The following is a 57,671-nucleotide window of genomic DNA, read 5'->3' on the forward strand; positions in this document are numbered from 1 at the left end:
GTTGGAGTTCGGTTTGCTTTTAAGATTCCCTCTCTGTCCCATCTCTGAAGCGTTTTTACAGAAACACCTAATAATTCCGCAAAATCTTTTGGTTTATAATTTGTGATATTTGATGTGTCCATAATATACCTCCATAAGTATATTTAAACACATTTAATATCTTTTTGCAATATATTTAGTTACTTATATCATCCTCCTCAATATGATGGCGCTTTGCATAGCCGGTAAGCATCAGCGTCAGTGCACCGTCGCCGGTCACGTTGCATGCGGTACCGAAGCTGTCCTGCAGTGCAAAGATGGTAAGCATCAGTGCAGTGCCGGAGCTGTCGAATTTCAGTATCCCGGTGATGATGCCAAGGGATGCCATGACAGTTCCTCCGGGAACACCGGGAGCTCCGATGGCAAAGATACCCAGAAGAAGGCAGAACAGAACCATGGTACCCGGTGTGGGAACGGAGCCGTACAGGATCTTCGAAATCGCCATACAGAAGAAAACCTCTGTCAGGACGGAACCACAGAGATGGATGTTTGCAAACAGAGGGATTCCGAAGCTGACCAGATCCTTGCGGAGAGGTTTTGCCTTGGAGGCACACTGCAGTGCAACGGCCAGTGTGGCTGCAGATGACATGGTCCCTACGGCAGTCAGATAGGCAGGACCATAATGGCGGACAACCTCCAGAGGATTTTCTCCGGAATAGATGCCTGCAAGGATGTAAAGAAGAGCCATCCAGATAAAATGCCCGGCAAGCACCAGTACGATGATCTTCAGAAAAACAGGCAGCTGTCTGGTGATGGTTCCCTCGTAGGCAAGGCCGCAGAAGGTAGTGCCGATAAATAACGGAAGAATGGGGATGATGATCCGAGCCACCAGAGAAAGAACGATTTTCTGAAATTCATCCAGGAGCCCAGTGATCAGCTTTGCCTTTGTCCAGGTGGCGGCAAGTCCCAGCATCATTGCAAAAACAAGAGCACTCATAACGGACATGATCTGCGGGATCTCCAGCTCAAAGATCACCTCCGGCAGCTGCTTCAGTCCTGCAGCATAGGAATGGATGGACAGATGTGGAATGATCAGAAAGCCAGAGGCTGTGGAAAAAAGCGCTGCGCCAACAGAGGAGCCGTAAGCGAGGACAACCGCAACTCCCAGCATCAGCGAAGCATTTTTGCCAAGCCTGGTAATGGACGGAGCGATAAATCCCAGCACGATCAGCGGCACGCAGAAGGTAATGAGCTGGCCCAGAATGTACTTGATAGTAACTGTGATATTAAGAACTGCCATGGAGATTCCGTTGGTGCTGTATCGGTTCAGGATAAGCCCGGCTATGATTCCCAGGATCACAGCGACCAGCAGCTTAAATGGCAGACTGTTGAAAAAAGATGTTTTTTTCATTGGAAAACCTCCTCGGATAGTATAAAATAAAGCCAGAGTTTATTATAAAGGTATTTGATAAAAATCACAAGGAGGATGAAATGATTTATCTGGATAATGCGGCTACAAGCTTTCATAAGCCGGACTGTGTGCTGCGTGCTGTGGTGGAAGCCATGCAGCATGCAGGAAACAGCGGAAGGGGCAGCAGCGGCGAAGCAATGGCAGCCTCAAGGCTTATTTTTAATACAAGATGCCAGATCGCAGAGATGTTTGACGTATGGGGACCGGAATGTGTGGCCTTTACATCCAATGACACGGAAGCGCTCAATATCGCCCTGCAGGGAACACTTCATCCAGAGGAGGGAACTCTCCATGCGATCTGTACGGAGATGGATCACAACAGTGTGCTCCGTCCGCTGTACCGCCTGGAAAAAAAAGGCATGGAGCTTACGATCCTGCCGGCAGACCGCAAGGGACGGATCTCCCTTACGGAGCTTGAAGCAGCCATCCGTCCGGAGACGAAGGTGATCGTCTGTACCCATGCTTCCAATCTGACAGGAAATCTCAATGATATCCACGCCATCGGTGAGATCGCACAGAAGCACCAGAAGCTTTTTATTGTGGATGCTGCCCAGACAGCAGGAGTATTTCCGATTTCCATGAAAAAAGATCATATAGATATTCTTTGCTTTTCCGGACATAAGGGCCTTATGGGACCCCAGGGCACAGGAGCCATCTGTGTTCGGCCGGGGGTATCTGTGGAGCCTCTGAAGGTAGGCGGAAGCGGCGTCCTCACCTTTCAGAGGGAGCATCCGCAGGATATGCCGGAGGCACTGGAGGCAGGAACCCTGAACAGCCACGGGATCGCAGGTCTTGGCGCAGCCATGGACTGGATCAGGGAAACCGGAACAGAACAGATCCGAAAAAGAGAGCAGCAGCTGATGTGGCGTTTTTATGACCAGGTAAAGGAAATTCCGGGAGTCACCCTGTACGGAGATTTTTCCCGGGAAGAACGCTCTCCTGTGGTGACTCTGAATATTGCAGGGATGGATTCGGCAGAGGTGGCCATGATCCTTGATGAAGAGTACGGAATCAGTGTAAGAGCCGGCGGCCACTGTGCACCGCTGATGCACAAAGCACTGGGAACCGAAAAAACAGGAGCTGTCCGCTTTAGCTTTTCTTATTTTAATACGGAAGAAGAGGTGGACACTGCTGCCGGGGCGGTAAAGGAGCTTGCCGCGGAATAAACAGCGAAAGACGGACAGAAAGGACACAAAGAATGTATCAGACAATATATGATGTGGTAGAAAAAAGAGGGCGTGTAAAAACAGGAATCCTTCTGAACGGAGAGGATGCCGGGCTGAAATATCTTTTGGAAGAAAGCAGCTTTTTTTATCCGAAGAGAGCAGAAAGAAATAAAGAAGCAGAAGAATTCCTGAAGGCTTCCGTGGAAGCAGCTGTGGAAACCGGCGTTGTGAAAAACGGAGACCGGGAGATATTTGTGGAAACCTACGAGAAGAATCCCAGGCTGATCATACTGGGTGGCGGCCATGTTTCTCTTCCGGTAGCAGAGATCGGCAGGATGCTGGGCTTTCATGTAACAGTCATGGATGACCGGGAGGAATTTGTGACGGAGGAAAGATTTCCCATGGCAGATGAGAGGATCTTTGGAGATTTTGATACTCTGTCCGACAGGATCCCTCCCTATGAAAATGCCTACTATGTAGTGGTGACACGAGGCCATCTGGGAGATTCCGCCTGTGCAAGAGCGATCCTTAAGAGACCCTTTGCATATTTCGGAATGATCGGAAGCAGGACAAAGGTGCGGATCACCAGGGAAAAGCTCCTGAAAGAGGGCTTTACGGAGGAACAGCTGGATCAGATCCATGCCCCCATCGGACTTCCCATCGGAGGACAGATGCCGGCTGAGATCGCCGTGAGCATCATGGCAGAGATCGTGCAGGAAAAGAACCGGCATTTCCGCACCTACTGTGATGAGGAGGTGGAGGCAGCAGTACGCCGCAGGACACCGGGAACCATGGTCACGATCATCGAGAAGAAGGGCTCCTCACCAAGAGGAACCGGGAGCAAGATGTTCGTATTCCGGGACGGAAGCACGGCAGGAAGCATCGGCGGCGGAAAAGTGGAGTTTGAAGCCGGAAAACACGCAGTAAATATCCGAAATACGGAAACAAAGGTTTACGAGCTGGGACAGGGGGCAGGAGATCTGGGAATGATCTGCGGCGGAACTGTCCGGGTGCTTTTTGAGCCGGTAAATATGTGAAAGAACCGGCCAGGACTTGCATAATATTGCAGAATCGTGTATATTGGACGCAGAGAATTTTTTACCGGCGTATAAGGAGGAATCAGATAACATGAAGAAAAAATGTATTATGGCTTTGATAATAGGCGCGGCTTTCCTTGCACAGGGCTGTGGATATGAGGAAGGAACCGATGCAGTGGTAACAGTAGTAGATTCCACACCGACGCCGGAGCCCACAGAGAAGCCGAAGGCAACTGCAACACCTACACCAGAAGCAGCGGCAGCAGATTCCACAGCAGACGGAACAGCAGCGGCAGCGGATTCCACGGCAGACGGAGCAGCAGCGGCAACAGATCCCGCAGCACAGACAGCAGCTACGGAGCAGACCCCAAGCGGCATTAACGTACAGGCACAGGATGCTACTTACTATGCAGTGGAGGGTGTGAATTTACGTTCTGACGCCAACGCAGAGGCAGAATTTGTGGCAGGTGTCCTTTCCGGAGAATCCCTGAAGTGTACCGGTGTCTGTGACAATGGATGGATTCGTGTGGATTATAATGGCCAGACCTGCTACGCATCCGGTGATTATGTCAGCACAACACCGCCGGTGGGCGCAGTGGCAGCAGATACTACCGCAGAAGATACTACCACAGAAGCAGCACAGTAGAGCACAGACTACAGGCTTTGACCAGATCAGGGAAATCCTGATCCTGCTTTAATTGCAGATATCTCCTTGATATAATAAAAAACAGGCAACTGTATCCGATGAAAGAACATCGATACAGGTAGCCTGTTTTTTTGTTTCGGCATATAGTCCGTTCAGAACACAAGGATCATGCCAGCGGATCGTACCCGCAGATCATTCCGGATAAACAAGACGGTCCGGCTTGATATCGTAGAGAACCTCGTTCAGGAATTTCTTTGCCAGATATTTTGCCATGCCAAGGTTCATATCCAGATAATTTCCGCAGTCCTTGGGAGAAGCTCCCGGGATCTCACCCTCAAAATCGCGGATAAATTCAAACATCTCAATCATCAGCGGAACGATATCTCTGGATTCATAATCCCCGTTAAGAAGAAGATAATTTCCGGTACGGCAGCCCATAGGACCCCAGTAAATGACCTTCGGGCCAAATTCCTTATGGTTCCGCAGGAAGGTAGCTGCCAGATGCTCCATGGCGTGAAGCTCGGCTGTGTTCATAACAGGCTCCTCATTGGGAGAAGTCATACGGATATCGAAGGTAGTGATCACCTGATCTCCAACCGGATCCTTACGTGAAACGTATACGCCAGGCTGAAGCTTGATATGGTCAATGGTAAAACTTGTGATCTTTTCCATGTTGATTCCTCACTTTCTTATATGTACGGGGCCCATAATAAGCTCCATACATGATTTTAGCAGAGAACCGGAAGAGATACAAGGCAAAACAAAGGGAATCCTGCACCTGGTTCCGTGCAAAGTTGACTTTATGAAAAGATGATGTTAAACTGAGAAAAGCTTACAGGGGGGAGAGTGAAAAGCTCACCTGAAAATGCCGGAACAGGTGTTTTCGGGATCTGATAAGGAGGACTTATAAATATGAAACGTAAGGTTTTAGCCGTATTATTTGCGACAGCTCTTACCGCAGGAATGCTTTCCGGATGCGGAAGCACAGACAGTACTTCTGACAAAGCAGACCAGAAGGAAGAATCTCTGGAGAAAGAAACCTCAGAAGGACAGACAGGCGTAGATGAAGAGACAGCAGCCAATGCAGTATCCGAGGAGGAGGCTGAGGCGGCAGGCTTTTCAGACCATGAAGAAAGCGCCGATGATCAGGAGGCTTCCGGTGATGCAGAGGACACCTCACATGAAACCGAAGCTTCTGCAGACAGCTCCACAGACAGTACAGAGGATACAGACAGCGCAGACGGAGAATTTTCCGATGGTTCCGAGGATGCACAAATGGCAGGAACAACTGTGATCGATATCAGTCAGCAGCTGACAGGAACTCATCATGCTGCCATCACCGTAAAGGACTATGGCGAGATCGATGTAGAGCTGGATGCAGACACTGCACCCATCACAGTCACAAATTTTGTAAAGCTGGTACAGGACAATTTTTATGATGGTCTGACCTTCCACCGGATCATTGACGGATTTATGATCCAGGGCGGAGATCCAAACGGAGACGGAACCGGCGGAGCAGAGGACACCATCAAGGGCGAATTTTCCAGCAATGGAGTGAAGAACGATATTTCTCATGTAAGAGGAACCATTTCCATGGCACGCAGCACAGATCCGGACAGCGCAAGCTCTCAGTTCTTTATCGTACAGTCCGATTCCACACATCTGGATGGCGACTATGCTGCATTCGGACACGTGACCTCCGGGATGGACATCGTAGATCAGATCTGCAAGGATGCCAAGCCGACAGACGGCAACGGAACCATTGCAAAGGATCAGCAGCCGGTGATCGAGAGTATCCGTATGGTTGACTGACAGGAGGAACAGGGATGCTGAAAGGGAAAACAGTGCTTCTTGGTATCACAGGAAGTATTGCTGCGTACAAGATCGCATATCTGGCAAGTGCATTACATAAGCTTCATGCAGATGTCCATGTACTGATGACAGAGAATGCAACAAACTTTATCAATCCGATCACATTTGAAACACTGACCGGGAATAAATGTCTGGTGGATACCTTTGACCGGAACTTTCAGTTCCAGGTAGAGCACGTGTCCATTGCCAAGAAAGCAGATGTTGTGATGATCGCACCAGCCAGTGCAAACGTGATCGGAAAGCTGGCCAACGGCCTTGCGGACGATATGCTCACCACTACGGTAATGGCCTGCAGATGTCAGAAGATCCTCGCACCGGCCATGAATACCGCCATGTATGAGAATCCCGTGGTGCAGGACAATATCCGGAAGCTGAAAAACTACGGATATGAGGTGATCACACCGGCCAGCGGCTATCTGGCATGCGGGGACACCGGAGCCGGAAAAATGCCGGAGCCGGAAACCCTTCTGGAATATATCCTGAAGGAAGCCGCCTTCCAGAAAGACCTTGCCGGCAAAAAGCTCCTGGTAACGGCGGGACCCACCCAGGAGGCCATCGACCCGGTTCGCTGTCTCACCAACCATTCATCCGGAAAGATGGGATACGCCATTGCAAAAATGGCCATGCTCAGAGGAGCAGAGGTTACGCTGGTAAGCGGACCTACTGCCATTGAGCCGCCCCTTTTTGTAAAGGTGGTACCGGTAACATCCGCCAGAGATATGTTTGAAGCAGTCACCGGCTTAAGCGATGAACAGGACATCATCATCAAGGCTGCCGCAGTGGCAGACTACCGGCCGAAGCAGGTCAGCGAAGACAAGGTTAAGAAAAAAGACGATCAGGCTTCCATAGAGCTGGAGAGGACAGACGACATTCTGAAATATCTGGGCCAGCACAAAAAGCAGGGCCAGTTCCTCTGCGGATTTTCCATGGAGACCAGAGACATGATCCGTAATTCCAGAGCCAAGCTTGAGAAGAAAAACCTGGACATGGTGGCAGCTAACAACCTGAAGGTAGAAGGAGCCGGATTCCAGGGAGATACCAATGTCCTGACGCTGATCACACAGGATGAAGAAGTGTCACTCCCGCTTATGAGCAAGGAGGATGCAGCCTTAAAGATCCTGGATAAGATCCTTCTGCTTACCACAAAGGCAGAAGCATAGCTACAGGGCCGGTCAGAGAGCCGGTTTTAACAACGAAAAGCGGAACAAAAAGATCACCGCTTTCCATCACCGTATTGTATCCGCAGAAAACGCCGGGAAATGCTGTATTTCCGGAAATATTCACAGAGCGGAACGGTAACAAGGAGGAGAAGAAATGAAAAACAACAGATTTACAACAGCGCAGCTTACATTACTGGGCCTGATGGCAGCGATCCTTCTGCTGATGGCCTACACACCACTGGGATATCTGAACATCGGGCCACTGGCCATTTCCTTTAACGTGATCCCGGTAGCCATCAGTGCAGTGGTCCTTGGCCCTGTGGGAGGAGCCGTGGCAGGAGCGATCTTCGGCCTCACCAGCTTTCTCCAGTGCATCGGAGTAGGCGGCTCCAGTGCAATGGGAGTTGTGCTTTTCGGTATCAATCCGGTATTTGCCTTTATCCAGCGCTTTATCCCACGTCTTCTGGACGGTATCTGCCTCGGATATATTTTTAAAGGCATGCGAAAAGTCAGCAATACCTATGTGGCATGTGCAGTAACCGGATTCTTTTCCGCATTCCTGAATACCCTGTTCTTCATGACAGCACTTGTAGGACTGTTTGGAAATACCGATTATGTAAAAAATCTGATGGGCGGTCATAACATCATCATCGGCTGCTGTCTCATGGTAGGGATCAACGCAGTATGCGAAATGATTTCCTCCACAGTGATCACAGGAGCAGTGGGAGCCGCACTTTTCAAGGCGCATCTGATCCCATCCGCACAGATCAGCCGTGAGAAGACAAAAGCATAAAGACGGGGAAAATAAAATTATGATTTTAGCAATAGATATTGGAAATACCAACATAGTCGTGGGCTGCATCGATGACCAAAAAACATATTTCATCGAGAGACTTGCTACCGTAAGGACAAAAACAGAACTGGAATATGCCGTAGACCTGAAAACCTTACTGGAGATCTACCACATCAAAAAGGCAGACATAGAAGGCTGTATCATTTCATCTGTAGTCCCGCAGATCACCAACATTGCCAAGCTGGCAGCAGAAAAGATCCTCAAAAAAGAAGTTATGGTCCTGGGACCTGGAGTAAAAACAGGTCTGAACATCATGATGGACAACCCCGGACAGCTGGGTGCGGATCTTGTGGCGGACGCTGTGGCAGGATTAAATGAATATCCGGTTCCGTTTATTGTGATCGATATGGGAACCGCCACTACAGTCTCGGTTGTCAACAGCAAAAAGCAATACATTGGCGGAATGATCCTTCCTGGCATCGGAATATCCCTGGATGCACTGACAGCCAGAGCATCCCAGCTCAGCGGGATCAGCATCGATGCCCCGAAGCATGTGATCGGGCGCAATACCATCGAATGCATGAAAAGCGGCGTGCTCTACAGCAACGCAGCAGCAATCGACGGGATCATTGACCGGGTGGAAGAAGAGCTTGGTGAGAAAACAACCGTGATCGCAACAGGCGGTCTTGCAAAAAAGATCATTTCTCACTGTAAGAAAGAAATCATTCTGGATGAGGACCTTCTGCTCAAAGGACTCCTTGTGATCTACAAAAAAAATCAATAAAAAAATCAGCTGCCGGTGCAGGAAACACCTACCGGACAGCTGATTTTTTTTACTGTGAAAATGCTCTGCGGAAATCCTCAGGCACAGGCGCCAGGAAGCACATAGGCTCCCCGGTGATGGGGTGGGCAAATTCCAGCTGGAAGGAATGCAGGGCCTGGCGTCCGATCCGGTCAAAAACCGGATGATACAGAAAATCCCCCGGCAGCGGACAGCCGATATATTTCATATGCACCCGGATCTGATGAGTCCGCCCCGTATCCAGATGCAGCTCCACAAGAGCATATCCATTGCTGACTGCAAGACGCTCATAATGAGTCACGGCAGCCTCCCCACGCTCAAAATTAACCTCCCTTGTGATCACAGAAGCATCCATTCTCGCAACAGGAGCGGAGATCGTCCCCCTTTCCGGCGGGATCCCGTCAGTAAGTGCAAGATAGGTACGACGGATCTGGCGCTGCTTCATCTGGGCGGAGAGAAGAGCCCCGCTCAGAGGGTTCTTGGCCAGCACCAGTACCCCTGTGGTATCCCTGTCCAGCCGGTTGATGCAGCGGTAGACAAAAGCTTTCCCCTGCTGCTTATAATACCAGGCAACACCGTTGGCAAGCGTATTTTCGTAGTTCCCGGCAGAGGGATGCACAGGCATATCAGCAGGCTTGTTCAGCACCAGGATATCCTCATCCTCATACAGGATATCCAAAGGCAGCGGCACCGGAATAATGGAAGACTCCGATCCGTCCCCGGCCTCCTCCGGAACAAGGATCCGAAGAACATCCCCCTCCCTCAGGACTGTTCTGCCAAAAGCCGGCTGCCCGTTTAGCAGGATCGCCTGCTCCGCCCGCTTCATAGTAGTCAATATATGTTTGGAAAAACCCTTCTTCCGAAGAAACCCAAGAACATTTTCCCCGGACTCCCCGGTTGAGATTGTATAGGTAATAATTCTCTCCATAGAAAAAAATCCTTTTCTGAAATTTGGCAGGCCAAAAGCCAAAACGCGCGGCCTGCGGGTATAGTATAGCATTTGGGGAGGGAAATGTCGATTAGGCATAAAAAAAGAGCTGGTACAAGAGGAAATATCCTTGGACAGCTCGTGGATTATGGGATTTGTGTCGCTTATTATCTTCATTAGCGAAAAAGAGCTTGAAACACTGTTAAATGCTGCTTTTTTTGGGCACAGTTGACCACGATTTTGACCACTAATAATTGGAAAGAAAAAGGAAAAAAGCTTGAAAAGTATTGATTTTACGCGGATTTACGCAAGAAAAAAGTGACCACTTTTTGTGACCACTAATGTTAGATTTCGATGATTATCAGACTGTTTATTCACTTTTTGATAAAAAATGACTGCATATGATGCTTAAAAAACGACATTATTAGCATGCTTCATGTCTTTGGCACGCCTTGACAAAGGAAAATATCAATGGTATCCTTACATATGGCTGTAAAATATATCTTTTTTGGTCTGTGACTAATGAAGATATTAAGCGATACCTGACAGCAGAAAGAGATGCCATGAAAACAGGATACAGTATCAAAACATGGAAAATGCGGCTCTTTTGTCCGGAAAAGCAGATGATCGAAACAACTGAAGCCCTGTATCAGGAAGCCGTAGCCTTTTACTATGAGCTTCTGAAAGAAAGAGAAGAGCTCTGGGCCGAAAATCTGCTGACCATCCAGGGACATCTGGAAAAACTCACTGTTCCCGGAAGAGACGGAAGAGAACCAAAGTACATCCCGCCAGGCGGAAAGCTCCCCGTTTACTTTCGGAGATCTGCCATGAACAAAGCTACAATGGCAGTAAAGACCGCAGCAAGCGCTGAAAGCTTCCCCGAAAAGATCGATGCCAATATCACCTTTTTCAAGGGAATGTACAGAGACCTGACAGACACCTCCGTAGTGCTGAAGCTCTGGAACGGAAAGAAATGGATCTGGGTATCCTGCGGACTTACAGGACGTCCCTTCCCAAAGGAAGCAGCGCTCCTTTCACCGACACTGGTCCATGAGGAAAAATGGCTCATGTTCCATGTCCCTGTCAAGCAGGAAAACTCCGATGCCCGGACAGCAAAAGAACGAATGCAGGAAGGCGCCAGAGTATGCAGCGTCCGCTTTACCAATACGGACAGCTTTGCAGTATGCACAGTTCTGGATGAAGGATCCAGACAGCTGGCTGTAAAAAACTGCAGAGGCGGAAATGCATACCGACATCATTGCAAAGCTTTGCTGAAAAAAGTAGAAGCATCCAGGGCATTTACCGATAAAGACAACGTCAGTCAGCCAAACAGGAAATATTACATGCATCTCAAGCACCTGAATGAACATTATGCACATCAGGTCAGCAAGGAGATCATAGATTTCTGCAAAGAAAATCACACCGGGATACTGGTACTGCCGGAGTATGATGAAAATTTTTCCAGGATATCCATGTATAGAAGCGGCAATTATTCGCCTCTTCACTTAAGTATCCGCATCCGGAATTATCTGAAATACAAAGCCTGGGCAGAAGGAATCCTGGTACTAGAGCTGCGCGCCGACGGAACAGAAAAGCAATGTTCCATCTGCGGAGCCACCGGAAAAAAACAGGGCAGCATATTCATCTGCCAGAACGGCCATCAGGTCAACCGCTTCCTGAACGGTGCCCGAAACCTGGGCCGCAAATGCCAGGAAAGCTTCCGGAAAAACAACAAACCAAGTTAATAAGCGGCAGAAATGCCTCTTATATATAAATGCTGAGTGATCAGCAAGAGAGGGAGCGCCAGTGACGCCTCCTTTCCGGTTGAATACCGCCAGGCGGCCCAACGCAGGCGTCGCCGAAGAACTGTGCCTTTGTGGTGCGGGGTGTATTCGAAGTTATAAGAATGTGAAATGTTATGAAAGAATTTCTGTGGATAAATGAATGTCGCAGGAGTAATAATCACTATATTTTTTAGGGAGAGCTCGCGTATTGCAATGCTAATAAAGATAGATCAGACACTGTGTGGCAGAGTTGGTTTGTTGTAAGGGTGGGGCATATATGCGAGTTTTTTATGTTACATATGACCATACTACTCGGAACATAGATGCGTATGTACATAGATATAATAGGTATCTTTCAATGAGAAGAGATTCGGTAAGGAAAATACTATGAAAAATATAAAATCACGGTTGCGGGTACTTATTATGTAAATGAGTTTATCATTTAAACACAAAATTACTGTTGAGTATATTATATGAGCTTTTAATGCCCCATATTTTAATAGTTTGTTGAATCTTATGAGGAATGGCTAGAGCGAGTAGTAGAAAGAGAATTCTTTTGGGGAGATGTATATGTATACATAGATAAAACACCTTTTGAGTAAATTAGGTCCAAAGAAGATAAGAGGAATAAATATTATGAACGTTAAGAAAGAATATGAGTATTGGTTGACAAATGCGAAGGCAGATGCTGACATTGTCGCTGAATTGGAAATAATGGATGATGCAAAAATCGAAGATGCATTCTATCGTAATCTTGCTTTTGGCACCGGTGGTTTACGAGGTGTTATCGGTGCAGGTACCAACCGTATGAATATCTACACGGTGGCAAAGGCTTCTCAGGGATTGGCCGATTACTTGAAAAAAAAATTTGTGAAGCCGTCTGTGGCTATCGGTTACGATAGCCGAATCAAGAGTGATGTGTTTGCGAAAGTCGCTGCAAGTGTATTTGTAGCTAATGATATTAAGGTTAGTATCTGGCCTACTTTGATGCCAGTGCCGATGGTATCCTTTGCTACACGTTATCTTCATACCTCTGCGAGTGTTATGGTTACAGCTTCCCATAATCCTAGTAAATATAACGGATATAAAGTCTATGGTGCTGACGGTTGTCAGATTACGACTGAAGCAGCAATTGAAATTTTAGCTGAGATTGAAAAATTGGATATTTTTGGAGATGTTAAGACTAGTGATTTTGAAACGGGCGTGTTAAATGGCAATATCCAGTACATTCCAGATGAGGTCTATACAGCTTTTGTAGAGCAAGTTAAGAATCAATCTGTTTTGTTTGGTGAAAAAATTAATAAGAACGTAGCCATTGTGTACAGTCCACTGAACGGCACTGGCCTAAATCCTGTCATGCGTATATTGAAAGAAACGGGATACACCAATATTACTGTGGTTAAAGAGCAGGAGAAGCCGAATGGCAATTTCCCGACTTGCCCATATCCAAATCCAGAAATCAAGGAAGCAATGGTACTTGGCATAGAATATGCAAAGAAGTGCAATGCAGACCTGTTGCTAGCGACCGATCCGGACTGCGATCGCGTAGGAATTGCTGTCAAGAATAAGACAGGTAGATATGAACTGCTGACTGGTAACCAGACAGGTATGTTGTTACTGGACTATATATGTAGCCAGCGTATGAAGCACGGCAAGATGCCTGCTGATCCTGTTATGGTTAAAACTATCGTCACGATGGACATGGGGGAACAGATTGCTTCTCATTACGGTCTGCGCACCATTAATGTTCTGACTGGATTCAAATTTATCGGTGAACAGATAGGTAAACTAGAACAGCAGGGCAAAGTTGATAGCTATGTATTTGGTTTTGAAGAAAGCTATGGATACTTGACAGGTTCCTACGTTCGCGACAAGGACGGTGTGGACGGCGCCTATATGATTTGCGAGATGTTCAGTTACTATGCTACTAAGGGCATAAATCTGTTAGACAGGTTGAACGATTTGTACAAGTTCTATGGCTATTGCCTGAATACCTTGCATAGCTATAAGTTTGATGGCAGTGCTGGTTTTGCTAAGATGCAGAGTATTATGCAGATATTCCGTAGAGATATTAAGAAATTTGGCGGTAAGAAAGTAGTTAAATTACTAGACTATGAACTTGGTTTGGATGGTCTGCCGAAGTCAAATGTGCTTAAGTTTTTGCTGGAAGACAATTGTTCCATCGTGGTGCGGCCTTCCGGTACCGAGCCTAAGCTTAAGATATATATTTCTGTCAGTACAGAGAATAAGGAGTCAGCTGAAAAGGTAGAAGCAGAGATTTGTATGAGTGCTGAAGAGTACTTGAAATAATGAGTAGAGGAGAAATCTAAAATGAATATTATTTTACTTTCTGGTGGTTCAGGTAAGCGTCTTTGGCCTCTTTCCAACGATGTGCGTAGCAAACAGTTTATCAAACTGTTCAAGAATAATGACGAGTATGAGTCAATGTTACAGCGCGTTTATCGTCAGATTACCACTGTGGATGTTGACGCAAAGATTACCATTGCGACTAGTAAATCACAGGCAAGTACTATTAAGAATCAGTTAGGTGAAAAGGTATCTATCTGCGTTGAGCCTTGCCGACGAGATACTTTCCCGGCCATTGCATTGGCTGCAGCGTATCTCCATGATGAACTTGGCATTGATGAAAATGAAGCTGTTGTTGTATGCCCAGTAGACCCATATGTAGATAGTACTTATTACGAAACAGTTCAATCCTTGCAGAAATTGGTAGAACAAGGAGATGCGAATTTAGTTTTGATGGGTATTGAGCCGACATATCCCAGTGAGAAATATGGTTATATTATTCCGGAAAGTGGCGAGAATGTTAGTAAAGTTAAAGAGTTTAAGGAAAAGCCAGATATGGAAATTGCTAAGAAGTATTTGGCACAGAATGCATTATGGAATGCTGGTATCTTTGCATTCAAACTAGATTATTTGTTGGACAAAGCTCATAGCATGATTGATTTTGTGGATTATCGTGATTTATTCAATAAGTATGATACTTTAGCTAAAATTAGTTTTGACTATGCTGTTGTCGAGAAAGAGTCTAGTATTCAGGTCCTGCGTTACAGCGGTAACTGGAGGGATGTAGGTACATGGAACATGATGGCCGAGGTTATGACAGATAGAACCATGGGTCGAGTAATACTGGATGAGACTTGTGAGAATACTAATGTGGTAAATGAGTTGAATATTCCTATCCTCTGTATGGGATGTAAAGATATGATTATTGCAGCCAGTGGTGACGGTATTCTGATATCCGATAAAGAACGAAGTGGTTACATGAAACCGTATGTTGAAAAAATTGAAACTGAAGCAATGTTTGCTGAAAAGTCTTGGGGTACCTATACGGTTATTGATGTGCAACCTGGTTCTATGACTGTTAAAGTTTCTATGAGAGCTGGTGAACATATGACTTACCATATGCATAACTGTCGTGAGGAAGTATGGACGGTTGTATCTGGCAAAGGTAAGGCTATTGTAGATGGTATGGAGCAATTACTTCAAATAGGTGATGTTATTACAATTGCAGCTGGCTGCAAACATACAGTTGAAGCTATTACCACATTGGATATGATTGAAATTCAGCTTGGTAAAGAAATTAGCGTTCTGGATAAGATTAAATTTTCAGTGGAATAAAAATAGCGGGAGATAACGAAATGGAAATCATGAAATTGATTCCAACGGGTAAAGATTATTTGTGGGGCGGCACTCGACTTAGAGAAGAATATGGTAAAAAAATTGATTTAACACCGTTGGCAGAAACGTGGGAGTGTTCAGTTCATCCGGATGGTCCTAGCTATGTTGCAAATACTACTTTTAAAGGTCGGACATTGGTTGAAATTTTGAAAGAGCATCCAGAATATCTTGGAACAAAAGTAAAAAACGGTGAGTTGCCGATTTTGGTGAAGTTTATTGATGCTAAAAAAGATTTGTCAGTGCAAGTTCATCCTAGTGATGAATATGCAAGAGAATATGAGATGGATAATGGAAAGACTGAAATGTGGTATGTTATTGACGCAGATGAAGATGCACACATAATCTACGGGTTTCAGCATGAGGTGACTGAAGAAATTCTTCGAAAAGCTATTAGGACTGGAACATTAGATAAACATTTGCAAAAAGTTTCAGTTCACAAAGGGGACACCTATTTAGTTCCAGCAGGCACTGTGCATGGTATTGGAAAAGGTGTTCTGATTGCAGAAATCCAAGAAAGTTCTAATGTAACATATCGCGTTTATGATTATGATCGAGTGGACAAAAATGGTAGAAAACGAGAACTGCATTTTGATAAGGCAGTGAAGGTTATGAGTATGAATGTTGCATCGGATGTTAGCCATAAACCTAAATTGGTACAATATTATCCTGGATCTTCACGTGAATTACTTTGCCGTTGTCAATACTTTGAAATAGAAAGAATACAAATCACTAAGAATTTTATATTTTCTGTCATGGAAACATCTTTTCAAGTGTTAATGTGCTTAGGTGGATGTGGAGAAGTACAGAAAATAGATAAGGACCGAAAAACGATGCGATTTAGTAAAGGTGAAACATTATTTCTACCAGCTGGATTGGGAAGGTGTCAAATAATTGGCAATGTTGAGATGCTTAAAGTTCGGTGTTGATTTACGATGGGAGGAATAGAAATGAGAAAAATATTACATATATCAAAGTATTATTACCCTTTTTCAGGGGGTACCGAACAAATTGCTAGAGATGTAGTTTTGTCATTGAAAAACGAATATATTCAGAAAGTTATAGCATTCAATGACGAAAAAAAAGATAAGATTGATAATGTAGACGGTATAGAAGTTGTGAAATGTGGCTGTTTCACTAAAATTGCTGCTCAATCATTATCGATTTCTTATGAAAGAAATTTACATAATTTAATGGAAGATTTCAATCCAGATATTGTTGTATTTCATTATCCAAATCCGTTTGTTGCAGCTTTATTGTTAAGGGAATTAAAAAAATCTAAAGCTAAGCTTGTTTTATATTGGCATCTTGATATTGTTCGCCAAAAATACTTAAAACTGTTATTTACTTCACAAAATAAGAGCTTACTTGCTCGTGCGGATAAAATTATTGCCACATCACCAAATTATATCGAGGGTAGTAAATGGCTTCAGTCAGTGAAAACTAAATGTATCGTTATTCCGAACTGTATTAATGTTGAACGAATGGAAATTACGCAAGAAATAGAAAAAAAGGTATTAAACATTCGAGCACAAAACAAAAACAAAACTATATGTGTTGCTGTTGGACGTCATACAGAGTATAAGGGATTTTCCTATTTGATACAAGCAAGTAAATTTCTTGATGATAGTTTTCATATTTATATTACAGGAACAGGAGAATTAACGGAAAAACTTCATGAAGAAGCAAGAGGAGATAAGAAGATTACTTTTACAGGACGTATTGATGATGATGAATTAAAGTCATTAATTCTTGCATCGGATCTGTTTTGTTTTCCTTCTATAACAAAAAATGAAGCATTTGGATTAGCACTTGCAGAAGGAATGTATTATGAAAAGCCTGCTATTACATTTTCAATTCAAGGTTCTGGTGTGAATTATGTTAGTTTAGATAAAGTAACAGGAATTGAAGTAGAAAATAGAAATGTAAAAAAATATGCGGATGCTATGCGATTACTTGCTCAAAATGAGGAGTTGCGTGTGAAATATGGAAAAGCTGGAAAAAAAAGAATTGAGGAAAACTTTTTATCAACACAATTTACGAAAAATATAAGAAATATGTTTAAATCAATCTTATAAAAGATCGATATTACATTATATAAAAGATATATATTAAGAAAATAAAATCAAATATAAAAATATAGCAAAATATCTACTGAGTTAAAAACTAATAGATGATTATTAAGAAAGTTAATTTCTAGTTTGGAGGACATATGAGTAATGATGTGAAGATATTGGCAATGTATTTACCACAATTTCATGAGGTACCTGAAAATTCGAAATTCTGGGGAAAAGGATTTACGGATTGGGTATCAGTAAAGAAAGCAAGTCCATTGTTTAAGGGACATAAACAACCACAAATTCCTTTGAATAATAATTATTATGATTTATCAAAGAAAGAGACAATAGCTTGGCAGATAGATTTGGCTAAAAAGTATGGTGTTTATGGTTTTGGAATTTATCATTATTGGTTTTCTAAAGATAAGCAATTACTTACTAAACCAGCAGAGATAATTTTATCTAATAAAGATTTAGATATCCCATTTTTCTTTGCATGGGACAATGCTAGTTGGAGAAGAACGTGGAGTAAATTTCGGGGAAATGCATGGGCTCCATTAGAAGATGAGGGAAAAAATACTAAAGAATCTTCAATTTTAATTGAGTATAAGTTAGGAAAAGAAGAAGATTGGAAAATACATTTTGAATATTTATTGAATTATTTTAAAGATGAAAGATATATAAAAGTAAATGGAAAACCCTTATTTGAAATTTTTAATTATTCCGAGGATATTTATAAGATGCATCAATACTGGGATAAATTGGCTAGGGAGAATGGATTTAAAGGAATCGAAATATTGTATAAAAAAAGTCCTCTTTATAAATTGCCTATAAAATGTACAAACTTTTGCTATGAGCCACAGAATTCAGGATGGGGAGCAGGTTGGAAAATATGGAGTTTTAAAATATTGAGTATTTTAGGACTTGTAGGTAAAAAAGGACCATTGAAATATGACTTTGACAAAATATGGAAAGATCTTATAAAAAATGCAAAAAAAAGAACTAAAAGTAATGAATGGCATGGAGCTTTTGTTTCATACGATGATACACCGAGAAGAGGCAAAAAAGGTAGAATTATCACGGGAGGATCATCAGAAAAATTTGAACTATATCTTAAACAATTAGTTTCAATTTGTAAGGAACAAGACAAAGAATTTATCTTATTGACAGCATGGAATGAATGGGGAGAGGGAGCAGTGCTAGAGCCTTCAAAGGAAGATGGCTTTAAATATCTTGAAGCAATTTATAGAGTGGTAAATAACAATGAATAGATACTATAAAAATCTTTTAAAGAGCACTTTAATATATGAATTGCTAATGAAAATAAAACTTAATTCATTTAAAAGAAAATGGGTTAAAAATAATAAGCATAATCAGACAATTCCTATAAATTTCTTTGATGCGGACATGGTTAAAGTAGGAATTAATTCATACGGGGAATTGAATGTGATTTCTTTTTCAAAGAAATCACGACTATTCATAGGTAATTATGTTTCTATAGCACAAAATGTAACATTTTTATTAGATGTTGAGCATTATACTAAACATCTGTCAACATATCCATTCCGTGTAAAAATATTAGAAACAGAAAAAACAGAGTCTTTTTCTAAAGGGGATATTATTGTTGAAGATGATGTGTGGATTGGTTACGGTGTAATTCTTCTTTCTGGAATTCATATAGGGAAAGGTGCAATTATAGCAGCTGGAAGTATTGTGACAAAAGATGTAGAACCATATTCTATTGTTGCTGGTGTACCAGCTAAATTAAAAAAGATGAGATTTGATAAGGCTGTAGAAAATAGTATTCGAAATGTTAAATATGAATTGTTGGATTATAACACAATTAAAAACAATATTGATATACTATACATGGATATTGAAAATGAAGAAAAAATTGAATTGATAAAAAATACAGTTCCTCATATTTTTAATGAAAATTGAAGGAGAAATGGATATGAGTAAAGCTATGTTTGTCATTACTCATAAGAGTATTGAAAAAAAAATTGAATTAGATGATTTTTACTATCTTGGAGTAGGCAATAATAAGAATAATGCAGAGTTTAAAGATTCATCTATGGACAATATATCAGAAAAAAATCCACATTATTGCGAACTTACTGGATTATATTGGATGTGGAAGAATACAAATTACGAAGAAATTGGTTTATGCCATTACAGAAGGTTTTTTTGTAAAATAAAACAAGGTATGTATAAATTATGCACTGTAGATGAGCTTAGCTGTTATTTGGAAAATGTAGATATTATTCTTCCAAAGAAAGTTAATGTTTATATGGATTACTTTACATTTTATGAAAAATGTTTGCGTAATGATGCTTTGAGAAGATGTTGTGAATTAATTATTAAAAAAGATAAAACCTATGAAAAAATAATAAATAGATTACTTAGACAAAATTATTATCATTGTTTTAATATGTTCTATTGCAAAAAAGAATTGATGAATGAATATTGTCAATGGTTATTTGAAATTTTATTTGATTTTGAAAAAAAAATAGATATTACTGAATGGTCTGCTCAACAACAAAGAGTGTATGGATTTATTGCAGAATTTCTTATGAATGTTTGGATAGAAAAAAAAGGTCTTATCGTAAAGGAAATAGATGTTGCTCAGTCAGAAGAATTTCCTGCACCTATGACTACAAATGCAGAAATAAATGTAATAAATCCCAATTTTTTAAAAAAAATATTGTATAAATTATTGCCAATTGTATGGCCGCTTTTTTCAAAAAGGTTGATTAGAAAATCGGTAAAAGGAGAAAAATAGGATGTATGATTATTTAATAGTAGGTACTGGGCTATATGGATCGGTTTTTGCTAGAGAAGCAAAAAAAAGAGGTTCTAAAGTATTTATGATAGATAAAAGAGCTAATATAGGAGGAAATATTTATACAGAAAAAATTGAAGGTATAAATGTACATAAATATGGAGCACATATTTTTCATACTAATAATGAAGAAGTTTGGAAATATTTAAATCAGTTTTGTACATTTAATCGTTTTACTAATTCACCGATAGCTAATTATCAAGGCGAGCTGTATTCTTTACCATTTAATATGTATACATTTAATAAGATGTGGGGAGTTGTAACTCCAAAGGAAGCAGCAGAAAAGATAGAAGAACAAAGAAGAGAAATAAAAAAGGTACCACAAAATTTAGAAGAACAAGCAATTTCTCTGGTTGGTCGTGATATTTATGAAAAGTTGATTAAAGGTTATACGGAGAAACAGTGGGGGAGAGAATGTAAAGAACTTCCTACATTTATAATCAAGCGTATTCCTGTTCGTTTTACATTTGACAACAACTATTTTAATGCACGATATCAAGGAATACCTGTAGGGGGCTACACTCGAATGATTGAAAACATTCTAGAAGGTATTGATGTTAAGTTAGGTGTGGATTATTTAGAAGATAGAGATAAGTGGAATAGTATGGCAAAGAAAATTGTTTACACAGGTCCGATCGATGCTTTTTATGATTATTCTCTTGGTACTCTTGAATATCGTTCTATCAGATTTGAGAATGAAATACTTGATCAGCCTAATTTTCAAGGAAATGCTGCTGTAAATTATACAGATTGTAATACTCCGTGGACTCGTATTATTGAACATAAATGGTTTGAATTTGGCAAAGATGAGGCTGGTAATGATTTACCGAAGACTATTATTTCTCGTGAATATAGCTCAGAATGGAATCCGGGAGATGAACCGTATTATCCAGTGAATGATAAAAAAAATAACTTGTTATATATGAAATATAAAGAACTAGCAGATCAAAATAATAAAATTATTTTTGGTGGGAGATTGGGTGAATATAAGTATTATGACATGGATACTACTGTAGAGGCAGCATTAAAGTGTATTGCAAGAGAGTTTATATAGGCGGAAGTGGAGACTAATATATGGATAGAATACTTGTAATTATATACACTTTTTTAATGTATAGTTTTGTGATTGGTTTTACATTGCTATTTACATACAAAGCCAATAATTCAAAAAATAAGTTATATTTTAAAGTGTATTCAATATTAGCAGTTTTGATTCCTACAATATTTGCGGGAATGAGAGCATTGAATGTTGGAACTGATATAATGGTTTATGCATATCAAACTTTTGAAAAATCATCTGCATATACAAGCCTAAATTCATTTTTAAATGTTAATTCAATTGAAGGCGGATATGCCGCATTGGCTTTTATATGTAGCCATTTATGTGGAAATGTACATGTTTTTCTTGCATTTACTGCAATGTTACAGATCATTCCTATATATATATGCGCAGTTAAACTTAGAAATGAATATAATATGATATGGCCAATGATGATATATTTAATGATTTTTTATATTGTTGGTTTTAATGTTATGAGACAATCTATTGCTGCAAGTTGGATGCTTTTAGCATTTCTTTTATTGGAAGAAAAGAGATATGTGAAGATGATTTTCACATGTATTGTAGCATTATTATTTCATAGTACTGCTATTCTTGGCATCTTGTTCTTGCTTTTAGCATTAGTATTTGACAAGATCAGAAATAAAAAGATACTTATGAGTATATGCATATTTTTCTTTATTATATTTGTTTATTTGATGCAATACTGGGATGTGATAATTGTATTTATAGGAAAATATGGTTTCTTAGGACAAGATAAGATTGTTGGATATTCTAATATTTTTAGAGAAGCTAATCTATCTAATTATATGTATTCATTAGAAATAGCACAATATATAGAAAGTATATTTAAAGTGTTATTGATAATTCCAGTTATTTTTTATAAGAATAATTATAAAAATAAATATTTTAATACTTCAATTGGAATTTATTTAATGGGAATATTGGTTTATTTGTTTTTTTTCATATATTATCATACTTCTTACGGGTATCGTATATCTATCTATGCTGAATATTATTTAATTGTTCTCCTTCCCTTTTTGATGGCTAAGAATAAAGCAGCAAATGGTAAAAGAATTATCTTATTAAGACGAATGCCTATAAGGGTTTTAGTTACATTTACAATAGCTTTTATGAATTGGTTTATTTTATTTGTTGTATTACAAACACATGGAACATATCCGTTTAAACTTTTCTTTCAATAAATGGAGGTTATAATATGAAATATTTAGTTACGGTAATATGTCTGACATACAATCACGAAAAATATATAGAAAAAACATTAAATGGTTTTTTAAAACAAAAAACTACATTTCCAGTTGAATACATAATAAGAGATGATGCTTCGACAGATAATACAGCAAATATTTTACATGAATATGAACGTAAATATCCTGGATATTTTAATATTATTTATGAAAAAGAAAATCAGTATAGCAAGAATATAATTCCTTATTTTTCACAAAAAGTAATAATGGAAACAAAAAGTAAATATGTTGCATTGTGTGAAGGGGATGATTATTGGTGTGATGATAATAAACTGCAAAAACAAGTAGACTTAATGGAGAAAAATCCGTTAGCTTCATTTTGTGTACATGCTAATTATGAATTAAATGATAAGACTGGGAAAATGAAAAAACGACATCCGTATAAAAAATCCGGAGTTTTATCAATAGAAGAAGTATTGATTGAGCCAGGTGGGATGCCGGCAACTTGTTCAATGTTAATGAGAACAGAGTATATAAATCAGTATCCAGTTTATGACTTACCGTGTCCTGTAGGAGACAGGAGTAGACGAATGTTTTTGATTGATAAAGGCCCCGCATTATATATTGATGATTTGATGTGTGTGTATAGAGTAAACAATTCAAATTCTTTTGGTGGACAGTTATATAACTATAATAAAAGTATAAAGTTAGTAGAAGAGATGAATACTTTTTTTGATTTATATAATAATTACACAAATTTTAAATATGCTTCATATATAAAATTATTGAAAGAACGAGAAATAATATCACATTATGTAAGATTTAAAAAATATGATCAAATAGTTAAAACTGAATTTTATAAAAAATATTATACATTTATAGATAAAATTAAGCTATTTGTCAAATGGAGATTATCACCGCTATATGTCATTTATAAGAAGAAAAACAATATATAAAGGTTTCGAACACATTAAGTTCTTAGGAAAATGTAAAAGTGAAGGGGATTTTTCAAATTAATTCTGAAGCAACATGTAGAGAATATATTTGATTATATGTAAAAATAATAAGAATTAGTTTTTGAGCAAATTGGTAAAAAATATATGAATACTAAAAATAGTGTTTTTTCAAATATGGTGTGGCGATTTGCAGAGAGATGTGGAGCACAATTAATAACCTTTGTTGTTTCTATTGTTTTAGCACGCCTTTTAGCTCCCGAAGATTACGGGAAAATAGCTTTAATTACTGTGTTCACTACAATTTTACAAGTGTTTGTGGATAGTGGGTTGGGTACTGCTTTAATTCAAAAAAAGGATTCAGATGATTTAGACTTTTCATCTGTATTTTATTTTAACTTCATTGTATGTTTAGTTCTATATGCCGGGATGTTTTTTGTCGCACCTTTTATTGCAAAATTTTATGAGGATATTTCACTTACACCTATTGTTCGAGTAATCAGTCTAACGATTATTATTTCTGGCGTAAAAGGAATTCAGCAATCCTATGTATCAAAAAACATGCTCTTTAAGAAGTTTTTTTATTCTACATTAGGGGGTACTATTTTTTCGGCTATTTTAGGAATTTATTTGGCTTATGCTGGTGCCGGAGTATGGGCAATTGTCGCACAACAGTTGTCAAATACTACAATTGATACCTTTATATTGTGGATTACAGTTAAATGGCGTCCAAAAAAATTGTTTTCATGGAAACGGCTTAAAAAATTACTTTCATTTGGTTGGAAGATACTTGTTTCAGCTTTATTAGACACGGTATATACAAATATTCGTAGCTTGGTTATTGGAAAAATGTATTCATCCGCAGATTTAGCTTTTTATAATCAAGGAGATAAATTACCAAGTGTTATTGTGAATAATATTAATACTTCTATAGACAGTGTTCTTCTTCCAACATTGGCCAAACAACAAGATGATAGAGAACGAGTAAAAAATATGACGAGGAGGGCCATTAAGATTAGTACATATATAATGGCACCTCTTATGATGGGACTGGCATTTTGCGCAACATCAGTTGTAGATTTAGTTTTAACAGAAAAATGGTTACCATGCGTTCCATTTTTACAGATTTTTTGCATCACCTATATGTTCTATCCAATCCATACGGCTAATCTTAATGCGATTAAAGCAATGGGGAGAAGTGATTTGTTTTTAAAACTAGAAATTGCAAAAAAGATTGTGGGTATGATTTTACTCTTATCTACAATGTGGTTTGGTGTTATGGCAATGGCTTATAGCTTATTAGTAAGTATGATAACAAGTATGATCATAAATTCGTGGCCAAACAGACAACTTTTAAATTATAGTTTCAAAGAACAAATGATAGATATTTTTCCATCCGTTACTTTAGCGGTAGTTATGGGGATTGCTATTTCGTTTATTAATTTTTTTGAATTTTCCAGCGCTTTAACATTACTGATCAAAGTACCTACAGGTGCTCTTATCTACATATTTGGTTCTAAGCTATTACATTTGGATTCGTTTGAATATTTGCTGGAAATTTCAAAGACACTTATACACAAAAAATGAAGCTAACAAATAGTTTTATTGTCTTGATGAAAAGAGGTAAAAATTATGTCAAATATCTTAGTTACAAGGTCATCTATGCCTTCTTTTGAAGAGTATTGTGAAGAAATCAAAGAAATTTGGAATAGCCATTGGTTAACTAATATGGGAGTAAAACATAAGGAATTGCAAAAAGAACTGGAAAACTATCTAGGTATTTCTCATGTTGTTCTATACACAAACGGTCATTTGGCATTAGAAAATGCAATTGCTGCATTGAATCTGCCAAAGGGAGGTGAAGTTATTACAACTCCATTTACATTTGCTTCTACCACGCACGCTATTGTGAGAAATGGACTAGTTCCTGTTTTCTGTGACATCAAAGAAGATGATTATACAATCGATACTCAAAAACTTGAAAATCTGATTACAGATAATACAGTTGCAATTGTTCCAGTGCATGTTTATGGAAATATGTGTGATGTGGAAGAAATCAATCGAATTTCAAAAAAGTATGGACTGAAAGTTATCTATGATGCTGCACATGCTTTTGCGGTAAAGTATAAGGGAGAATCTTCAGCTTGCTTTGGTGATGCATCTATGTTTAGTTTCCACGCTACCAAGGTATTTAATACCATTGAGGGTGGATGCGTTTGCTTTAAAGATGACTCTTGGATTCAGCTTTTGAATGATATGAAAAATTTTGGTATCCATGGCCCTGAGTCAGTTCAGTTTGTTGGTGCCAATGCAAAGATGAATGAATTCCAGGCTGCAATGGGTATCTGTAACCTGAAACATCTTGATGAAGAAATTGAAAAAAGAAAGCATGTTGTAGAACACTATAGAAGCCGTCTTGAGGGCGTAGAAGGAATTAAGTTGTCTATAATTCAGAAAGATGTTGAAAGCAACTATGCTTATTTTCCTGTAGTGTTTGATGGGTATAAGTATACCAGAAATGAGATCTTTGAGAAGTTAGTAGAGGTTGGCATCGGCGCGCGGAAGTATTTTTATCCGTTAACAAACAGTTTTGAATGTTACCGTAATTACCCAACTGCAGGAGCTGAAAAAACACCTATTGCTCAGCATATAGCATTGCGTGTTTTAACTCTTCCGTTGTATGCAGATTTGTCTTTGAAGGATGTTGATAGAATTTGTGATGTGATTTTGGGGTAAAGTGAATGAAAAAAATATTATTATTAGGCGGTTCTGCACAACAGATTGTAGCAATTAAAACTGCTCAAAAACTCGGATATTATACGGTTCTTTGCGATTATCTTCCAGATAATCCTGGACAATATGAAGCAGATAAGTTTTATCTAGTGAGTACGACTGACAAAGATGCCGTTTTGGAAGTGGCTCGAAATGAACAGGTTGATGGTGTGTTAGCCTATGCCTCCGATCCAGCAGCACCTACAGCAGCCTATATTGCAGAAAAACTTGGTCTGTCGGGAGCCCCTTATCATTCAGTTGAAACCTTATGCAATAAGGATCAATTTCGTAAATTTCTTATAGAAAATGGGTTTTCTACTCCAAAAGCTAAAGGGTATGCTTCAGCAGAAGATGCATTGAAAGAAAAGGAGAATTTTGAATTTCCAATTATCATTAAACCAGTGGATTCTTCTGGAAGTAAAGGTGCAACAGTGTTGCAAACAGAGGATGGTCTGAAGAACGCGTTGGATTTTGCTTTTTCTTTCTCACGGTGCCATCGAATTATTGTTGAGCATTTTATCGAAAAAAAGCATCCTTATTTGATTGGTGGCGATGTTTTTATTGAGAATGGGAAAATTGTTCTTTGGGGGTTGCTGAACTGTCACAGAGACAATTGTGTTAATCCGTTGGTTCCGGTAGGCAAAAGCTATCCGTTGCAACTGGAGGATGAGGATATCCAACATGTTAAAGAGACATTATCTTCAATGGTGGAAAAACTTAGAATCAGTAATGGTTCTATGAATGTTGAGCTTGTTGTAGATAAGAGTAATCGTGTCTGGCCTATTGACGTTGGCCCCCGTAGTGGTGGAAATATGATTCCCGATTTACTGGGAGATATGTTTGGCGTAGATATTGCAGAAATGTCTGTAAAAGCGGCCATGGGAGCAGCAATTAAAGGCAATATCCATGAGCCAAATGGATTTTATGCTACTCATAATTTGCATAGTAATAAAAACGGAATCTATAAAGATATTTTGTTCTCACCGGAAATTGAACCTTATATTTATCGGAAATACTTGTATAAAAAGTTAGGTGATGAAGTGGAATATTTTGATAATGCTGCAAAATGTTTGGGTATTGTATTCTTTAAGTTCCCAGATGAAACCACGATGAAGAAGATATTGGAACATGTCAATGAGCTAATCACTGTTGAACTTCAGTGAGATAGGAGAAAATAAATGAAAGAATACGGAGGATACATAGAACTTGAATGTTGTCATGGCAAGATGCTCCATGAGGAAGCTATTGCATTAAACTGTGGTAGAAACGCATTGGCATATCTTTGCGAGGCAAAGAGAGTAAAAAAACTGTATTTACCGTATTTTCTTTGTTCTTCCGTGGCAGATCTTTGCAAGAAGATTAAAGTCGATTATGAGTTTTACCACATCGATGAGAGATTTGAACCGGTTTTTGATCGGATACTAAGTGGGGACGAATGGCTTTATATAGTGAATTTTTACGGTCAGCTTGATAATGATTGTTTGAATAAGTGGAAACAGAAATACAATCATGTAATTGTTGATAATGCACAGAGTTATTTTCAGATGCCTGCGAAAAATGTTGACACGATTTATACCTGTCGAAAATATTTTGGTGTTTCAGATGGCGCATTTTTGTATACTAATACGAAGATGATGCGGGAGATTCCACAAGATGAATCTTTTGAACGAATGCATTTTTTGTTGGGACGTTTTGAACGAAGTGCGAATGAATTTTATAGCGAGTATATAGCTAATAACAAATTATTTGCAATGGAATCAGTTAAAAAAATGTCCCGTTTAACAGATAATCTTCTGCATGGGATTGACTATGAAATGGTGGCAAAAAAACGACAGAAAAATTTCGATTTTTTGAACATAGAATTTCGAGATATAAATATACTAAAACTCAAAAGTGTCAATGGAGCATTTATGTATCCGCTTTTGATTCATAATGGTTTTAGGGTGCGAAAGAAATTGCAGAAAGAAAAAGTCTATATACCGACTTTGTGGCCTAATGTGTTAGAAGAGTGTCCAGAAAATAGTTTGGAATATCATTATGCGGCAGATATTCTGCCGATTCCAGTGGATCAACGGTACGGAATAGAGGACATGAAATATTTGGTGGAGGTGATAAGAGATGAACTTGACAGGTAAGAAATTGCTTATCTTAGGCGCCACTGCAGGGGAGATTTCACTTGTTAAGCGCGCCCAAAAATATGGGATTTATGTTATTGTCACAGATAATCATACGGATTATACATTAGCACCTGCGAAGAATGTAGCTGATGAAGCGTGGGATATTAGTTGGTCTGATATAGACACCTTGGAAAAATTATCTCGCGAGAGTGGGGTAGATGGTATATTAGCAGGGTATAGCGAATTCCGAGTTGAAAATATGATAAAGCTTTGTGAGCGGCTAAACTTTCCATGTTATATAAATAATGAACAGTTGGAGATTACCCGCGACAAGATTAAATTTAAAGAGTGTTGCCGAAAGTACGGTGTTCCGGTCGTAAAAGAATATAGTTCTATTGATGAGGTTAATGAATATCCTGTAATTGTTAAGCCGACAGACCGAGCTGGATCGATTGGGATAAGTATTGCGCATAGTTTTGAAGAACTCGAAAAAGCATATCAGTATGCATATGATCTTTCTGTGGAAAAACGAGTCATTATTGAAAAGTATATTCAAGATGAGGATAAAGTTGACTTCTATTATTTAGCTGAAAATGGAAACCTTACATTACTCACCTCTTGTGACACAGTTAACGCGCAAAATAATGATGGATCTAGAGTGGTACAAACAGCATGGCTGTATCCTGAAAAATATCAATCTTCTTACAATTCGAAAGTAAAAGATAATATTGAAGCCATGATTCGAGGAATGAAAATTGAAAATGGGTGCATTTTCTTTTCAGGATTCATAGATAAGAATCAGAATTTTGTGTTTTTCGAGTGTGGTTATCGCTTGGAGGGCGCACATCAATATTATTACACACAAAAGAGAGGTCCTGTTAATTTTCTGGACATATTTATTTTCTATGCATTGTGTGGAAATACACATGATGTTTCGCATATAGGAATTAATGAAAATATGAAGTGTGTAACGGTCAATGTTTTTGCGAAGGAAGGTACGATTGCAAAAATTCAAGGTCTTGAAGAAATCGCAAAAATGCCCGATTGTACATTGGCATTGCTTCATGGAAGAGTTGGAGAACAATGTAAGGCTGATAAAGCGATACTAGATAAGATATGTGTATTTGCTTTCAGTAGTGAATCAGTTGAGCAATTAAAAAATGATGTGGACGAAGCTTATAGTAAGCTGCAGATAATAGATGACATGGGAAATGATATGATTTATGATAGACTTGTTACAAGTGAAATTCTTAAGTGGGGTGACGGCAACCTGAGGTAAAAATTCGGAAGCCTTTCCCGGTTTAACCGCGAACTCAAGGGTTCTGGGAAAGAATGTAGAAAACTTAAAAAAGAATTACAGCGAAGAAAAGGCTCTTGCAGAAACTGCAGCTTTATTTGTACTACCCTGTCTAAGCGTAAAGAAGTATACGAAGCTGCTAAAGCGGAGCATCCAGAACGCTGGAATGGACGTGCAACCCGTGACTGGAGTCTTCCGGATATTGTATATCTGAACCCGGAAAGGGTACACGAACAATCCGAAAAAGCTGATGAACAGATGGCTGTTTCATAAAAATCTATTCATTCAAAATGATGGTGATCAGGTACAGAGCAATATCTGATGACCTGCACGAATAAAAAAATATATTTTTACTGACAACTACCTTGACAATCAGCGACTATAAAAAAGCAAATGCGACCAGGGAATCCAGAGGACGAAGGATTAGTGCCCCCAGGGGGTTCAGGCACTTACAAAATAAAAATTGAGAATAATCTGTATTTCTTGTAAAATTACCGTGTGTGAAACACATGCTCCTTCAGAACTAAAGCACACACGGTATATTTTAAAAACCACTATATAGTTTATAACGAAAATAAGATAAACTAAAAAGGAGTACAAAAAATGAATTTATCTAAAATACACCACATCGCAATCATCGTATCCAACTACGAAGCCGCCAAAGATTTCTACGTAAACAAGCTTGGCTTCTCCGTTATCAGAGAAAACTATCGTTCAGAGCGCAGGGACTGGAAGCTGGATCTGCGTGTGGATGAGCACACGGAGCTGGAGATTTTTGCAGAACCAAATCCACCGAAACGGGTGAGCCGTCCGGAGGCTTGTGGTTTGCGTCATCTTGCTTTCTGTGTGGAGAGTGTGGAGCAGACGGTGAAAGAGCTGGCGGAGGTCGGGATCGAATGTGAGCCGATCCGTGTGGATGATTTTACCGGTAAGAAGATGACGTTTTTTCATGACCCGGACGGACTGCCGCTGGAACTGCATGAGTAAGGGGAGATGGAACAAATGATATTTCGTAAGGGAGTAAAAGAGGATTTTGACAACATAAAATCTCTGTACTGGGAGCTGATCGACCAGGAGCAGGGTGATCCATCGTTTCCACATTGGAAGAAGGGTATCCATCCTTCTGATGAAATGCTACGTAACAGTATTGGTAAGGAAGAGCTGTATGTTCTGGCAGATGGCAGCGAGATTGCGGCCTGTGCGATAGTTAATGATGAAAAGGTGGATGGCTACGCAGATGTGCCGTGGCAGATCGATTCGGATGAGGTTATGGTCGTTCATGTTCTGGCAGTGCATCCGGAGCAGCGTGGTAAGGGTCTGGCCCGGAATTTGATGGAGCACATTGTAGGATCGGAAAGAAAAGCCGGAAAGAAAGCGCTGAGGCTTGATGTGATCGAGAACAATACAGCAGCGGAAGGTCTGTATCAGAAACTGGGTTTTCGGTATATCCAGACAAAGACACTTTTTTATGAGGTGGTTGGCGAGATGACCTTCAAAATGTATGAGCTGGTTTTGTAATCTATGGGTGAGAAAAGAGCGTATAAACCAAGAAAGCCCGGAGGTGGTCGCAGGAAATCAAAGCCGGAGTATGATGCCGGGAAGATCCTTAAGGAGCTGATGGATCCGGCTGTTGTGCTTTATGAAGCGGGGATGTCTTTGCAGGCTATTGCAGATGAGCTGGGGTTGAATCCGATCAAGGTTCGGAAGCTGCTTATCACGGCCGGTGTGTATGTATCGGATATGGCGGAGAAGGTGCAGGTGACCTTTGATGATTTCAGAAAAACACAGGATCATAAAGCTGCTGTCCTTTCAACTGCAAATGCTCTTGGCCTGTCCAGGTCCTCTGTTACTTCATATCTTCCGTACAAAAAGGGTGTGTATTTTCCAGGTACAGCACCGGCAGATAAGATCAGTGTTGGAGCCGAGCGGCAGCGGAGGTACAGAGCGATGAAGCGTTGGAGGAATGCCCCAACAGAAGAAGGATCAGCAGATGTTCGTATAACAGCGAGATCAAAATGAAATAATGGTTGACAGAACCGGGAAAGAGCGTACTGTTCGAGTGGGATTTGCATATGTTGCACGAAGTAAAGCAGTCATCAACTTGTTATTTGCTCTATGAAATGATAAAATCAAAATAAAACAGGTGAGTTGTAACCTCGTGCTTGAGGAACAGCTTCAGAAAGGAGTCTGAATAGCATGGGAAGATTTGTGAACCCGGACAACAGTGCATTTCAGGTTGCTCTTAACTCCAGAATATATGTGGATAAGACTGGCCTGATTGAGTACACAAACAGTGTTCTTGATACAACAAATGCTTATATCTGCAATAGTCGGCCGCGCCGGTTCGGAAAATCTTATGCAGCTAATATGTTGGCTGCGTATTATAGCAAAGGCGCAGATTCTGAGCAGATGTTTTCTGGATTGCAGATAAGCAGGGAGGCCGACTTCAAAAAGCATCTTAACAAGTATGATGTGATCCATATCGATATTCAGTGGTTTCTGGCAAACTGTGATGATGCGGATAATATAGTGAAGCATGTCACGGAGGCGGTTCTGGATGAATTGCGGGAAGTTTATCCGGATGTTCTGCCACTTGAAGTATCTGGCTTGCCGGATGCACTTTCAAGAATCAAAGATAAGGTGGGACAGAAGTTTGTTGTTATCATTGATGAATGGGATGTACTGATTCGTGATGAGGCGGCCAATAAAAAAGCACAGGAAGATTATATAAATTTCCTGCGAGGAATGTTCAAAGGAATAGAACCTACAAAGTATATTCAACTGGCGTACCTTACAGGTATTCTTCCCATAAAGAAGGAAAAAACACAGTCAGCTCTGAATAATTTTGATGAGTTTTCTATGCTGAGCCCAGGCAGTCTCGCGCCGTATGTTGGTTTTACTGAGAATGAAGTGCGGAAACTGGCAGAAGAATATCATCAGGATTTCGATGAGGTAAAGCGTTGGTATGATGGATATCTGCTGAATGGTCATCAGGTTTATAATCCACGAGCAGTTGTCGGCGTGATGCTTCGAGGTGAATTTAAGAGCTATTGGTCAGAAACAGCTTCTTATGATGCCATTGTTCCGCTGATCAACATGAATTATGGTGGTTTGAAAACAGCTATTATTGAAATGATCTCTGGTGCAGAGGTTAAAGTAAACACAGCAACCTTTAAGAACGATACGGTAAGCATCAAAAGTAAGGATGATGTGTTAACCTACATGATTCACCTGGGCTATTTTGGATATAACCCTAAATTAAAGACTGCCTTCGTGCCGAACGAAGAGATTCGACAAGAACTTACAGCTGCTGTTGGAAGTAAGCAGTGGAATGAGATGTTGGAATTCCAGAAAAATTCAGAACATTTACTTGATGCTACGTTGGACATGGATGGAGTAGAAGTTGCTGCTCAGATTGAAAAAATCCACAACGAGTATGCGTCTTCCATTCAATATAACAATGAGAACTCGTTGAGCAGTGTTTTGGCAATTGCATATTTAAGTGCAATGCAGTACTATTTTAAACCTGTCCGGGAATTGCCGACAGGCCGTGGATTTGCTGATTTCGTGTTTATCCCGAAGATAGAGTACTGTTCTTCTTATCCGGCGTTGATCGTAGAGCTGAAGTGGAATCAAAATGCCCAGACTGCCGTGAGGCAGATTAAAGATAAAAAATATCCTTCTTCAATTCTGGATTACACAGGTGAAATCCTGCTTGTTGGGATTAACTATGATAAAACCAGCAAGGAACATCAATGTTTAATTGAAAAATATGAAAAAGAGTGACTTTGGAACATAATTGTATAATAAAAAAACACAAAATACAAAGACTGCCGCAGGTTTCGCGCCTGCGGCATTTTGCAGTTTGTACAAAAAACACAGAAAATATATTGGAAAAAGAGCGGGAAAAGGGTATAATGTCAGAGAAAGTGTGATTGATAAAATACAGACGATTTTTTTCTGCTTTGTCAGGTCATAAATAAGTGAGGCGGAGGATGTAACAATGGAACAGCAGCATATGTTTACCAACCGGATGATCCGTAATCTTCTGGTGCCGGTAGTGCTGGAACAGATTTTGAATTCGATAATGGGAACCGCAGATACCATGATGGTCAGCAATGTGGGATCTGCGGCTCTTTCTGCGGTATCGCTGGTGGATTCCATCAATGTGCTTCTGATCCAGGCTTTTTCGGCGCTGGCAGCGGGAGGCGCCATTGTCTGTGCCCAGTATATCGGACAGAGGAATTATGAGAAGGCGAATATGTCTGCCAGGCAGGTGCTTTTTATCATCACAGCGATCTCTGTAGTGGTGTCTGCAGTCTGTCTGATCTTTCAGAAGCCGCTTTTGAGGCTGATCTTCGGTGCAGTGGATGCGGATGTTATGCGTGCATCGGAAATTTATTTCTTTTTCACGGCACTGTCATTCCCCTTTATTGCGGCTTATGATTCTGCGGCTTCGATCTTTCGTGCCCAGGAGAATACCAAGGGGCCTATGGCCATCTCCATGATCTCCAATATCATGAACATTGGCGGAAACGCGGTTCTGATCTGGGTTTTCCACCTTGGTGTTGCAGGAGCGGCGATCTCCACACTGGTTTCCCGTATTTTCTGTGCAGTGGTTGTTCTCTGGCAGCTGCGTAAGGCTCGTCAGCCTGTCGTTGTGAAGGATTACCTGAAGATCCGCCCGGACTGGAGCATGATCGGACGTATCCTGGGACTTGGGATCCCTTCGGGAATTGAGAACAGTATGTTTCAGCTTGGAAAGCTTGCCATCCAGTCTACGGTTTCCACACTGGGAACAGCAGCCATCGCAGCGCAGGCAATGACCAATATCCTTGAGAACCTGAATGGTATCGCGGCCATCGGAGTAGGTGTGGGCCTTATGACCATCGTAGGCCAGTGTCTTGGTGCTGGCCGCAAGGATGAGGCGGTCTATTACATAAAAAAACTCTGTGTCATTGCAGAGGCAGTTATTATCGTAAGCTGTCTGATCGTGTATATTTTGGTCAGACCGGTGACGATCCTTGGCGGAATGGAGCGTACCAGTGCAGAAATGTGCATCCACATGATTACATGGATCACCATCGTAAAGCCTGTGGTATGGACAATGGCGTTCGTGCCGGGGTATGGTCTTCGTGCAGCCGGTGATGTGAAGTTTTCTATGATCACCTCCTGCTGTACCATGTGGGCATGCAGGTTCTGTCTCTGTGTTTTCCTGATCCGTGTCCTGGGCTTCGGGCCTATGGGTGTCTGGATCGGAATGTTTGCAGACTGGACTGTTCGTGGGATCATTTTTACCTGGCGTTTCCACAGCCGCAAATGGCTGGAGCACAAGGTAATCTGAAAAGGAGGGCATCGTATATATGAAGAATGGACTGGAAGACCAGTATGTCATAAAAAACAACAAGCGCCTCCGTTATGGCTACACAACAGGCTCCTGTGCAGCCGGGGCAGCCAGGGGTGCAGTCCGGATGCTGCTCTCGGGAGAGACTCTTTCCGAGGTAGAGCTTGATACCCCAAAGGGGATCACCCTCACATTACAGCTTCACGATATTACCCGGGGCGAAACCTATGTCTCCTGTGCGGTACAGAAGGATGCAGGGGATGATCCGGATACCACCAACGGGATCCTGGTCTATGTAAAAGCGGAGAAGTTTTCTATTTCAGCGGCAGAACAGGCCGGGCAGCAGCAGAAAACAGAGAGATCCCGGCCTCAGATCATCCTGGACGGAGGGGTCGGTGTGGGGCGTGTCACCAAGCCGGGACTTTCCCAGAACGTGGGCGAGGCGGCGATCAATCCGGTTCCCAGAGCCATGATCCTGCGGGAAGCTGAAGAGGCGGCCCAGGAATATGACTACGAGGGCGGTTTGAAGCTTACCGTATCCGTTCCCCAGGGGGAGGAGATCGCGAAGAAAACCTTTAATCCCCGTCTTGGCATTCTTGGCGGGATCTCCATACTTGGAACCAGCGGGATCGTAGAGCCCATGAGTGAGAAGGCTCTGATCGAAAGCATCCATGTGGAGATGAAGCAGCATTTCTGCCAGGGAGAAAACTATATCCTGGTGACACCGGGGAATTACGGTGCGGATTATCTCAGGGAGCATATGTCCATTCCCTTTGAGAACAATATCAAGTGCAGCAATTATGTAGGAGAGACCATTGACATGGCCATTGATATGGGCGTAAAGGGCATTCTTTTTGTGGCTCATATCGGTAAGTTTGTAAAGGTTGCCGCCGGGATCATGAATACCCATTCCCACTGTGCTGACGGAAGGATGGAGGTTCTCTGTGCAAGTGCCATCCGTGCAGGGGGCTCTCTGGAATGTGCCAGAGAGATCCTGGAGGCGGGGACTACCGATGAGGCGCTGGCTGTTCTTGACAGCTATGGTATCCTGAAAGAGACTATGGCTGTGGTCATGGAGAAGATCCAGTTTTATCTGGACCACAGATCCTATGAGCAGATCCTTCTGGGTGCTGTGGTGTTTTCCAATGTATACGGACTGCTGGGGCAGACCCGGGATGCAGAGGAGCTGATCCATAAGATACAGGAGCAGGCAGTCGGGGTGGATGATATTTCATGCGTGAAACCCTGATCCGGATGGAGATTTTTGATCCGGGGACAAAATTTGATATAAATAACAGACAGGTTTTATCCTGTCTGGAAAATATAGTTAGGAGGAAAGAAATATGGCAGGTAAATTATATGGTGTAGGTGTAGGACCGGGAGATCCGGAGCTTCTTACCTTAAAAGCACTTCGTCTTGTAAAGGAGGCAGAGGTGATCGCACTTCCGGGACAGGTTCCGGAGGATACGGTAGCGTTTAAGATCGTGGAGGGGGCTTATCCGGAGCTTGGAAAGAAGGAGCTTCTTGCAGTTCCTTTTCCAATGTCCAAGGATCCGGAGGTGCTGAAGAGCTATCACGATGCAGGAGCAGATAAAGTCAAGGCTGTCCTGGACCAGGGGAAAGACGTGGTATTTCTCACACTGGGAGATCCTACCGTGTATTCCACATATCTCTATATCCATCACAGACTTGTGGCTCAGGGCTATGAGACGGAGATAGTCTGTGGCATCACATCCTTCTGTGCAGTTTCCGCCCGTCTGAACACCGGACTTGTGGAGAAGGCAGAGCCTCTTCACGTGATCCCGGCTTCCTATCAGATCGAGGATGCGCTGAAGCTTTCCGGTACCAAGGTCCTTATGAAGGCCGGAAAGAAGATGAAGGATGTGAAGGCGGAGCTTCTTTCCCAGGGGGCAGAGGCCATGATGATCGAAAACTGCGGAATGCCGGATGAAAAGATCTACCGGACCGTGGAGGAGATCCCTGAGGATGCAGGATATTATTCCCTGATCATTATCAAAGAAAACAAAGACAGAAGAGAGGAATAGATTATGGTACATTTTGTAGGAGCAGGTCCGGGAGCACCGGATCTTATCACAGTAAGAGGTAAACAGTATCTGGAAGAGGCAGATGTGATCATCTATGCGGGATCTCTTGTAAATCCCCAGCTTCTGGAGTATTCCAAGGATGTGTGCACCATCCATAACAGTGCAAAGATGACCCTTGAGGAAGTGATCTCTGTTATGGAGAGAGCAGAGGCTGAGGGTAAGATGACCGTTCGTCTCCACACCGGCGATCCATGTATCTATGGTGCGATCCGTGAGCAGATGGATATCCTGGATGAAAAGGGAATCCCCTATGATTCCTGCCCGGGTGTCAGTGCCTTCTGCGGAGCTGCATCTGCACTGAACCTGGAGTATACACTTCCGGATATTTCCCAGAGTGTGATCATCACAAGAATGGAGGGAAGGACACCGGTGCCGGCAAAAGAGAGTATTCAGTCCTTTGCCGCTCATAATGCGACTATGGTTATTTTCCTCAGTACAGGTATGCTGGAGGAGCTGAGCCGCAGACTGGTGGAGGGCGGATACCGTGAGGATACACCGGCTGCCATCGTCTACAAGGCAACCTGGCCCGATGAGAAGAAGTTTATCTGTACAGTGGGTACTCTGGCGCAGACAGCAAAAGAGAACAAGATCACAAAAACAGCTCTTATGCTGGTAGGCGATGCGGTCAATGCTGCAAGCTATGACAGATCCAAGCTGTATGATCCGGGCTTTACCACAGAGTTCCGTGAGGCTACGAAATAAAATATGAACATTTCCATCATTTGCTTCAGTATGACAGGGCTGGAGACAGGGGAAAGGCTTCAGAGGGCTCTGGAAAAAGAGGGTGAGAATGTCACCCTTGCAAAAAAGAGCCGGTACCTTCCGGATCCGATCTCTGTTTCCACCTCCCAGTGGGCAGGGGAACAGTTCCAGGCAGGAAAAGAGGGCGTGATCTTTGTTGGCGCCTGCGGGATCGCAGTGCGCAGTATCGCACCTTACATTGCCGGAAAAAAGACGGATCCGGCTGTGCTGGTGATCGATGAATGCGGAAAATTTGTCATTGCTCTTCTTTCCGGACATCTGGGCGGAGCCAATGAGCTGGCTCTTCGCTGTGCCGGATATCTTAAGGCGGTGCCGGTTGTGACAACAGCCACAGATCTTCACAGCCGTTTTGCAGTGGATGTTTTTGCAAAAAAGAATGGCTGTGCTATTTTTCATATGAAGGCTGCAAAGGAGGCTTCTGCGGCCCTTCTTGCTGGAGAGAGCATTGGCTTTTACAGTGAGTTTCCATGGGACGGGGAGCTGCCGGAGGGTCTGGTGCTTTGCGGGAAGGACGGAAGGCCCTCAGCTACAGCGGATCCGGAGAAGGGTGAGATAGCCGGTGAGGCACCGGAAACAGGTATTGCGGTGACGATCCACAGAGGCTGCCTGCCCTTTAAAAATACAGTCCATGTGGTGCCGCCCTCCGCAGCTCTGGGAATGGGCTGCCGCAGGGGAAAGGATGCAGCCTCCATCCGGAAGGCGGCAGAGGAATGTCTGAAGGAATCGGATGTTTACAGAGAATCACTGAGAGTTATTGCCAGTATCGATCTGAAGAAGGAAGAGGTGGGACTTCTTTCTCTGGCAGAAGCCTGGCAACTTCCGTTTCTGACCTTTACAGAGGAAGAGCTGAAGGCAGTGCAGGGTGAATTTACCCCGTCACAATTTGTAAAAAAGATAACAGGTGTAGAGAATGTCTGTGAGAGAAGCGCGGTTCTGGGTTGCGGACAGGGTACACTGATCAGAAAAAAAACAGGCCGGGACGGTGTGACCACCGCCCTTGCAGCCGGAAATCGGAGGATACGTTTTGAGTAAGATTTATGTTGTAGGAATTGGCCCGGGTGCGTATGACCAGATGACTGGAAGAGCGATCCGTGCATTAAATGAAAGTGATGTGATCATCGGTTACACGGTGTATGTGGATCTTGTAAAGGAGTATTTTGCAGGCAAAGAGTTCATGACCACACCGATGAAAAAAGAGGTAGACCGCTGTGTACTTGCTTTTGACGAGGCAAAAAAAGGAAAAACCGTTTCCATGATCTGCAGTGGTGACGCCGGTGTCTATGGCATGGCAGGTCTGATGTATGAGGTGGGAGAAAACTATCCGGATGTGGAGCTGACCATTATCCCAGGTGTGACAGCAGCCACAGGCGGCGCCGCAGTGCTGGGTGCACCGCTGATCCATGACTTCTGCCTGATCAGCTTAAGTGATCTTCTGACTCCGTGGGAGAAGATCGAGGCAAGGCTTCTGGCAGCAGCACAGGCGGATTTTGTGGTATGCCTTTACAATCCGTCCAGCAGAAAACGTAAGGATTATCTTCAGAAGGCTTGTGATCTGATGATGAAATACAAGTCCCCGGATACTGTCTGCGGCACGGTTGCCCAGATCGCACGTGACGGCGAGACTGCACAGGTCATGACACTGAAGGAGCTCCGTGATACAGAAGTGGATATGTTTACTACCGTTTTTGTGGGAAATTCACAGACTAAGAATGTAAACGGCAAGATGGTAACACCAAGGGGATATAAGAATGTATAAAGCCATTGTTTTTGCAGGGACCACCGAGGGCTATGCACTCTGTGAGTTCCTTGCGGAAAATCATGTTCCGGTCTATGCCTGTGCAGCCACGGAATATGGTGGCTCGCTTCTGAAGGAAAATGAATTTCTCCATGTCAGCGCCGGAAGGCTGAAAACCGAAGATATGGAGGAGCTTTTCCGGAGGGAAGCGCCGGAGATCGTTCTGGACGCCACTCATCCCTATGCAGCAGAGGTGACAAAAAATATCCGGACTGCCTGTGAGAACGGAAGCATCCGCTATCAGCGTGTCCTTCGCCCGGAGGGGGAGAAGAACAGGGAAGCCATCTATGTAGAAAGCACGGAGAAGGCGGCAGAGTTTCTTTCCGGTACAGAGGGGAACATTTTTCTTACCACAGGAAGCAAGGAGCTGTCTAAATTTACAGTGATTCCGGATTACCAGGAGCGGCTTTTTGCCCGGGTGCTGTCCATCCCTTCCGTGATCAGCTCCTGTGCGGAGCTGGGAATCGAAGGAAAGCATCTCATCGGTATGCAGGGGCCATTTTCTACAGAGATCAACGAAGCCATGCTTCGACAGTTTCAGTGCAGCTATCTGGTCACCAAGGATACCGGTCTGGCAGGTGGATTCCCGGAAAAGATGGAGGCCTGTCAGCGCTGCGGCGTCACACCTGTGATCATCGGAAGACCATTGCAGGAGGAGGGGCTGTCCCTGCCGGAAGCAAGGGTATTTCTGGCAAAGCTGTTCGGCCTTACCCTGTCACAGAGGGTTTCTCTTGTAGGCATCGGCATGGGTGCAGAAAAAACACTGACCTTGGAAGGAAAGAAGGCCTTTGATGAGGCGGAGCTTCTGATCGGTGCAAAGCGTATGACAGATGCCGTGCAGAGGCCGGGGCAGATGGTTCTCCATGAGTACCGCAGTGATAAGATCGTGGAGTATATCAAGACACATCCACAGTACCGTACCGTAGCCATTGCCCTTTCCGGCGATGTGGGCTTCTACAGCGGCGCAAGGAAGCTGATGGATCTTCTGGATGGCGATGTCCAGGTGATCTGCGGGATTTCTTCCGTTGTTTATTTTATGGCGAAGATCGGTCTTTCCTGGGATGATGCCAGGATCGTCAGCGCTCATGGAAGAGACTGCAATCTGATTGCCCTGATCCGGCATAACCCCAAGGTTTTTTCCATTCTGGGAACAGAGGATGGGGTAGCTCGTCTGGCTTCTCGTCTGGTTGCGTATGGAATGGGTGATGTGACCCTCTATGTGGGCGAAAATCTTTCCTACGAAAATGAAAAGATCTTTCATGCCAGTGCGGCAGAGCTTACAGAATACCGGGGAGATGCGTTAAGCGTGGTAACTGCGTGCAATGAAAAGGCACTACCTTTGCCCGCAGTTCACGGAATCTGTGATGAGGAATTTCTCCGTGGGAAGGCGCCTATGACAAAGGAAGAGGTGCGTACGGTTTCTCTGTCCAAGCTTCGTCTTCAGGAGGATTCTGTCTGCTATGATGTGGGAGCGGGCACAGGTTCGGTTTCTGTTGAGATGGCGCTTCGTGCCTGGAAGGGGCAGGTCTATGCCATCGAGAAAAAGGAAGATGCCCTTGCTCTTCTGAAGGAGAACAGGCGGAAATTTGCCACAGACAATCTGGAGATCGTGCCAGGTACTGCACCGGAAGCGATGGTGGAACTGCCTGTTCCGACACATGCCTTTATCGGCGGGTCTTCCGGAAATATGAATGAGATCATCCGGCTTCTTCTGGACAAAAATCCAAAAGTACGGATCGTGATCAACTGCATCACCTTGGAGACGGTGACGGAAGCCATGAATGCCATACGAGATTTCAGCCTGACGGATGTGGATATCGTACAGCTGTCTGCGGCAAGATCCAAATCTATCGGAAGGTATCATATGATGATGGGTGAGAATCCGATCTATATCATTTCCTGCAGCGGAAGAGGGGAGGAGATTTAGGTGAAGATCCCGAGAATACTTCTTGCGGCAGGTGCCAGCGGAAGCGGAAAAACCCTGATCACCTGCGGGCTGCTTCAGGCGCTGGTGAACCGTGGCCTTAAGGTGGATTCTTTTAAATGCGGCCCGGATTACATAGATCCCATGTTCCACAGCCGTGTGATCGGTACAAGATCCCGAAACCTGGATACGTTTTTTACAGATGGAGACAGAACCCGGTATCTTCTGGCAAAGAACGCATCGGACTGTGAGATCGCAGTGATGGAGGGAGTCATGGGGTATTATGACGGTGTAGGAGGGATCACCTCCAGAGCCAGCGCCTATGATCTGGCCTCCACTACAGATACACCGGTGATCCTGATCGTAAACAGCCGTGGTATGAGTGTTTCCCTGGCTGCCTATGTAAAGGGCTTTCTGGAATACAAAAAGGACAGTCATATCTGCGGCGTGATCTTTAACCAGATGTCTCCCATGCTGTATCCCAGGATGAAGAAGCTTCTGGAAGAGGAGCTTTCCGTAAAGGTGCTGGGATATGTTCCGAAGGTGGAGGACTGTGTGATCGAAAGCCGTCATCTGGGGCTGGTGCTTCCGGAGGAGATCCCGGAGCTGAAAAGCCGTCTGCAGAAGCTTTCCGAGGTACTAGAGAAAACCTTGGATATCGATGGGATTCTGGAGCTTGCAGGGGAAGCACCGGAGCTTGCGGCACCGGAGACGGAAATGCTGATACAGAAGGATACTGCCTTCGGATACCGTACAGAGGAAAAGGTGCGGATCGGTGTGGCGGATGATGAAGCCTTCTGCTTTTTCTATGCGGATAATTTCAATCTTCTGGAGCAGATGGGAGCGGAGCTGGTACGTTTTTCCCCCATTCATGACAGAGAGCTTCCGGAGGATCTGGACGGGCTTCTTTTAAGCGGCGGTTACCCGGAATTAAACGGGGAGGCGCTGGAAGAAAATCAGGAAATGTGCACCCGGATCCGGGAAGTTATCCTGGACGGAATGCCCTGTCTGGCAGAATGTGGCGGATTCATGTATCTTCATCAGGAGATGGAGGATATGGAAGGAAAGCAGCGCAGAGTCTGCGGGGTGATCCCTGGAAGGGCTTACCGGACACCGAAGCTGAACCGGTTCGGCTATATCACCCTTACGGAAAAACAGGATACCGGACTTGGTGAGATCCCGGCTCATGAATTCCATTATTTTGATTCCACAGATTGCGGAGAGGATTTTCATGCGGCAAAGCCGGCATCCAAAAGAGGATGGGATTGTATCCATGACCGGGGCAGGCTGATGGCAGGATTTCCGCATCTTTATTATTACGGAAATCCCAGGGTTCCGGCACGCTTTCTGAAGAACGCACTGGAATATAAGAAGGAACGGAGGCAGAAAAAAGATGCTGAAATATAGTCTTCCTGCACTGGCCATAGGATTTGTGCTGGATCTTCTGATCGGAGATCCCAGATGGCTTTATCATCCGATCTGTGTCATCGGCAATCTGATCGCAGTGCTGGAAAAGGTGATCCGAAAGATTTTTCCGAAAAATCACGGCGGTGAGCTGACAGGAGGCTTTCTGATCGTAGTGCTTGTCTGTTTGTTCAGCGGCGGGGTGCCGCTTCTGGTGCTCTATTATCTTTACCGGTATCTGCCGGTGGCCGGATTTGTGCTGGAGGTTTTCTGGTGCTATCAGCTTCTTGCCACTCGTTCCCTGAAAGATGAGAGTATGAAGGTTTATGACCGGCTGAAAAACGGAACTCTGGACGAGGCACGCTATGCGGTGTCCATGATCGTAGGCCGTGATACCAGAGAACTTACGGAAACCGGCGTGACAAAGGCTGCCGTGGAAACCGTTGCGGAAAATGCATCCGACGGCGTGATCGCCCCCATGCTTTATATGGCTATCGGCGGGGTGCCGCTGATGTTTTTGTACAAGGGTATCAATACCATGGATTCCATGCTTGGATATAAAAATGACAAATATCTTTATTTCGGCCGTATTGCGGCAAAGCTGGATGATGTGGCCAATTATATCCCTGCCAGGATCTCCGGATGGCTGATGGTGGCAGGAACTGTTTTTACAGGAATGGATACAAAAAACGCGGCAAAGATCTACAAACGTGACCGGAGAAATCATGCAAGCCCCAACTCTGCTCAGACAGAGGCTGCCATGGCCGGAGCGCTGGATGTACAGCTTGCGGGAAATGCATATTATTTCGGGAAATTATATGAAAAACCCACGATCGGGGATCCGATCCGCCCGGTGGAGCCGGAGGATATCAAAAGGGCTAACCGGCTGATGTACGCGGCATCCATACTGGGTGTGGTTGTATTTGGACTGCTCAGTGCGGGGATCCGGTTCGGGCTATTAAGGTAACAATAAATACAGACAGGAGAATGACCAATGACAAAACACATACATGGAGGAGACGTATATAAACATAAAGACTGCCTGGATTTTTCGGCAAATCTGAATCCTTTGGGAACACCGGAAAGTGTGAAGCAGGCCATTATCCACAGTCTGGATCATATTGCACAGTATCCCCAGGTAGGATGCGGCGTTCTCAGGGAAAGAATCGCAGAATCAGAAGGGGTAAAAGCGGAAGAGGTAATATGCGGTAATGGAGCGGCAGAAGTGATCTTTACGCTTTGTCATGCAGTAAAGCCAAAGCGGGCTCTGATCCCGGCGCCTACTTTTGCGGAATACGGACAGGCTCTGGCCAGCACTGGCTGTGAGCTGGAATATTACATGCTGACGGAAAATGACGGTTTTGTGCTCAGTGAAGCATATCTGGATATCCTCCATAAGGGACTGGATATGGCTTTCTTATGTAACCCCAACAATCCTACCGGCATGCTGATCCCCCACAGGCTTCTGAAAAGGATCCTGGAAAAATGCAGAAAGCTGGATATCCTGCTGGTGGTAGATGAGTGTTTCCTTGATTTTGTAAAGGAACCGGAAGAGTATTCTCTGAAGCATTCTCTTTCCGGGTTCAATAATCTTTTTATCCTGAAAGCATTTACAAAAAGATATGCCATGGCCGGTGTGCGGCTGGGCTATGGCCTCTGTTCTGACAGAAAGCTGATGGAAAGGATGGAGCTCTGCGTTCAGCCATGGAATGTTTCCACCATGGCCCAGGCAGCCGGGATCCAGGCACTTACAGAGACGGAATATGTAGAGGAGGGAAGACAGCTTGTTTTTCGGGAGGCACAGTGGCTGAAGGATGAGCTGGTCCGCATTGGGTATAAAGTATTTCCGTCGGAAGCAAATTATATTTTCTTTAAAGGACCGGAGGAGCTCTTTGACTTCTGTCTGCGCAAGCGGATCCTGATCCGTGACTGCAGCAATTATCCGGGTCTTACAAGGGGGTATTACCGGATCGCGGTAAAGCGCCATGAAGAAAATGTAAAACTGATCGAAGTACTTGAGGGAGGTATATTATGGCAAAAGCAATAATGGTACAGGGAACCATGTCCAATGCCGGAAAAAGCCTGCTGGCTGCGGGACTTTGCAGGATCTTTAAGCAGGATGGATATCGTGTGGCTCCTTTTAAATCACAAAATATGGCACTGAATTCCTTTATCACAGAGGATGGTCTTGAGATGGGACGGGCTCAGGTCATGCAGGCAGAGGCAGCCGGGATCCGGCCGTCTGTCCTGATGAATCCCATTCTTCTGAAGCCTACCAATGATGTAGGCTCCCAGGTGATCGTAAACGGAGAGGTTCTTGGAACCATGAGTGCCAGGGATTATTTCAAATATAAGAAGACCCTGGTTCCGGATGTGATGAAGGCGTACAACGCTCTTGCAGCGGAAAACGATATCATTGTCATCGAAGGTGCGGGAAGTCCTGCCGAGATCAATCTCAAGGATGAGGATATTGTAAATATGGGTATGGCAAAGATGGCCAAGGCACCGGTCCTTCTTGTGGGAGATATTGACCGTGGAGGTGTTTTTGCCCAGCTGATCGGTACGGTAGAGCTTCTGGAGGACGATGAGAAGGCTATGGTAAAGGGGCTGATCATCAACAAATTCCGCGGAGATAAGACTATTCTGGACCCTGGTGTTGTCATGCTTGAGGAAAGAAGCGGGATCCCGGTGGTGGGTGTGGCGCCTTATCTGGATATCCAGGTGGAGGATGAGGACAGCCTGACGGAGCGTTTTGACCGGAAGCAGGAAGCCGGTGTCATTGATATCGCAGTGGTCCGTACACCAAGGATCTCCAACTTTACGGATTTTAATCCTTTTGAGAGCATTCCCGGAGTTTCTCTCCGCTATGTAAAACACCCGAGAGATCTTCACTCTCCGGACATGATCATCCTTCCTGGAACTAAGAACACCATGGGTGATCTGATCTGGATGCGGGAAAGCGGAATGGAGGCAGCGGTTCTTAAGGAAGCCTCCAGAGGCAAGCTGATCTTTGGTGTCTGCGGTGGCTATCAGATGCTGGGTGAAACCTTAAGCGACCCTCATGGAGTTGAAAATGGCGGTTCCATGAAAGGAATGGGACTTCTTCCCATGGAAACGGTATTTGCCGAAAAGAAAACCAGGACCAGGGTGCAGGGGCATTTCGGTCAGCTGTCCGGTGTGTTTGCTCCTCTTTCCGGTGCGGAGATCGAGGGCTATGAGATCCATATGGGCGAAAGCATCCTGAAGGACAATGCAGGAACAGCCACGAAGATCACAGACAGCGTCAGCGGTAAGAAAAAAGAAGAGGGTGCTTTTGCGGGAAATGTGTGCGGAACCTATATCCACGGCGTTTTCGATAAGGAAGCATCTGCAGAGGCGATCATCCGCGTGATCGGCGAGAAAAAAGGTATTGATGTGGAAAATATGACAGGCGTGGATTTTGCGGCATTTAAGGAACAGCAGTATGATATCCTGGCTGCAGAGCTGCGGAAGCATCTGGATATGAAAAAAATCTATGAGATACTGGAAAACGGGATTACGGAGGAAGAATAGAAATGAAAGTTGAGCTTGAAAATGTAAAACCCATGGAGATCGAAAAAAGAAGCTTTGAGATCATCACAGAAGAGCTGGGGGATACTCCCCTGATTCCGGGAACAGAGCTGATCGTAAAACGCTGCATCCACACAAGCGCAGATTTTGATTATGCAAAAAATCTCTGCTTCTCGGAGGGGGCAGTGGAGATGGCCATGGACGCCATCCGCAATGGCGCCTGCATCGTCACAGATACCCAGATGGCAAAGGCTGGGATCAACAAGCGTGCACTTGCCCGCTACGGCGGTGAGGCTTACTGCTTCATGTCCGATGAGGATGTGGCTGCCCTTGCAAAAAAGAACGGGACTACCAGAGCCACAGCCAGCATGGACAAGGCAGCAGAGATGGATAAAAAGCTGATCTTTGCCATTGGAAACGCACCTACCGCACTGGTACGTCTTTATGAGCTTATTGAGAACGGAAAGCTTTCTCCTGAGCTGATCATCGGTGTGCCGGTAGGTTTTGTGAATGTTGTGCAGTCCAAGGAGCTGATCATGCACGCAGATGTGCCTTATATTGTGGCAAAAGGACGCAAGGGTGGAAGCAACATTGCTGCGTGCATTGTAAATGCCCTGCTCTACATGATCGATAACCGGAGAGATTAGGAGCCGGTAACCTCCTTCAGAAGCTGACAGGCAGGCAGAAAATCCTTGGATGGAATGGAGGAGCAGGAGAGGACCAGGGTGACCTCGGCTCCGTTTTCTCTGAGAACCTCCAGTCCCAGACCACGGTTCCGGGCTCTGTCTGTCAGTTCACTGCCTGTGAGAGAACAGGGAAGAGTAAGGGCAAGGCTGGTTCCTGCGGCTCCTGTTTGGATCTGGCAGTCCTGGCCGAAGGTTTCCCGGACAGCCTGGGAAAGAGCCTTCAGCTTCTGGGAATAAAGGCGGCGGAGCTTTCTTGTCTGAGAAGCCAGATGCCCGTCGCGGATAAACTGGCAGAGCGCGATCTGTTCTGCCTTGGAAGCAGTCTGATTATAAAAGGCTGCTTTTTTTGTATATTTTTCCCGGAGAGAGCGTGGCAGTACCATGAAGCTGACACGGATGGAGGGCAGCAGCAGCCTGGAAAAGGAACCGATATAGACAACGTTTTCACCACCTGCAAGACCGAAAAGTGAAGGCGTCGGTTTCTGGAAATAAACAAATTCGTTTTCGAAATCATCCTCAATGATCAGATGGTCATCGATCTCCGCATGACGGATCAGCTCCAGGCGTCGTTTTACCGGCATGATCTCGCCCCATTTCGTCATGTGAGCAGGAGAAACATAGATCACATCGCAGCTTTTGTCCCGGTAATGGACATCAAAGCCGTAATCCTGAAAGATGGTGCTGCATGTGGTGAAGGACGGTGTGGGGAACGAAACGGTTTTCCGTTCATGGATCAGAGGGCAGAGGATCTGGAGAAGGGGCTGGAGACCGGCCCCTACTACAATGTCATCCGGGGAGCAGATCACATTTCTGCGTTCCCGGATATAGTCTGCGAGAACCTCCCGGAAATCGCTTTCGCCCTGGGGTTCGCCATAAGAAAGCATACGGTCGCCCTGGCGGAGGGCGCTTTTGATGTAACGCTGCCACAGATCAAAACGGAAGCTTTCCCGGTCAACACCGGAAGAGGCAAAATCATAAAGGCAGGGCGTGATATCCTTATCCTGTTTTTCGGGGGTAAGCAGATGCTGCTTGGAAGCAATGCCGGTGACATAATAGCCGCTCTGTGCCCTGGCGATGATATAGCCGTCTGCTGCCAGCAGAAGATAGGCATTTTCGATGGTGGTACGGCTCAGCTTCAGCTCCTGGGCGCATTTGCGGAGGGAGGGCATTTTGCTTCCGGGAAGGAGACGGCCTTCCAGGATCAGCTTCCGGTAATAGTGATAAACCTCCAGATAAAGGTGTTCTTTTTTGTGTTCTGCAGATATATTTAACATAAGTATGATGATTTCCTTCCAAAAATGATTGCGTAAACCTGACAGTTCATTCTATAATATTACAGAAAAAAACTCAAGACTGGAGAATTACCATGAAAAAAATAGCAGTGATCAATGATCTTTCCGGGCTGGGGAAATGTTCACTGACAGCAGCGATCCCGGTGATTTCGGTGATGGGGGTCCAGGCGTGTCCACTTCCCACCGCTGTTTTAAGCAACCAGACCGGTTATGAAAGTTATTTCTGTGAGGATTTCACAGAGCATATGGAACCATATATGGAGCAGTGGAAAAAAAGAGGATTTTTCCCGGATGGGATCTATACTGGATTTCTTTCTGATGATAAGCAGGCAGACAGGATTCTGAAATTTATGGATGCGTTTGCAGGGAAGGATACTCTGATCCTTACAGATCCGGTGATGGGGGATGACGGCGCGGTTTATCCGATCTATACAGAAGAGCTTCGCAGCCGGTTCTGCGAACTGACACGTCGTTCCTATGTGATCACACCGAACCTTACGGAAGCCCTCCTTCTTCTCTACGGAAAAGAAAAAATGGAGGAGATCTGGAAGGAACTGCAAAAGGCATCAGAGGCCCGGCGGATGGAAGAGATCCGGGAGATCGGGTGCGGACTTGCCCGGAAATTTTCACTTCCTGCCGTTGTGATCACCGGAGTGGATCACAGGGAGGAGGGGCAGTCTCTGAAAATGGGAAATCTTGTCCTGGAAAACGGAAACAGCTCCTGGGTATTTGCAGAGAAATCCGGCGGAAGCTATTCCGGGACAGGAGATCTTTTTGCATCCGTGCTCAGTGCAGGGCTGGTAAAAAGATATTCCATGAAAACCTGTGCAGAGCTGGCCGTGGACTTTATCTCGGCATCGATCCGGGATGCGGTGGAGGAAGGAACAGACCGTAACGATGGCGTATGCTTTGAACAGCATCTCGGCATGCTGCTTCCATAAAAACATAAGGGGATAAAAAAGAGCTGACCGTCAGGCCAGCTCTTCCCATTTTTCATAAAGCTCTTCCAGTTCTTCAGCGATGGCTGCTTTTTCGCGGCTTAGCTTTGTACATTCCGCTACATTGGTACAGACATCCGGAAGGACCATGGTTTCGTCAATCTCGCTGTCTCTTGTTTCCAGCTCTTCGATACGGGCTTCGACTTTTTTCAGCTCGGCTTCCCGTTTTCGTTTCTTTGCCTGTTCTTCCTTCATCTGCTGCCAGGAAAGCTTGTTCTCGGAAACCGCTTTTTCTTCTGCAGGTGCCTCCGGAGAAGTGCTTCCCGGTGCATAGGTACTGGTCAGCTCCTCCTTCTTTTCCAGATAGTAATCATAATCACCGATGTAATTTACCACTGCCTGGTTTGTCAGCTCCATGATCCTGGTCGCAGTCTGATTGATAAAGTAACGGTCATGGGATACATAAAGGACTGTACCGGTGTAGCTGACCAGTGCTTCCTCCAGGATCTCCTTGGAGGCAATATCCAGATGGTTGGTAGGCTCGTCAAGGATCAGAAAGTTGGCTTCGGAAAGCATCAGCTTTGCAAGGGAAACACGGCCTCTTTCTCCACCGGAAAGTGCGGAGATCTCCTTGAAAACATCATCTCCGGTAAAGAGAAATGCAGCAAGCATATTTCGGATCTCAGTCTCTGTGAGAGTCGGATAAGTATCGGAGATCTCCTGGAAAATTGTTTTGTCCATGTGCAGAACATGATGTTCCTGATCGTAATAACCGATCTGCACCTTGGAACCAAGGGAAAATTTGCCGGCATCTGCCTCAATAAGACCGTTGATGATCTTCAGCATGGTGGTCTTTCCGGTTCCGTTGTTTCCGATCAGTGCCACACGCTCGCCGCGTTTGATATCAAAGGAGATATCGGAGAACAGGGTCTGTCCCGGAAAGGCCTTGGAAAGCGCTTCCACGTGGAGCACATCGTTTCCGCTTAACACCCGTGGTTCCAGCGAGATACGCATCCGGTCCTGGAGCTCAAGAGGCTTTTCGATCCTCTGTACACGGTCCAGCATTTTTTCACGGCTTTCCGCACGCTTGATGGATTTTTCACGGTTAAAGGATTTCAGCTTGGCGATAACGGCTTCCTGATGCTTGATATCCCGCTGCTGATTTAAGTATGCCTTGTACTGTGCGTCACGAAGCTGAGCCTTCTTGAGAGCATAGGCAGAGTAGTTGCCGCTGTATACGCGGGTCTGTCCGGCTTCGATCTCAATGACCTTGGTGACCACCTTATCCAGAAAATAACGGTCATGGGAGACGATAAAAACAGCTCCCGGATAATTCAGAAGATAAGTTTCCAGCCAGGAGATGCTTTCCATATCCAGGTGATTGGTTGGCTCATCCAGAAGCAGGATATCCGGCTTGGAAAGAAGCATCTTGCCCAGCGCCACACGGGTTTTCTGACCGCCGGAAAGAGTTTCGATCTGCTTGTCATAATCTTCCTCCGTGAAGCCGAGACCCTTTAAGACACCGGTCAGCTCACTTTTGTAAGCGTATCCGTTCTCCAGCTCAAACTGATGGGTCAGGCGGGTATAGGTTTCCATCAGACGGTTCAGCTCATCACCGGTCACCGTGTTCATTTCCTGTTCCATATTGCGGATACGGCGTTCCATATCGATGATGTGCTGCTTGGTGGTAAGAAGCTCCTCGTAGATGGTATGATGTCCGTGGATATCCTGGTACTGGGCAAGATAGCCGATATTTTTATCCCGGGCAAGCACCACGGTACCGGAATCAGCAGAAAGCTCCTGCATGATGATACGCAGCAGTGTGGTCTTTCCTGCACCGTTGCAGCCGATCAGAGCAGCCTTTTCACGGTCTTCAATGTGAAAGGATGCATCATTTAAAATTACTTTTTCGCCAAAGGCCTTGCATATATTCTGACATGATAAAATCATAAAAACTGTCCTCCTGTATAAAGAATCACCCCTGTTTATGTCTGAACAGGGAAAAATCCTCCACCTATTATAACGGAAACTGCCGGGATTTCAAAGAAAAAATCAATTATTAGAAAAAATAAAAAGAAATTTGTACAGAATAGACAACTTTAATTGACAGGAAAATGTCAATTCGTTATAATTAACCTAGTGTAAGGTAAGGAGGAAAACTATCGTGGAGACAAAACAAATCTCGAAAGCGGTGATTAAGCGTCTGCCACGCTATTACCGCTACTTAGGAGAGCTGATGGAAGATAATGTAGAACGTATTTCTTCCAATGAATTAAGTAAGAAGATGCATACCACAGCTTCTCAGATCCGTCAGGATCTTAATAATTTTGGCGGTTTTGGGCAGCAGGGGTATGGTTATAATGTACACTATCTTTATACAGAGATCGGTAAGATCCTGGGACTGGATACCGTTCATCCGATGATCATTCTGGGTGCCGGTAATCTGGGACAGGCACTTGCCAATTATGTGGATTTTGAGAAGCGTGGCTTCAGGCTGGTTGGTATCTTTGACGTAAATCCTGTGCTTGAGGGCATCGCAGTCCGTGGACTTGAGATCCAGATGCTCAGTGAGCTTCCGTTTTTCCTGAGAGAGAATAACGTGGAGATCGCGATTCTGACACTTCCCAAGAATAAAGCCAAGGAAATGGCAGATATCCTGGTGGAGAACGGGATCAAGGCAATCTGGAATTTTGCACATCTCGATCTTGAGACACCGGATGATGTGATCGTAGAGAACGTTCATCTTTCCGAGAGTCTGATGACACTGTCTTATAATCTCAGCAAATACAGGCAGGAACATGTGGATAAGTAAGAATTGTTAAGCTGCCGGAAACGGCAGCTTTCTCTATGACAGAGGGGAGGCAGAAGACAGAATGAAGAAGCTTGTTACCTGCAAAGAAATGAAGGATCTGGACTCCACAACGATCCGTGAGATCGGAGTTCCCTCCGAGGTTCTGATGGAGCGGGCAGCACTGAAGGTGGTAGAGGAAACAGAAAAGTATCTCCAGAAGGACGAAAGGATCCTGGTAGTCTGCGGAAGCGGAAATAATGGCGGTGACGGTATCGCTGTTGCCAGATTGTTCCATCTGAAGGGGATCCGGGTAGAGTTTTATATGGTCGGAAACAAAGATAAAATGACCAGCGAGACCGCTCTTCAGTATAAGATCGCTTCCGGTTATCGTGTCCCGGAGGTGAATAACCCGCAGTGGAGTGAATATACTACTATAGTAGATGCCGTGTTTGGGGTAGGCCTGACGCGTCCGATCGAGGGGCATTATGCTGATATCATCCATGAGATGAACAGTGCGAGGGCCAAAAAGATCGCAGTTGACATCCCGTCAGGAGTGAACGGAGATACTGGCCTGGAAATGGGAATTGCCTTCAGCGCCGATCTGACTGTCACATTTGCCTACCGGAAAAGAGGTCTTTGCTTTTATCCGGGAAGACTGTATGCAGGAAGGATCGTTACCGCCGATATCGGGATCTATGAGCAGGAAGCTGTGACTGCATCTGCCGCCTGTCTGGAAAATAAAGATCTGAAGCTGTTTCCGGAACGTGATCCCGGCGGAAACAAGGGTACCTTCGGAAAAGTGCTCTTTGTGACCGGAAGTGAGGGAATGTGCGGAGCCGCTTATTTAAGCGCCAGTGCAGCACTTCGTGCCGGTGCGGGAATGGTAAAGATCCAGACTGTGGAAGCCAACAGGATCCCACTGCAGATACTCCTTCCGGAGGCTATGGTCTGCAGCCGCTTTGATCAGGAATCCAATGAACAGCTTCTATCCTGGTGTGATGTGATCGTGATCGGACCGGGACTTGGAACATCAGTGGCCAGCCGTGAGAGAGAACAGTGGTTTCTCACGGCGGCTGCCCGGGAGAAAAAGCCGCTGATCCTGGATGCGGACGGCCTGAACCTTCTGGCTGCACATCCACAGTGGTATCAGTATCTGGGAGAGCATGTAGTCCTGACACCGCATATCGGAGAAATGAGCCGGCTCAGTGGCAGAACGATCCAGGAGATCCAGCATGAGATCGCAGATACTGCACTGAAATGTGCTGCGGAAACAGGCTCTGTGTGCGTATTGAAGGATGCATGTACGGTGATCGCAGATGAAAAAGGCCAGATGTATCTGAATCTTTCCGGTAATTCCGGAATGGCAACTGCAGGAAGCGGAGATGTGCTTTCCGGGATCCTGGCAGCAGTGTTATGTATGTATCTGAAAACGGAGGAACAGCCTCCCATGGTTTTAAAGGCCGCGTTAGGTGTTTATCTTCACGGACTTTGCGGTGATCTTGCAGCCGCTGAAAAAGGAAAGCGCAGTATGCTGGCAGGAGATATCATAGAATATCTGCCCAAGGCATTAGCTATAGGTGAAGAGGAGTCGGGATTATGAAAAAATACGAGAGAGTAAAAGCACTGGTATCACTGGATGCCATTGCCCACAATTTTGAGGAAATGCATAAAAATGTCAAAGAAGGGACAAAGATCATCGCTGTGATCAAGGCAGACGGTTATGGTCATGGTGCCAGAGCTATTGCCCGTCTGATCCAGGACTATGACTATATCTGGGGATTTGCAACAGCTACTGCAGAGGAGGCACTGGAGCTTCGGCATGCAGGGATCACCAAGCCTGTCCTGATCCTTGGCCTTGTATTTGAGGAATATTATGAAGAGCTTGCAGCCAATGATATCCGGATCACCATATCGGATCTTAATACAGCGGCAGAATATGCAAAAGCAGGTGCACGCATTGGAAAAAATGTACATATTCATCTGGCTCTGGATACGGGAATGACAAGGATCGGATATGCGGATATTCCGGAAAATGCGGTAAAGATCGAAAAAATCTCAAAAATCCCGAATCTGGTGATCGAGGGAATGTTTACCCATTTTGCCAGGGCGGATGAGACCGACCGTTCTCCTGCACTGGTGCAGCTGGACCGTTATCTCCGTTTTGCAGAGCTTCTGGAAAAAAGAGGTGTTCATATTCCGGTACGTCACTGCTCCAACAGTGCAGGTATCATCCGTGTTCCGGAAGCAAATCTCAATGTCGTTCGTGCCGGTATCACCATTTACGGTATTTATCCGTCAGAGGAGGTAGAACGTGATATTGTGAAGCTGACACCTGCAATGGAGCTGAAAAGTCATGTATCCTATGTGAAAAATGTGGAACGTGGAACAGCGGTAAGCTATGGAGGAACGTTTGTTACAGAACGCTTTACCAGAATGGCAACGATCCCCGTAGGTTATGCAGATGGCTATCCGAGACAGCTTTCCAATAAGGGCTGGGTCCTGATCCGGGGCAAAAAAGCTCCGATCCTCGGACGTGTCTGCATGGATCAGTTTATGGTTGATGTCACAGATATCCCGGAGGTGAAGGCCGGGGACGAGGTCACCCTGATGGGAAGAGATGGAGAGGAATTTATCAGTGTGGAGACACTGGGAGATCTTTCCGGAAGATTTTCCTATGAATTTGTCTGCGGGATCAGTAAACGTGTTCCGCGGGTTTATATCAAAGACGGTAAGGAATGCGGAGAAGAGGAGAGCTTTTTCCAGTAGATCCGTAAATACCCGGATCCGGAAAACGCCGGGTCAGACATAAGGCCGGTAAAAAAGTACCACGCATGGTATACACAAAGAAATTGTGGAAATACTTATCTGTAAAAAGGAATACGGCTTGCAAATAAGCCGGACCAGAATCGGAGTGTGAATTGTGTGGTTATAAAAAGAGGGGATATTTTTTACGCGGACTTAAGACCTGTAGTGGGCAGTGAACAGGGCGGCATCCGTCCGGTGCTGATCATCCAGAACGATGTGGGCAACCGTCACAGCCCTACAGTGATCTGTGCGGCAATTACATCAAAAATGAATAAGGCAAAGCTGCCGACACATATTGAGATCGATGCATCCGCCTACGGGATCGAAAAGGATTCCGTGATCCTTCTGGAACAGCTCCGCACCATCGACAAGCGGCGTCTGAAGGATAAGGTGTGTCATCTGGACGGTGCTATGCTTGATAAGGTGAATCATGCGCTTGAGATCAGTCTGGAACTGACTTTTTAGGGGAACATGAGGAATTTTGACCGGTTTGTTTTCTGATTCTTGACGAAATCTTTCATAAGTGCTATATTAAACCGAGTTGCAATTATGTAAAACGGTACCCAAATGAGCAGGGCACGAAAGAAAATATACGGTAACAAGGAGAGGAAAATACCATGTCAGGACATTCAAAATTTGCCAACATCAAACATAAGAAAGAGAAAAATGATGCCAAGAAGGGTAAGATCTTCACAGTCATCGGCCGTGAGATCGTTATGGCAGTAAAGGCCGGCGGCCCGGATCCTGCAAACAACAGCAAGCTTCGTGATGTCATCGCAAAAGCAAAAGCAAACAACATGCCGAACGATACGATCGATCGTGGAATCAAGAAGGCAGCAGGTGCGGATTCTGCAGACAGCTACGAGAAGGCTGTATATGAGGGATATGGTCCGAACGGTGTTGCTATTATCGTAGAGACTCTTACAGATAACAAGAACCGTACTGCAGGTAATGTACGTAACGCGTTTACCAAGGGTAACGGAAGCATCGGAACACAGGGATGCGTATCCTTTATGTTCGACCAGAAGGGCCAGATCATCATCGATAAGGAAGAGCTTGAGGATGAGTGCGGCGAGATGGATGCGGACGAGCTGATGATGACAGCTCTGGATGCAGGTGCTGAGGACTTCAACGAGGAAGAGGACAGCTTTGAGATCATCACAGCACCGGACGATTTCAGTGCTGTACGTGAGGCTCTTGAGAAAGCCGGAATCCCGCTTGTAGAAGCACAGATCGCCATGATCCCGCAGACCTATGTGGAGCTGACGGATGATCAGGCTATCAAAGATCTTCACAGAACACTGGATCTTCTTGATGATGACGACGACGTTACTGACGTATGGACAAACTGGGACGAATGATCTCTGAATAGAAAGTAATATTTTGCATATAATACCTCCAGAATTTCAGATTCCGGAGGTATTTTTTTATGGAAAAAAAGAGCGAAGAGGGAAAACAGAAGGAACTGGACCGGGAAGCGAGCCAGAACGAACAGATCCGGGAAACCGGGCAGGCAGTGCTCGATGGAAATTCCCGGAAGCATAAAGTGGAACTTCTGACGGTGATCGGGGAAATCGAAGGTCATGAATCCGCGCCGTCTCACAGCAAAACAACCAAGTATGAGCATGTACTGCCAAAGCTGGCTCTCATTGAGGACGATGAGGAGATCGAGGGGCTTCTGATCCTTTTAAATACGGTAGGAGGAGATGTGGAAGCAGGGCTTGCCATTGCGGAGATGATCGCGTCTCTGAGTATCCCTACGGTTTCCCTGGTGCTGGGCGGGGGACATTCCATAGGTGTACCCATGGCGGTATCAGCAGATTATTCCTTTATCGTGCCAAGTGCTACCATGGTGGTCCATCCGGTGCGCCAGAACGGAATGTTCATCGGCGTAGCGCAGTCCTACCGCAATATGGAAAAGATCCAGGACCGGATCATTGCCTTTGTATCCGGACATTCACATATCACGGCAGAACGGATGGAGGAGCTGATGCTGGATACCTCCCAGCTTGTAAAAGATGTGGGAACTATGCTGGAGGGTGAGGAAGCGGTAAAGGAAGGACTCATCGATGAAGTAGGAGGGATCCGGGAGGCACTGGACCGATTGTATACCCTTATCGAAAGGAAAAAAACACAGAAATAACCAGTTTTGTATGTGGCTTTTGATGATGCTAGTTGTATAAGACTAACATGGTTGCGCTGTGCTGTGGTAAAGAATTTTGACAGAAATTGTAAATCTACTCTTGTCATATGCTGATTTTTAGCGTATTATTAATAAAGGTTTATAATTTGCGCGAGGAGGAAGACCATGTATAAGGTTTTAAAAGCTGAAACGCTGGCAGCTAAGATCCATCTTATGGTTGTGCATGCACCACGTGTGGCAAGCCACTGTCTGCCAGGACAATTTATCATTGTGAAACTTGACGAAAAGGGAGAGAGGATCCCGCTTACCATCTGCGATTACGATCGCGAGGCCGGTACAGTTACTATCGTATTCCAGGAGATCGGAGCATCTACCATTAAGATGTCCGCACTGAAGGCGGGAGATTCATTCCGTGATTTCGTAGGACCTCTGGGATGTCCGTCTGAGTTCGTCCATGAGGATATCGAAGAACTTAAGAAGAAAAAAATGG

The 57,671-nt window shown here is 44.1% G+C and carries 52 protein-coding genes and 1 pseudogene (1 of these 53 running past the window's edge); 47 read left to right on the forward strand and 6 right to left on the reverse strand.

Going from position 1 to position 57,671, the window contains the following annotated elements; genetic code table 11:
- Together EAI83_RS06845 and EAI83_RS06850 are read right to left on the reverse strand one after the other, a co-directional pair.
- Positions 1-107: MerR family DNA-binding transcriptional regulator (locus tag EAI83_RS06845; RefSeq protein WP_129974604.1), on the reverse strand; the 107-nt coding region annotated here is incomplete at its 3' end.
- 68 nt (positions 108-175) lie between these two features.
- Positions 176-1,390: a dicarboxylate/amino acid:cation symporter gene (locus EAI83_RS06850; protein ID WP_129974826.1), complete on the reverse strand. Its 1,215-nt coding sequence runs from the start codon at positions 1,388-1,390 to the stop codon at positions 176-178.
- 80 nt (positions 1,391-1,470) lie between these two features.
- Between EAI83_RS06850 and EAI83_RS06855 the strand changes: the two genes are divergently transcribed.
- From EAI83_RS06855 to EAI83_RS06865, 3 genes are all read left to right on the forward strand, one after another.
- Positions 1,471-2,616 carry an aminotransferase class V-fold PLP-dependent enzyme gene (locus EAI83_RS06855; protein ID WP_129974827.1) on the forward strand — a complete coding sequence of 382 codons (1,146 nt, stop codon included), beginning with the start codon at positions 1,471-1,473 and terminating at the stop codon, positions 2,614-2,616.
- Positions 2,617-2,648: 32 nt separating this feature from the next.
- Entirely contained in the window at positions 2,649-3,653 is a 1,005-nt protein-coding gene (locus EAI83_RS06860; protein WP_129974829.1) for an XdhC family protein, read from the forward strand.
- A 91-nt stretch (positions 3,654-3,744) separates the two neighbouring features.
- Positions 3,745-4,299, forward strand: coding sequence for an SH3 domain-containing protein (locus tag EAI83_RS06865; RefSeq protein ID WP_129974831.1), 555 nt, complete (start codon positions 3,745-3,747; stop codon positions 4,297-4,299).
- Between the two features lie 192 nt (positions 4,300-4,491).
- Here EAI83_RS06865 and EAI83_RS06870 read toward each other — a convergent pair whose 3' ends face one another.
- Complete coding sequence (locus EAI83_RS06870) at positions 4,492-4,971, reverse strand: S-ribosylhomocysteine lyase (protein WP_015524777.1); 480 nt, start codon at positions 4,969-4,971, stop codon at positions 4,492-4,494.
- Between the two features lie 639 nt (positions 4,972-5,610).
- Between EAI83_RS06870 and EAI83_RS18005 the strand changes: the two are divergent.
- The 4 genes and pseudogenes from EAI83_RS18005 to EAI83_RS06890 form a co-directional block, all read left to right on the forward strand.
- Positions 5,611-6,111 (forward strand): annotated as a pseudogene (locus EAI83_RS18005) (peptidylprolyl isomerase); the annotation flags it as partial.
- 14 nt (positions 6,112-6,125) lie between these two features.
- A complete protein-coding gene (gene coaBC / locus EAI83_RS06880; protein WP_129974835.1) occupies positions 6,126-7,331 on the forward strand; it encodes a bifunctional phosphopantothenoylcysteine decarboxylase/phosphopantothenate--cysteine ligase CoaBC in 1,206 nt (401 codons plus the stop codon).
- Between the two features lie 154 nt (positions 7,332-7,485).
- A complete protein-coding gene (locus tag EAI83_RS06885) occupies positions 7,486-8,124 on the forward strand; it encodes an ECF transporter S component (RefSeq protein ID WP_129974837.1) in 639 nt (212 codons plus the stop codon).
- A gap of 19 nt (positions 8,125-8,143) precedes the next feature.
- The gene (locus tag EAI83_RS06890) at positions 8,144-8,908 is read left to right on the forward strand and encodes a type III pantothenate kinase (RefSeq protein ID WP_129974839.1); all 765 of its coding nucleotides are present in this window, start codon (positions 8,144-8,146) and stop codon (positions 8,906-8,908) included.
- A gap of 49 nt (positions 8,909-8,957) precedes the next feature.
- Here the strand turns inward: EAI83_RS06890 and EAI83_RS06895 are convergent, their stop codons facing one another.
- Entirely contained in the window at positions 8,958-9,854 is an 897-nt protein-coding gene (locus EAI83_RS06895) for an RluA family pseudouridine synthase (RefSeq protein WP_129974841.1), read from the reverse strand.
- Positions 9,855-10,417: 563 nt separating this feature from the next.
- Between EAI83_RS06895 and EAI83_RS06900 the strand changes: the two genes are divergently transcribed.
- From EAI83_RS06900 to EAI83_RS07055, 32 genes are all read left to right on the forward strand, one after another.
- Positions 10,418-11,599, forward strand: a complete 1,182-nt coding sequence (locus tag EAI83_RS06900) for a zinc ribbon domain-containing protein (RefSeq protein ID WP_129974843.1) — start codon at positions 10,418-10,420, stop codon at positions 11,597-11,599.
- A gap of 675 nt (positions 11,600-12,274) precedes the next feature.
- Complete coding sequence (locus EAI83_RS06905) at positions 12,275-13,948, forward strand: phospho-sugar mutase (RefSeq protein ID WP_129974845.1); 1,674 nt, start codon at positions 12,275-12,277, stop codon at positions 13,946-13,948.
- Between the two features lie 21 nt (positions 13,949-13,969).
- Positions 13,970-15,280 carry a sugar phosphate nucleotidyltransferase gene (locus EAI83_RS06910; RefSeq protein ID WP_129974847.1) on the forward strand — a complete coding sequence of 437 codons (1,311 nt, stop codon included), beginning with the start codon at positions 13,970-13,972 and terminating at the stop codon, positions 15,278-15,280.
- A 20-nt stretch (positions 15,281-15,300) separates the two neighbouring features.
- Positions 15,301-16,266 (forward strand): mannose-6-phosphate isomerase, class I, encoded by a 966-nt coding sequence (gene manA, locus EAI83_RS06915; protein ID WP_129974849.1) that lies wholly within the window; start codon positions 15,301-15,303, stop codon positions 16,264-16,266.
- Between the two features lie 21 nt (positions 16,267-16,287).
- On the forward strand, positions 16,288-17,415 hold the full coding sequence (locus EAI83_RS06920) for a glycosyltransferase (RefSeq protein WP_129974851.1): 1,128 nt from the start codon (positions 16,288-16,290) through the stop codon (positions 17,413-17,415).
- A gap of 134 nt (positions 17,416-17,549) precedes the next feature.
- On the forward strand, positions 17,550-18,665 hold the full coding sequence (locus tag EAI83_RS06925; protein ID WP_129974853.1) for a glycoside hydrolase family 99-like domain-containing protein: 1,116 nt from the start codon (positions 17,550-17,552) through the stop codon (positions 18,663-18,665).
- Positions 18,658-19,335 carry a CatB-related O-acetyltransferase gene (locus EAI83_RS06930; RefSeq protein ID WP_199868605.1) on the forward strand — a complete coding sequence of 226 codons (678 nt, stop codon included), beginning with the start codon at positions 18,658-18,660 and terminating at the stop codon, positions 19,333-19,335. Before EAI83_RS06925 ends, EAI83_RS06930 begins: the two co-directional genes overlap by 8 nt.
- Positions 19,336-19,348: 13 nt before the next feature.
- Positions 19,349-20,176: a DUF4422 domain-containing protein gene (locus EAI83_RS06935; RefSeq protein ID WP_161206348.1), complete on the forward strand. Its 828-nt coding sequence runs from the start codon at positions 19,349-19,351 to the stop codon at positions 20,174-20,176.
- A 1-nt stretch (position 20,177) separates the two neighbouring features.
- Complete coding sequence (gene glf, locus EAI83_RS06940) at positions 20,178-21,290, forward strand: UDP-galactopyranose mutase (RefSeq protein ID WP_129974857.1); 1,113 nt, start codon at positions 20,178-20,180, stop codon at positions 21,288-21,290.
- A 20-nt stretch (positions 21,291-21,310) separates the two neighbouring features.
- Positions 21,311-22,501 carry an EpsG family protein gene (locus EAI83_RS06945; RefSeq protein ID WP_129974859.1) on the forward strand — a complete coding sequence of 397 codons (1,191 nt, stop codon included), beginning with the start codon at positions 21,311-21,313 and terminating at the stop codon, positions 22,499-22,501.
- A gap of 14 nt (positions 22,502-22,515) precedes the next feature.
- Positions 22,516-23,460 carry a glycosyltransferase gene (locus EAI83_RS06950; protein ID WP_129974861.1) on the forward strand — a complete coding sequence of 315 codons (945 nt, stop codon included), beginning with the start codon at positions 22,516-22,518 and terminating at the stop codon, positions 23,458-23,460.
- Positions 23,461-23,604: 144 nt separating this feature from the next.
- Positions 23,605-25,044, forward strand: a complete 1,440-nt coding sequence (locus EAI83_RS06955) for a lipopolysaccharide biosynthesis protein (protein ID WP_059085626.1) — start codon at positions 23,605-23,607, stop codon at positions 25,042-25,044.
- A 45-nt stretch (positions 25,045-25,089) separates the two neighbouring features.
- Positions 25,090-26,193, forward strand: coding sequence for a DegT/DnrJ/EryC1/StrS family aminotransferase (locus tag EAI83_RS06960; protein WP_059085627.1), 1,104 nt, complete (start codon positions 25,090-25,092; stop codon positions 26,191-26,193).
- A gap of 5 nt (positions 26,194-26,198) precedes the next feature.
- Positions 26,199-27,392: an ATP-binding protein gene (locus tag EAI83_RS06965; RefSeq protein ID WP_059085628.1), complete on the forward strand. Its 1,194-nt coding sequence runs from the start codon at positions 26,199-26,201 to the stop codon at positions 27,390-27,392.
- A 15-nt stretch (positions 27,393-27,407) separates the two neighbouring features.
- Complete coding sequence (locus EAI83_RS06970) at positions 27,408-28,364, forward strand: hypothetical protein (protein ID WP_059085629.1); 957 nt, start codon at positions 27,408-27,410, stop codon at positions 28,362-28,364.
- Positions 28,348-29,625, forward strand: a complete 1,278-nt coding sequence (locus EAI83_RS06975) for an ATP-grasp domain-containing protein (protein ID WP_059085630.1) — start codon at positions 28,348-28,350, stop codon at positions 29,623-29,625. The genes EAI83_RS06970 and EAI83_RS06975 overlap by 17 nt, the downstream gene beginning before the upstream one ends.
- Before the next feature lie 621 nt (positions 29,626-30,246).
- The gene (gloA2, locus tag EAI83_RS06980; RefSeq protein ID WP_059085631.1) at positions 30,247-30,630 is read left to right on the forward strand and encodes an SMU1112c/YaeR family gloxylase I-like metalloprotein; all 384 of its coding nucleotides are present in this window, start codon (positions 30,247-30,249) and stop codon (positions 30,628-30,630) included.
- 15 nt (positions 30,631-30,645) lie between these two features.
- Positions 30,646-31,161 carry a GNAT family N-acetyltransferase gene (locus EAI83_RS06985; protein WP_059085632.1) on the forward strand — a complete coding sequence of 172 codons (516 nt, stop codon included), beginning with the start codon at positions 30,646-30,648 and terminating at the stop codon, positions 31,159-31,161.
- A gap of 3 nt (positions 31,162-31,164) precedes the next feature.
- Positions 31,165-31,662 carry a hypothetical protein gene (locus tag EAI83_RS06990; RefSeq protein ID WP_059085633.1) on the forward strand — a complete coding sequence of 166 codons (498 nt, stop codon included), beginning with the start codon at positions 31,165-31,167 and terminating at the stop codon, positions 31,660-31,662.
- 177 nt (positions 31,663-31,839) lie between these two features.
- Positions 31,840-33,429: an AAA family ATPase gene (locus EAI83_RS06995; RefSeq protein ID WP_059085634.1), complete on the forward strand. Its 1,590-nt coding sequence runs from the start codon at positions 31,840-31,842 to the stop codon at positions 33,427-33,429.
- A 217-nt stretch (positions 33,430-33,646) separates the two neighbouring features.
- Complete coding sequence (locus EAI83_RS07000; RefSeq protein WP_129974863.1) at positions 33,647-34,987, forward strand: MATE family efflux transporter; 1,341 nt, start codon at positions 33,647-33,649, stop codon at positions 34,985-34,987.
- Positions 34,988-35,006: 19 nt separating this feature from the next.
- Positions 35,007-36,236 carry a cobalt-precorrin-5B (C(1))-methyltransferase CbiD gene (gene cbiD, locus EAI83_RS07005; protein ID WP_129974865.1) on the forward strand — a complete coding sequence of 410 codons (1,230 nt, stop codon included), beginning with the start codon at positions 35,007-35,009 and terminating at the stop codon, positions 36,234-36,236.
- Between the two features lie 94 nt (positions 36,237-36,330).
- The gene (gene cobI / locus EAI83_RS07010; protein WP_015524809.1) at positions 36,331-37,032 is read left to right on the forward strand and encodes a precorrin-2 C(20)-methyltransferase; all 702 of its coding nucleotides are present in this window, start codon (positions 36,331-36,333) and stop codon (positions 37,030-37,032) included.
- Between the two features lie 3 nt (positions 37,033-37,035).
- Positions 37,036-37,794: a precorrin-4 C(11)-methyltransferase gene (gene cobM, locus EAI83_RS07015; RefSeq protein ID WP_015524810.1), complete on the forward strand. Its 759-nt coding sequence runs from the start codon at positions 37,036-37,038 to the stop codon at positions 37,792-37,794.
- Positions 37,795-37,797: 3 nt separating this feature from the next.
- Positions 37,798-38,886: a cobalt-precorrin 5A hydrolase gene (locus EAI83_RS07020; RefSeq protein WP_129974867.1), complete on the forward strand. Its 1,089-nt coding sequence runs from the start codon at positions 37,798-37,800 to the stop codon at positions 38,884-38,886.
- Positions 38,879-39,610 (forward strand): precorrin-3B C(17)-methyltransferase, encoded by a 732-nt coding sequence (gene cobJ / locus EAI83_RS07025; RefSeq protein ID WP_021650567.1) that lies wholly within the window; start codon positions 38,879-38,881, stop codon positions 39,608-39,610. Before EAI83_RS07020 ends, cobJ begins: the two co-directional genes overlap by 8 nt.
- Positions 39,603-41,576, forward strand: coding sequence for a precorrin-6A reductase (cobK, locus tag EAI83_RS07030; protein WP_129974869.1), 1,974 nt, complete (start codon positions 39,603-39,605; stop codon positions 41,574-41,576). The genes cobJ and cobK overlap by 8 nt, the downstream gene beginning before the upstream one ends.
- Entirely contained in the window at positions 41,577-42,980 is a 1,404-nt protein-coding gene (locus tag EAI83_RS07035; protein WP_129974872.1) for a cobyrinate a,c-diamide synthase, read from the forward strand. It begins immediately after the preceding gene.
- Complete coding sequence (cbiB, locus tag EAI83_RS07040) at positions 42,967-43,944, forward strand: adenosylcobinamide-phosphate synthase CbiB (RefSeq protein ID WP_021650564.1); 978 nt, start codon at positions 42,967-42,969, stop codon at positions 43,942-43,944. Before EAI83_RS07035 ends, cbiB begins: the two co-directional genes overlap by 14 nt.
- 27 nt (positions 43,945-43,971) lie before the next feature.
- Positions 43,972-45,024: a threonine-phosphate decarboxylase CobD gene (cobD, locus tag EAI83_RS07045; RefSeq protein ID WP_118608822.1), complete on the forward strand. Its 1,053-nt coding sequence runs from the start codon at positions 43,972-43,974 to the stop codon at positions 45,022-45,024.
- Positions 45,009-46,529 (forward strand): cobyric acid synthase, encoded by a 1,521-nt coding sequence (locus EAI83_RS07050; protein WP_021650563.1) that lies wholly within the window; start codon positions 45,009-45,011, stop codon positions 46,527-46,529. Before cobD ends, EAI83_RS07050 begins: the two co-directional genes overlap by 16 nt.
- A gap of 2 nt (positions 46,530-46,531) precedes the next feature.
- A complete protein-coding gene (locus EAI83_RS07055; protein WP_015524817.1) occupies positions 46,532-47,173 on the forward strand; it encodes a precorrin-8X methylmutase in 642 nt (213 codons plus the stop codon).
- Here the strand turns inward: EAI83_RS07055 and pdxR are convergent.
- Positions 47,170-48,486 carry a MocR-like pyridoxine biosynthesis transcription factor PdxR gene (gene pdxR, locus EAI83_RS07060; protein ID WP_059085642.1) on the reverse strand — a complete coding sequence of 439 codons (1,317 nt, stop codon included), beginning with the start codon at positions 48,484-48,486 and terminating at the stop codon, positions 47,170-47,172. The genes EAI83_RS07055 and pdxR overlap by 4 nt on opposite strands.
- Before the next feature lie 92 nt (positions 48,487-48,578).
- Here pdxR and EAI83_RS07065 point away from each other — a divergent pair, with 92 nt between their 5' ends.
- The gene (locus EAI83_RS07065; RefSeq protein ID WP_092069132.1) at positions 48,579-49,445 is read left to right on the forward strand and encodes a pyridoxamine kinase; all 867 of its coding nucleotides are present in this window, start codon (positions 48,579-48,581) and stop codon (positions 49,443-49,445) included.
- A 30-nt stretch (positions 49,446-49,475) separates the two neighbouring features.
- On the opposite strand, the gene EAI83_RS07070 is transcribed toward EAI83_RS07065, so the two are convergent.
- The gene (locus tag EAI83_RS07070) at positions 49,476-51,392 is read right to left on the reverse strand and encodes an ABC-F family ATP-binding cassette domain-containing protein (RefSeq protein ID WP_092069135.1); all 1,917 of its coding nucleotides are present in this window, start codon (positions 51,390-51,392) and stop codon (positions 49,476-49,478) included.
- A gap of 214 nt (positions 51,393-51,606) precedes the next feature.
- Between EAI83_RS07070 and EAI83_RS07075 the strand changes: the two genes are divergently transcribed.
- The 7 genes from EAI83_RS07075 to EAI83_RS07105 all read left to right on the forward strand — a co-directional run.
- A complete protein-coding gene (locus tag EAI83_RS07075; protein ID WP_021650558.1) occupies positions 51,607-52,254 on the forward strand; it encodes a redox-sensing transcriptional repressor Rex in 648 nt (215 codons plus the stop codon).
- 61 nt (positions 52,255-52,315) lie between these two features.
- Positions 52,316-53,833 carry an NAD(P)H-hydrate dehydratase gene (locus tag EAI83_RS07080; RefSeq protein WP_129974874.1) on the forward strand — a complete coding sequence of 506 codons (1,518 nt, stop codon included), beginning with the start codon at positions 52,316-52,318 and terminating at the stop codon, positions 53,831-53,833.
- A complete protein-coding gene (alr, locus tag EAI83_RS07085; RefSeq protein ID WP_015524822.1) occupies positions 53,830-54,999 on the forward strand; it encodes an alanine racemase in 1,170 nt (389 codons plus the stop codon). Before EAI83_RS07080 ends, alr begins: the two co-directional genes overlap by 4 nt.
- A 156-nt stretch (positions 55,000-55,155) precedes the next feature.
- On the forward strand, positions 55,156-55,503 hold the full coding sequence (locus tag EAI83_RS07090) for a type II toxin-antitoxin system PemK/MazF family toxin (RefSeq protein ID WP_092069144.1): 348 nt from the start codon (positions 55,156-55,158) through the stop codon (positions 55,501-55,503).
- 152 nt (positions 55,504-55,655) lie between these two features.
- On the forward strand, positions 55,656-56,399 hold the full coding sequence (locus EAI83_RS07095; protein ID WP_015524823.1) for a YebC/PmpR family DNA-binding transcriptional regulator: 744 nt from the start codon (positions 55,656-55,658) through the stop codon (positions 56,397-56,399).
- Between the two features lie 68 nt (positions 56,400-56,467).
- Positions 56,468-57,181, forward strand: a complete 714-nt coding sequence (locus EAI83_RS07100) for a ClpP family protease (protein WP_129974876.1) — start codon at positions 56,468-56,470, stop codon at positions 57,179-57,181.
- A 165-nt stretch (positions 57,182-57,346) separates the two neighbouring features.
- Positions 57,347-57,671, forward strand: partial view of a sulfide/dihydroorotate dehydrogenase-like FAD/NAD-binding protein gene (locus tag EAI83_RS07105; protein ID WP_015524825.1) — the 5' end (the start) only. Its footprint extends 563 nt past the window's final position; only the first 325 of its 888 coding nucleotides appear in the window; its start codon is at positions 57,347-57,349; the stop codon falls past the right edge of the window.

Source organism: Blautia sp. aa_0143 (assembly GCF_004167315.1).
GTDB classification, from domain to species: domain Bacteria; phylum Bacillota; class Clostridia; order Lachnospirales; family Lachnospiraceae; genus Blautia_A; species Blautia_A fusiformis.

Coding starts and splice junctions, on each gene's coding strand:
- EAI83_RS06850 (WP_129974826.1), bottom strand. CDS start 1,390: ATGAAAAAAACATCTTTTTTCAACAGTCTGCCATTTAAGCTGCTGGTC.
- EAI83_RS06870 (WP_015524777.1), bottom strand. CDS start 4,971: ATGGAAAAGATCACAAGTTTTACCATTGACCATATCAAGCTTCAGCCT.
- EAI83_RS07095 (WP_015524823.1), top strand. CDS start 55,656: ATGTCAGGACATTCAAAATTTGCCAACATCAAACATAAGAAAGAGAAA.
- EAI83_RS06965 (WP_059085628.1), top strand. CDS start 26,199: ATGAAAAAAATATTATTATTAGGCGGTTCTGCACAACAGATTGTAGCA.
- cobM (WP_015524810.1), top strand. CDS start 37,036: ATGGTACATTTTGTAGGAGCAGGTCCGGGAGCACCGGATCTTATCACA.
- EAI83_RS06920 (WP_129974851.1), top strand. CDS start 16,288: ATGAGAAAAATATTACATATATCAAAGTATTATTACCCTTTTTCAGGG.
- EAI83_RS07050 (WP_021650563.1), top strand. CDS start 45,009: ATGGCAAAAGCAATAATGGTACAGGGAACCATGTCCAATGCCGGAAAA.
- EAI83_RS07055 (WP_015524817.1), top strand. CDS start 46,532: ATGAAAGTTGAGCTTGAAAATGTAAAACCCATGGAGATCGAAAAAAGA.
- EAI83_RS06935 (WP_161206348.1), top strand. CDS start 19,349: ATGAGTAAAGCTATGTTTGTCATTACTCATAAGAGTATTGAAAAAAAA.
- EAI83_RS06960 (WP_059085627.1), top strand. CDS start 25,090: ATGTCAAATATCTTAGTTACAAGGTCATCTATGCCTTCTTTTGAAGAG.
- EAI83_RS06955 (WP_059085626.1), top strand. CDS start 23,605: ATGAATACTAAAAATAGTGTTTTTTCAAATATGGTGTGGCGATTTGCA.
- manA (WP_129974849.1), top strand. CDS start 15,301: ATGGAAATCATGAAATTGATTCCAACGGGTAAAGATTATTTGTGGGGC.
- EAI83_RS06945 (WP_129974859.1), top strand. CDS start 21,311: ATGGATAGAATACTTGTAATTATATACACTTTTTTAATGTATAGTTTT.
- EAI83_RS07065 (WP_092069132.1), top strand. CDS start 48,579: ATGAAAAAAATAGCAGTGATCAATGATCTTTCCGGGCTGGGGAAATGT.
- EAI83_RS06995 (WP_059085634.1), top strand. CDS start 31,840: ATGGGAAGATTTGTGAACCCGGACAACAGTGCATTTCAGGTTGCTCTT.
- EAI83_RS06885 (WP_129974837.1), top strand. CDS start 7,486: ATGAAAAACAACAGATTTACAACAGCGCAGCTTACATTACTGGGCCTG.
- EAI83_RS07080 (WP_129974874.1), top strand. CDS start 52,316: ATGAAGAAGCTTGTTACCTGCAAAGAAATGAAGGATCTGGACTCCACA.
- glf (WP_129974857.1), top strand. CDS start 20,178: ATGTATGATTATTTAATAGTAGGTACTGGGCTATATGGATCGGTTTTT.
- EAI83_RS06895 (WP_129974841.1), bottom strand. CDS start 9,854: ATGGAGAGAATTATTACCTATACAATCTCAACCGGGGAGTCCGGGGAA.
- EAI83_RS06925 (WP_129974853.1), top strand. CDS start 17,550: ATGAGTAATGATGTGAAGATATTGGCAATGTATTTACCACAATTTCAT.
- EAI83_RS06905 (WP_129974845.1), top strand. CDS start 12,275: ATGAACGTTAAGAAAGAATATGAGTATTGGTTGACAAATGCGAAGGCA.
- alr (WP_015524822.1), top strand. CDS start 53,830: ATGAAAAAATACGAGAGAGTAAAAGCACTGGTATCACTGGATGCCATT.
- EAI83_RS06890 (WP_129974839.1), top strand. CDS start 8,144: ATGATTTTAGCAATAGATATTGGAAATACCAACATAGTCGTGGGCTGC.
- EAI83_RS06970 (WP_059085629.1), top strand. CDS start 27,408: ATGAAAGAATACGGAGGATACATAGAACTTGAATGTTGTCATGGCAAG.
- pdxR (WP_059085642.1), bottom strand. CDS start 48,486: ATGTTAAATATATCTGCAGAACACAAAAAAGAACACCTTTATCTGGAG.
- EAI83_RS06975 (WP_059085630.1), top strand. CDS start 28,348: ATGAACTTGACAGGTAAGAAATTGCTTATCTTAGGCGCCACTGCAGGG.
- EAI83_RS06930 (WP_199868605.1), top strand. CDS start 18,658: ATGAATAGATACTATAAAAATCTTTTAAAGAGCACTTTAATATATGAA.
- EAI83_RS07100 (WP_129974876.1), top strand. CDS start 56,468: ATGGAAAAAAAGAGCGAAGAGGGAAAACAGAAGGAACTGGACCGGGAA.
- coaBC (WP_129974835.1), top strand. CDS start 6,126: ATGCTGAAAGGGAAAACAGTGCTTCTTGGTATCACAGGAAGTATTGCT.
- gloA2 (WP_059085631.1), top strand. CDS start 30,247: ATGAATTTATCTAAAATACACCACATCGCAATCATCGTATCCAACTAC.
- EAI83_RS06855 (WP_129974827.1), top strand. CDS start 1,471: ATGATTTATCTGGATAATGCGGCTACAAGCTTTCATAAGCCGGACTGT.
- EAI83_RS07070 (WP_092069135.1), bottom strand. CDS start 51,392: ATGATTTTATCATGTCAGAATATATGCAAGGCCTTTGGCGAAAAAGTA.
- EAI83_RS06985 (WP_059085632.1), top strand. CDS start 30,646: ATGATATTTCGTAAGGGAGTAAAAGAGGATTTTGACAACATAAAATCT.
- cobK (WP_129974869.1), top strand. CDS start 39,603: ATGTATAAAGCCATTGTTTTTGCAGGGACCACCGAGGGCTATGCACTC.
- cobD (WP_118608822.1), top strand. CDS start 43,972: ATGACAAAACACATACATGGAGGAGACGTATATAAACATAAAGACTGC.
- EAI83_RS06865 (WP_129974831.1), top strand. CDS start 3,745: ATGAAGAAAAAATGTATTATGGCTTTGATAATAGGCGCGGCTTTCCTT.
- cbiB (WP_021650564.1), top strand. CDS start 42,967: ATGCTGAAATATAGTCTTCCTGCACTGGCCATAGGATTTGTGCTGGAT.
- EAI83_RS06860 (WP_129974829.1), top strand. CDS start 2,649: ATGTATCAGACAATATATGATGTGGTAGAAAAAAGAGGGCGTGTAAAA.
- EAI83_RS07020 (WP_129974867.1), top strand. CDS start 37,798: ATGAACATTTCCATCATTTGCTTCAGTATGACAGGGCTGGAGACAGGG.
- cbiD (WP_129974865.1), top strand. CDS start 35,007: ATGAAGAATGGACTGGAAGACCAGTATGTCATAAAAAACAACAAGCGC.
- EAI83_RS07000 (WP_129974863.1), top strand. CDS start 33,647: ATGGAACAGCAGCATATGTTTACCAACCGGATGATCCGTAATCTTCTG.
- EAI83_RS06950 (WP_129974861.1), top strand. CDS start 22,516: ATGAAATATTTAGTTACGGTAATATGTCTGACATACAATCACGAAAAA.
- cobI (WP_015524809.1), top strand. CDS start 36,331: ATGGCAGGTAAATTATATGGTGTAGGTGTAGGACCGGGAGATCCGGAG.
- EAI83_RS06990 (WP_059085633.1), top strand. CDS start 31,165: ATGGGTGAGAAAAGAGCGTATAAACCAAGAAAGCCCGGAGGTGGTCGC.
- EAI83_RS06900 (WP_129974843.1), top strand. CDS start 10,418: ATGAAAACAGGATACAGTATCAAAACATGGAAAATGCGGCTCTTTTGT.
- EAI83_RS06910 (WP_129974847.1), top strand. CDS start 13,970: ATGAATATTATTTTACTTTCTGGTGGTTCAGGTAAGCGTCTTTGGCCT.